The sequence below is a fragment of the Lysobacter sp. Root76 genome (assembly GCF_001428685.1).
Taxonomy (GTDB): domain Bacteria; phylum Pseudomonadota; class Gammaproteobacteria; order Xanthomonadales; family Xanthomonadaceae; genus Lysobacter.
Genome location: NZ_LMIK01000004.1, coordinates 240,850 through 295,064 on the forward strand (window position 1 = coordinate 240,850; position 54,215 = coordinate 295,064).

Annotated in this window: 58 protein-coding genes and 2 tRNA genes (2 of these 60 only partly in view); 26 read left to right on the forward strand and 34 right to left on the reverse strand. The window is 68.2% G+C overall.

Features of this window, described 5'->3' with window-relative positions; all coding sequences use genetic code 11:
- Window positions 1-752: the 5' portion of a PD40 domain-containing protein gene (locus ASE10_RS06160; protein ID WP_162250450.1), read on the reverse strand. The gene continues 127 nt to the left of window position 1, outside the view; the window shows 752 of its 879 coding nt (coding positions 1-752); the start codon lies at window positions 750-752; its stop codon lies off the left edge, out of view.
- 193 nt (window positions 753-945) lie between these two features.
- Window positions 946-1,380 carry a nuclear transport factor 2 family protein gene (locus tag ASE10_RS06165; protein ID WP_055904458.1) on the reverse strand — a complete coding sequence of 145 codons (435 nt, stop codon included), beginning with the start codon at window positions 1,378-1,380 and terminating at the stop codon, window positions 946-948.
- Between the two features lie 178 nt (window positions 1,381-1,558).
- On the opposite strand from ASE10_RS06165, the gene ASE10_RS06170 reads away from it, so the two are divergent.
- Entirely contained in the window at window positions 1,559-2,647 is a 1,089-nt protein-coding gene (locus tag ASE10_RS06170) for a histidine kinase (RefSeq protein ID WP_055904463.1), read from the forward strand.
- Complete coding sequence (locus ASE10_RS06175) at window positions 2,644-3,441, forward strand: LytTR family DNA-binding domain-containing protein (protein ID WP_055904466.1); 798 nt, start codon at window positions 2,644-2,646, stop codon at window positions 3,439-3,441. The genes ASE10_RS06170 and ASE10_RS06175 overlap by 4 nt, the downstream gene beginning before the upstream one ends.
- A gap of 89 nt (window positions 3,442-3,530) precedes the next feature.
- On the opposite strand, the gene ASE10_RS06180 is transcribed toward ASE10_RS06175, so the two are convergent.
- The 5 genes from ASE10_RS06180 to ASE10_RS06200 form a co-directional block, all read right to left on the reverse strand.
- Complete coding sequence (locus tag ASE10_RS06180) at window positions 3,531-3,980, reverse strand: DUF1801 domain-containing protein (RefSeq protein ID WP_056305962.1); 450 nt, start codon at window positions 3,978-3,980, stop codon at window positions 3,531-3,533.
- Between the two features lie 92 nt (window positions 3,981-4,072).
- Window positions 4,073-4,897, reverse strand: a complete 825-nt coding sequence (locus tag ASE10_RS06185; protein WP_156087674.1) for a hypothetical protein — start codon at window positions 4,895-4,897, stop codon at window positions 4,073-4,075.
- A gap of 116 nt (window positions 4,898-5,013) precedes the next feature.
- Window positions 5,014-5,898: a DMT family transporter gene (locus tag ASE10_RS06190; RefSeq protein ID WP_055904475.1), complete on the reverse strand. Its 885-nt coding sequence runs from the start codon at window positions 5,896-5,898 to the stop codon at window positions 5,014-5,016.
- 104 nt (window positions 5,899-6,002) lie between these two features.
- Window positions 6,003-6,530, reverse strand: coding sequence for a hypothetical protein (locus tag ASE10_RS06195; RefSeq protein ID WP_055904477.1), 528 nt, complete (start codon window positions 6,528-6,530; stop codon window positions 6,003-6,005).
- Window positions 6,531-6,696: 166 nt separating this feature from the next.
- Window positions 6,697-7,752 (reverse strand): NAD(P)-dependent alcohol dehydrogenase, encoded by a 1,056-nt coding sequence (locus ASE10_RS06200; protein ID WP_055904481.1) that lies wholly within the window; start codon window positions 7,750-7,752, stop codon window positions 6,697-6,699.
- A 144-nt stretch (window positions 7,753-7,896) separates the two neighbouring features.
- Here ASE10_RS06200 and ASE10_RS06205 point away from each other — a divergent pair, with 144 nt between their 5' ends.
- Window positions 7,897-8,379 (forward strand): YajQ family cyclic di-GMP-binding protein, encoded by a 483-nt coding sequence (locus ASE10_RS06205; RefSeq protein ID WP_055904483.1) that lies wholly within the window; start codon window positions 7,897-7,899, stop codon window positions 8,377-8,379.
- Window positions 8,380-8,389: 10 nt separating this feature from the next.
- A complete protein-coding gene (locus ASE10_RS06210; RefSeq protein ID WP_055904487.1) occupies window positions 8,390-8,932 on the forward strand; it encodes a DUF1415 domain-containing protein in 543 nt (180 codons plus the stop codon).
- 116 nt (window positions 8,933-9,048) lie between these two features.
- On the opposite strand, the gene ASE10_RS06215 is transcribed toward ASE10_RS06210, so the two are convergent.
- From ASE10_RS06215 to ASE10_RS06225, 3 genes are all read right to left on the reverse strand, one after another.
- Window positions 9,049-9,765 carry an HAD family phosphatase gene (locus ASE10_RS06215; RefSeq protein WP_055904490.1) on the reverse strand — a complete coding sequence of 239 codons (717 nt, stop codon included), beginning with the start codon at window positions 9,763-9,765 and terminating at the stop codon, window positions 9,049-9,051.
- 81 nt (window positions 9,766-9,846) lie between these two features.
- Complete coding sequence (locus tag ASE10_RS06220; protein ID WP_055904492.1) at window positions 9,847-10,548, reverse strand: pseudouridine synthase; 702 nt, start codon at window positions 10,546-10,548, stop codon at window positions 9,847-9,849.
- Window positions 10,545-11,654: a class I SAM-dependent methyltransferase gene (locus ASE10_RS06225; RefSeq protein ID WP_055904495.1), complete on the reverse strand. Its 1,110-nt coding sequence runs from the start codon at window positions 11,652-11,654 to the stop codon at window positions 10,545-10,547. The genes ASE10_RS06220 and ASE10_RS06225 overlap by 4 nt, the downstream gene beginning before the upstream one ends.
- A 149-nt stretch (window positions 11,655-11,803) precedes the next feature.
- Here ASE10_RS06225 and ASE10_RS06230 point away from each other — a divergent pair, with 149 nt between their 5' ends.
- Complete coding sequence (locus tag ASE10_RS06230) at window positions 11,804-12,061, forward strand: hypothetical protein (RefSeq protein ID WP_055904498.1); 258 nt, start codon at window positions 11,804-11,806, stop codon at window positions 12,059-12,061.
- Between the two features lie 54 nt (window positions 12,062-12,115).
- Here ASE10_RS06230 and ASE10_RS06235 read toward each other — a convergent pair whose 3' ends face one another.
- On the reverse strand, window positions 12,116-14,611 hold the full coding sequence (locus ASE10_RS06235) for an FtsX-like permease family protein (RefSeq protein WP_055904501.1): 2,496 nt from the start codon (window positions 14,609-14,611) through the stop codon (window positions 12,116-12,118).
- Window positions 14,608-15,279, reverse strand: coding sequence for an ABC transporter ATP-binding protein (locus ASE10_RS06240; RefSeq protein ID WP_055904504.1), 672 nt, complete (start codon window positions 15,277-15,279; stop codon window positions 14,608-14,610). Before ASE10_RS06240 ends, ASE10_RS06235 begins: the two co-directional genes overlap by 4 nt.
- A 164-nt stretch (window positions 15,280-15,443) precedes the next feature.
- On the opposite strand from ASE10_RS06240, the gene ASE10_RS06245 reads away from it, so the two are divergent.
- On the forward strand, window positions 15,444-16,163 hold the full coding sequence (locus ASE10_RS06245) for an arylesterase (RefSeq protein ID WP_082559739.1): 720 nt from the start codon (window positions 15,444-15,446) through the stop codon (window positions 16,161-16,163).
- Window positions 16,164-16,395: 232 nt separating this feature from the next.
- Window positions 16,396-17,100: a YafY family protein gene (locus ASE10_RS06250; RefSeq protein ID WP_055904902.1), complete on the forward strand. Its 705-nt coding sequence runs from the start codon at window positions 16,396-16,398 to the stop codon at window positions 17,098-17,100.
- Here ASE10_RS06250 and ASE10_RS06255 read toward each other — a convergent pair.
- The 7 genes from ASE10_RS06255 to ASE10_RS06285 form a co-directional block, all read right to left on the reverse strand.
- Complete coding sequence (locus tag ASE10_RS06255; protein ID WP_055904905.1) at window positions 17,097-17,852, reverse strand: Crp/Fnr family transcriptional regulator; 756 nt, start codon at window positions 17,850-17,852, stop codon at window positions 17,097-17,099. The two genes, ASE10_RS06250 and ASE10_RS06255, sit on opposite strands and share 4 nt — an antisense overlap.
- Window positions 17,853-18,303: 451 nt before the next feature.
- Window positions 18,304-18,663, reverse strand: coding sequence for a RebB family R body protein (locus tag ASE10_RS06260; RefSeq protein WP_055904510.1), 360 nt, complete (start codon window positions 18,661-18,663; stop codon window positions 18,304-18,306).
- Window positions 18,664-18,748: 85 nt separating this feature from the next.
- Complete coding sequence (locus ASE10_RS06265) at window positions 18,749-19,069, reverse strand: RebB family R body protein (RefSeq protein ID WP_055904514.1); 321 nt, start codon at window positions 19,067-19,069, stop codon at window positions 18,749-18,751.
- A 73-nt stretch (window positions 19,070-19,142) separates the two neighbouring features.
- Window positions 19,143-19,721 carry a hypothetical protein gene (locus ASE10_RS06270; RefSeq protein WP_157481071.1) on the reverse strand — a complete coding sequence of 193 codons (579 nt, stop codon included), beginning with the start codon at window positions 19,719-19,721 and terminating at the stop codon, window positions 19,143-19,145.
- A 33-nt stretch (window positions 19,722-19,754) separates the two neighbouring features.
- Window positions 19,755-19,973, reverse strand: a complete 219-nt coding sequence (locus ASE10_RS06275) for a hypothetical protein (protein WP_055904520.1) — start codon at window positions 19,971-19,973, stop codon at window positions 19,755-19,757.
- A gap of 82 nt (window positions 19,974-20,055) precedes the next feature.
- On the reverse strand, window positions 20,056-22,299 hold the full coding sequence (locus tag ASE10_RS06280; protein WP_056305964.1) for a hypothetical protein: 2,244 nt from the start codon (window positions 22,297-22,299) through the stop codon (window positions 20,056-20,058).
- Between the two features lie 86 nt (window positions 22,300-22,385).
- Window positions 22,386-22,847, reverse strand: coding sequence for a hypothetical protein (locus tag ASE10_RS06285; RefSeq protein ID WP_055904527.1), 462 nt, complete (start codon window positions 22,845-22,847; stop codon window positions 22,386-22,388).
- Between ASE10_RS06285 and ASE10_RS06290 the strand changes: the two genes are divergently transcribed.
- The gene (locus ASE10_RS06290; RefSeq protein WP_157481073.1) at window positions 22,840-23,424 is read left to right on the forward strand and encodes a hypothetical protein; all 585 of its coding nucleotides are present in this window, start codon (window positions 22,840-22,842) and stop codon (window positions 23,422-23,424) included. The genes ASE10_RS06285 and ASE10_RS06290 overlap by 8 nt on opposite strands.
- Window positions 23,425-23,449: 25 nt before the next feature.
- On the opposite strand, the gene ASE10_RS06295 is transcribed toward ASE10_RS06290, so the two are convergent.
- A complete protein-coding gene (locus tag ASE10_RS06295) occupies window positions 23,450-23,671 on the reverse strand; it encodes a RebB family R body protein (protein ID WP_235565844.1) in 222 nt (73 codons plus the stop codon).
- 235 nt (window positions 23,672-23,906) lie between these two features.
- On the reverse strand, window positions 23,907-24,461 hold the full coding sequence (locus ASE10_RS06300) for a sigma-70 family RNA polymerase sigma factor (RefSeq protein WP_055904535.1): 555 nt from the start codon (window positions 24,459-24,461) through the stop codon (window positions 23,907-23,909).
- A gap of 192 nt (window positions 24,462-24,653) precedes the next feature.
- Here ASE10_RS06300 and ASE10_RS06305 point away from each other — a divergent pair, with 192 nt between their 5' ends.
- Window positions 24,654-25,250, forward strand: a complete 597-nt coding sequence (locus ASE10_RS06305) for a glutathione S-transferase family protein (RefSeq protein WP_056305969.1) — start codon at window positions 24,654-24,656, stop codon at window positions 25,248-25,250.
- Window positions 25,251-25,259: 9 nt separating this feature from the next.
- Here ASE10_RS06305 and ASE10_RS06310 read toward each other — a convergent pair whose 3' ends face one another.
- Complete coding sequence (locus ASE10_RS06310; RefSeq protein WP_055904541.1) at window positions 25,260-25,739, reverse strand: hypothetical protein; 480 nt, start codon at window positions 25,737-25,739, stop codon at window positions 25,260-25,262.
- Window positions 25,736-26,281: a sigma-70 family RNA polymerase sigma factor gene (locus ASE10_RS06315; RefSeq protein WP_235567542.1), complete on the reverse strand. Its 546-nt coding sequence runs from the start codon at window positions 26,279-26,281 to the stop codon at window positions 25,736-25,738. Before ASE10_RS06315 ends, ASE10_RS06310 begins: the two co-directional genes overlap by 4 nt.
- 225 nt (window positions 26,282-26,506) lie before the next feature.
- Here ASE10_RS06315 and ASE10_RS06320 point away from each other — a divergent pair, with 225 nt between their 5' ends.
- Window positions 26,507-26,833 carry a hypothetical protein gene (locus tag ASE10_RS06320; protein ID WP_055904547.1) on the forward strand — a complete coding sequence of 109 codons (327 nt, stop codon included), beginning with the start codon at window positions 26,507-26,509 and terminating at the stop codon, window positions 26,831-26,833.
- 79 nt (window positions 26,834-26,912) lie between these two features.
- Here ASE10_RS06320 and ASE10_RS06325 read toward each other — a convergent pair whose 3' ends face one another.
- Window positions 26,913-27,353, reverse strand: coding sequence for an Lrp/AsnC family transcriptional regulator (locus ASE10_RS06325; protein WP_055904550.1), 441 nt, complete (start codon window positions 27,351-27,353; stop codon window positions 26,913-26,915).
- A gap of 75 nt (window positions 27,354-27,428) precedes the next feature.
- Between ASE10_RS06325 and ASE10_RS06330 the strand changes: the two genes are divergently transcribed.
- From ASE10_RS06330 to ASE10_RS06365, 9 genes are all read left to right on the forward strand, one after another.
- Window positions 27,429-27,842 (forward strand): antibiotic biosynthesis monooxygenase, encoded by a 414-nt coding sequence (locus tag ASE10_RS06330; RefSeq protein WP_235567543.1) that lies wholly within the window; start codon window positions 27,429-27,431, stop codon window positions 27,840-27,842.
- Window positions 27,839-28,411, forward strand: a complete 573-nt coding sequence (locus ASE10_RS06335) for a cysteine hydrolase family protein (RefSeq protein ID WP_056305973.1) — start codon at window positions 27,839-27,841, stop codon at window positions 28,409-28,411. Before ASE10_RS06330 ends, ASE10_RS06335 begins: the two co-directional genes overlap by 4 nt.
- 74 nt (window positions 28,412-28,485) lie before the next feature.
- Window positions 28,486-28,659, forward strand: a complete 174-nt coding sequence (locus tag ASE10_RS20960; protein WP_235567544.1) for a hypothetical protein — start codon at window positions 28,486-28,488, stop codon at window positions 28,657-28,659.
- Window positions 28,660-29,062: 403 nt separating this feature from the next.
- Window positions 29,063-29,132: transfer RNA gene (locus tag ASE10_RS06340), tRNA-OTHER, on the forward strand.
- 2 nt (window positions 29,133-29,134) lie between these two features.
- Window positions 29,135-29,200: transfer RNA gene (locus ASE10_RS06345), tRNA-Leu, on the forward strand.
- Between the two features lie 393 nt (window positions 29,201-29,593).
- Complete coding sequence (locus ASE10_RS06350) at window positions 29,594-30,724, forward strand: slipin family protein (RefSeq protein WP_056305975.1); 1,131 nt, start codon at window positions 29,594-29,596, stop codon at window positions 30,722-30,724.
- A gap of 4 nt (window positions 30,725-30,728) precedes the next feature.
- Window positions 30,729-31,634, forward strand: coding sequence for a hypothetical protein (locus ASE10_RS06355; protein WP_157481078.1), 906 nt, complete (start codon window positions 30,729-30,731; stop codon window positions 31,632-31,634).
- Between the two features lie 63 nt (window positions 31,635-31,697).
- Window positions 31,698-32,912, forward strand: a complete 1,215-nt coding sequence (locus tag ASE10_RS06360; RefSeq protein ID WP_055904562.1) for an RtcB family protein — start codon at window positions 31,698-31,700, stop codon at window positions 32,910-32,912.
- Window positions 32,913-33,201: 289 nt separating this feature from the next.
- Window positions 33,202-33,438, forward strand: a complete 237-nt coding sequence (locus ASE10_RS06365; protein ID WP_056100462.1) for a hypothetical protein — start codon at window positions 33,202-33,204, stop codon at window positions 33,436-33,438.
- 19 nt (window positions 33,439-33,457) lie between these two features.
- Here the strand turns inward: ASE10_RS06365 and ASE10_RS06370 are convergent, their stop codons facing one another.
- On the reverse strand, window positions 33,458-34,375 hold the full coding sequence (locus tag ASE10_RS06370; protein ID WP_056305979.1) for a DMT family transporter: 918 nt from the start codon (window positions 34,373-34,375) through the stop codon (window positions 33,458-33,460).
- A gap of 85 nt (window positions 34,376-34,460) precedes the next feature.
- On the opposite strand from ASE10_RS06370, the gene ASE10_RS06375 reads away from it, so the two are divergent.
- The 4 genes from ASE10_RS06375 to ASE10_RS06390 all read left to right on the forward strand — a co-directional run bounded on the left by ASE10_RS06375 (window position 34,461) and on the right by ASE10_RS06390 (window position 38,676).
- Complete coding sequence (locus tag ASE10_RS06375; RefSeq protein ID WP_056305980.1) at window positions 34,461-35,903, forward strand: PLP-dependent aminotransferase family protein; 1,443 nt, start codon at window positions 34,461-34,463, stop codon at window positions 35,901-35,903.
- Between the two features lie 78 nt (window positions 35,904-35,981).
- Window positions 35,982-36,800, forward strand: coding sequence for a hypothetical protein (locus ASE10_RS06380; RefSeq protein WP_055904574.1), 819 nt, complete (start codon window positions 35,982-35,984; stop codon window positions 36,798-36,800).
- Window positions 36,801-36,866: 66 nt separating this feature from the next.
- Window positions 36,867-37,451 (forward strand): nucleoside 2-deoxyribosyltransferase domain-containing protein, encoded by a 585-nt coding sequence (locus tag ASE10_RS06385; protein ID WP_082586057.1) that lies wholly within the window; start codon window positions 36,867-36,869, stop codon window positions 37,449-37,451.
- A gap of 73 nt (window positions 37,452-37,524) precedes the next feature.
- Entirely contained in the window at window positions 37,525-38,676 is a 1,152-nt protein-coding gene (locus tag ASE10_RS06390; protein ID WP_056305982.1) for a DUF2235 domain-containing protein, read from the forward strand.
- Window positions 38,677-38,686: 10 nt separating this feature from the next.
- On the opposite strand, the gene ASE10_RS06395 is transcribed toward ASE10_RS06390, so the two are convergent.
- Entirely contained in the window at window positions 38,687-39,382 is a 696-nt protein-coding gene (locus ASE10_RS06395) for a glutathione S-transferase N-terminal domain-containing protein (protein WP_056100475.1), read from the reverse strand.
- 365 nt (window positions 39,383-39,747) lie between these two features.
- On the opposite strand from ASE10_RS06395, the gene ASE10_RS06400 reads away from it, so the two are divergent.
- Window positions 39,748-40,791, forward strand: a complete 1,044-nt coding sequence (locus tag ASE10_RS06400) for a lipid A deacylase LpxR family protein (protein ID WP_056305985.1) — start codon at window positions 39,748-39,750, stop codon at window positions 40,789-40,791.
- Between the two features lie 49 nt (window positions 40,792-40,840).
- Here ASE10_RS06400 and ASE10_RS06405 read toward each other — a convergent pair whose 3' ends face one another.
- Entirely contained in the window at window positions 40,841-43,132 is a 2,292-nt protein-coding gene (locus tag ASE10_RS06405; protein ID WP_056306748.1) for a PKD domain-containing protein, read from the reverse strand.
- A 683-nt stretch (window positions 43,133-43,815) separates the two neighbouring features.
- Here ASE10_RS06405 and ASE10_RS06410 point away from each other — a divergent pair.
- Complete coding sequence (locus ASE10_RS06410) at window positions 43,816-44,220, forward strand: DUF3224 domain-containing protein (RefSeq protein WP_055904592.1); 405 nt, start codon at window positions 43,816-43,818, stop codon at window positions 44,218-44,220.
- A 50-nt stretch (window positions 44,221-44,270) separates the two neighbouring features.
- Entirely contained in the window at window positions 44,271-44,951 is a 681-nt protein-coding gene (locus ASE10_RS06415; protein WP_055904595.1) for a YoaK family protein, read from the forward strand.
- A gap of 17 nt (window positions 44,952-44,968) precedes the next feature.
- Here the strand turns inward: ASE10_RS06415 and ASE10_RS06420 are convergent, their stop codons facing one another.
- From ASE10_RS06420 to ASE10_RS06450, 7 genes are all read right to left on the reverse strand, one after another.
- The gene (locus tag ASE10_RS06420) at window positions 44,969-45,952 is read right to left on the reverse strand and encodes an NAD(P)-dependent oxidoreductase (RefSeq protein ID WP_055904598.1); all 984 of its coding nucleotides are present in this window, start codon (window positions 45,950-45,952) and stop codon (window positions 44,969-44,971) included.
- A 366-nt stretch (window positions 45,953-46,318) separates the two neighbouring features.
- Complete coding sequence (locus tag ASE10_RS20065) at window positions 46,319-47,845, reverse strand: hypothetical protein (protein WP_056305990.1); 1,527 nt, start codon at window positions 47,843-47,845, stop codon at window positions 46,319-46,321.
- A gap of 1 nt (window position 47,846) precedes the next feature.
- Window positions 47,847-48,737: a hypothetical protein gene (locus ASE10_RS06430; RefSeq protein ID WP_056100490.1), complete on the reverse strand. Its 891-nt coding sequence runs from the start codon at window positions 48,735-48,737 to the stop codon at window positions 47,847-47,849.
- Window positions 48,738-48,749: 12 nt separating this feature from the next.
- Window positions 48,750-50,000 (reverse strand): hypothetical protein, encoded by a 1,251-nt coding sequence (locus ASE10_RS06435; protein ID WP_055904608.1) that lies wholly within the window; start codon window positions 49,998-50,000, stop codon window positions 48,750-48,752.
- 25 nt (window positions 50,001-50,025) lie between these two features.
- Window positions 50,026-51,381 (reverse strand): hypothetical protein, encoded by a 1,356-nt coding sequence (locus ASE10_RS06440; RefSeq protein WP_200945847.1) that lies wholly within the window; start codon window positions 51,379-51,381, stop codon window positions 50,026-50,028.
- A gap of 120 nt (window positions 51,382-51,501) precedes the next feature.
- Window positions 51,502-52,560, reverse strand: coding sequence for a hypothetical protein (locus ASE10_RS06445; RefSeq protein ID WP_055904614.1), 1,059 nt, complete (start codon window positions 52,558-52,560; stop codon window positions 51,502-51,504).
- A 41-nt stretch (window positions 52,561-52,601) separates the two neighbouring features.
- Window positions 52,602-54,215 carry the 3' portion of a hypothetical protein gene (locus ASE10_RS06450; protein ID WP_055904617.1) on the reverse strand. Its footprint extends 486 nt past the window's final position, so the window shows 1,614 of its 2,100 coding nt (coding positions 487-2,100); its start codon lies beyond the right edge, outside the window; it ends in the stop codon at window positions 52,602-52,604.

Genomic DNA, 54,215 nt, shown 5'->3' on the forward strand with positions numbered 1-54,215 from the left:
CGCATGCTCGCAAAGCGCAACTCCCGACCATCGGCGGAAAATGCCGGGGTGAAGTCCATGCCCGGTGCGTTGATCGGGGGCGGCAGGCGTACCGCCGCGGACCAACCGTCGCCCGTTCGACAAGCCGAGAACAGATCCGGATCCGAGGAGTCGTCACGCGCGCTCCAGAACACGGCCATCCGGCCATCCGGAGAGAGAGTGAAATCGCCTTGAATCGCACCGTCGTTGAACGGAGCTGCCAATGGCTGCGGCGCCTCGAAGGCCGGACCATTCATACGCGCCCGATAGATCGCCAGCTTCGCCGGCCCACCCTTGCGCGAGCTATTGAAGTAGAGCCAGCCGTCGTGCAGTTCCGGGCCGAGCTCTTCGCCCTCGCTGGCGAGCGCGACCAGGCGCTCCGGCACGCCGAAACGTCCGTCTTCCAGCGCAACGCGCCAAATGTCTAGGCTGGTATTCGGCGTCTCACCGGCGACTGGGCGGTTGGAAACGAAATAGAGCGTCCGGCCATCGGGCGTCAGCCAAGGATCGGAATCGCGGTAGCGCGAGTCGGAGAATGGCACCTCGGCCACCTCGCCCCAGCCGCCGCCGTCGCGCCGCGCAAACCAGATCCGGCTGTCCTTGAAGTTCGCCGCAGAACGCGCGAACACCATGAGCTGCTGTGCGGCATCCGTGCTGAGGTTGTAATCGTTGCGCGCACCTGACAACCAGTCCACACCCGCCAGGCGCGCACCATCGGCTTGCGGCGATGGCAAGGTCCGTTCGGCGACGGGGACGGAACCCTGTACGCGCCCAGGCATCGACGACCCGAGCGAAGCGCTCGCAGGTTCGGCTTGATCTGTCGGCGCACAGGAGGACGCCAGCAAGCAAAGCACCGCCAGACCCGCACTTCTCATTTCGCACCCCGCGTGGATATGGCGACCATCGACTTATAAGACGGGGATCGAATCATTTTGGCTTGCTGTACCAAAGCGCATTCACGATGATCCATCGCTCCTCGAACTTCCCCATGTGGAAGTAGTCGACAAACCATGGCGTTTCCAGGCGAACCGATGCCGCATTGCCGGTCACGTCCAGCACGCGGCAACTGCGATCCCACTGCCCCTTGGGCGTCTTCAATGCCCCTGCCTTGGTGAGCGCGACCAGCTCTTCCTTCGACATGCGCCGTAAGCCCAGCCGCTCATAGGGCGTATCGCCGATCACCGCGCGCTTGGCCAGGTCAGGATGCAAGGCGCGCGCAACGCGGGCCGGATCGGCCTCGAGTTGGCCGTCCACATAGTCGAAGCAAGTGGCCTCAATGGCCGTGAGGATCGCCGGATCGACGTTCGCCGGACCGGGAGCGACCGAGCCCGCCGCTGAAAGAAGCAAAGAAAGCGCCAACATAGGTATTCCTGTCGTCGAGTCATCCCGATCCAGCCATTAGGCCGGACAGAAAAGCCGGAGTCTTCAGGCAATGCGACGAAACGTTGCTAACACACGACGAGGCGTTGAACGCACGCTAGCCCCTTCAAACTGCGCATGGAGTCGTTCATAGTTGGCATCGCTCGTGAAGAACCTCCCTATGAGTTCCAACGCCTTTCCCGACCCGGTCACCACAAGCTCGAGGCGTTGGTTCTGGCCGCTGCAGGGCCTCGGCTGGCTCGGCTATTTCATCCTCCACTTCACCGCGGCGATGGGCGACGGGAAGCCGTTGCACTATGTGACCGCCTCGCTGTCCGTGACCGCCTGCGGCTTCGTCATCACCAGCCTGCTGCGCCTGGGTTATCGGCGCCTATGGGGACTGCCCGTCCCGCGGATGGCGGCGGCAGCGGTCGGATTGCTCGTTCTTGCCACGCTCGTGCAGATGAAGCTCTACGTCGCCATCGCGTTCAGCTACTGCGACGATTGCGAAATCCGCAGCGTGTTCGGCTACCTGTGGTACTTCGCTTCGACGCTCTACATACTGCTTTCGTGGAGCGCGCTGTATTTCGGAATAAAGATCGCGCTTCAGCTGCAGCAGCAGAAGGAAGCCGCATTGCGCGCGCGCAACGCCGCGCATGCGGCGCAGATCAAGATGCTCCGGTACCAGCTCAATCCGCACTTCCTGTTCAATACGCTCAACGCGATCTCCACCCTGGTGCTCGACGACAAGCGGGATACGGCGTACCGCATGGTCGCCAGTCTTTCGTCATTCCTGCGTCATTCCCTCGATTCCGACCCGGAGCAGCAGGTCACGCTGATGCAGGAGGTAGACGCGCTCAATCTTTACCTTGGCATCGAACAGGTTCGTTTCGGCGATCGCCTGCAGATGCTGGTGGATGTCGAACCCGCCGCGCGCGACGCGCTGGTTCCGAGTCTTATCCTGCAACCGTTGATCGAGAACGCGATCAAGTACGCGATATCAAAACGCGAGGAGGGCGGCCGCATCGAACTCATCGCACGGATCGACGGTGACATGCTCGACTTGCACCTACGCGATGACGGCCCCGGCGGCGTGGAAGCCGATCTGGCGGCGAACGGTCACTCGCGCGTCGGCCTGGCCAACACGCGCGAACGGCTACGCGTTCTGTATGGCGAGCGCCAGCACCTGGGCATCAGCAACCGCGAATCCGGCGGTGCGGATGTCCATGTGCGACTGCCATTCAGCACCGCGCAGGATGAACGGCCGTGAAGAAGATCCGCACGCTTATCGTAGACGACGAACCCTTGGCGCGCAGGGGGCTGGAACTGCGACTGGGTCGCCATGCCGACATCGAGATCATCGGCGAGGCCGGCAACGGTCGCCAGGCATTCCACGCTATTTCCAGTTTGCGCCCGCAGCTGATGTTCCTCGATGTACAGATGCCCGGCATCGACGGCTTCGAACTGTTGCACATGCTGCCGGCAACGCAGATTCCGCTGACCGTTTTCGTCACGGCCTACGACCAGTATGCGTTCGCCGCATTCGCCGCAAGCGCGCTCGACTACCTGCTCAAACCGGTCGACGACGCACGTTTGGACGAATCGGTGGAACGCGCACGCGCGCGTTTGTCCGCCCGAAAGACCGAGGACCACTACGAGCGCCTGCTCAAGTTCATTGCGACCCTGCCTGGCACGCATCGATCCAAGGTCGAAAGCCTTCTTGCCGACGAGGCTCCACGCACCGGCGGAAAGTTGGCGATCAAGGATGGAACGCGGTTGCTGCGGATCGATGTCGACGCGATCCGCTGGATCGATGCCGCCGGCGACTACATGTGCATCCACGCAGGCGATGAAACCCACGTTCTGCGCGGCACGATGCAGGAGCTGGAGCAACGTCTCGACCCGCAGCAGTTCGCGCGCATCCACCGCTCCACCATCGTCAATCTTGGGCGCGTCAAGGAGATGCGGCCGCACGTCAATGGCGAGTACTTTCTTACGCTCGATTCAGGGCATGAGCTGAAGCTTTCGCGCAGCTTTCGCGACAAGGTAAAGCTGTTCATCTGAGTCGCCGCCGCCCTCCTTCGGCTACGGACGGGGCCGCATTCCCTGCGAATTTCCGCTGGTATCGGCGGCCTTTTCAGTAGCCGGCCCGCTCAGTCCTTGCGACGGCCCGCCTCGTACAAGGCGATGTACTCGTCCACCGAGGTCGATGCGACGATCGCGGCGATCTCGCTCTGCAGCAGATCGTCCGGCGATTTGAAACGCAGACAGCTCTTGCCTATGTCGAACTTTCGGCCTGCCCGCTCGTAAGCCGCGCGCAGCCTCTGCTCTCGTTCGGAGTCGGCGTAGACGCAGTTGAGATACAGCGAATAGCCGTTCTTCTGAGCCGCCAGCGCCGCATAGCACAGCGGCTGCTTGTTGTAGGTCTTGGGGTATCGGCTCAGCGGAATGTTCCAGCCAATCATGCCGAAGGCCATCTCCTCGGCGTAACCGGGCGGCAGGTTCGCATTGACCAGGTCGCGCATCGTCGCGACCACGACGCAGCGCTCGGGCGAGAGTTCGTCCAGATAGGCGTCTACGGTTTTGGCGGTACTGCTGACCATCGGTCTACGGCACCCGCCCAACGGACCGGAGTGAAGCCGGCGGCAGGCGCGCCCCCATCGCCGCGCCCGCCGCCAGCGAAGCCCCTGCGACTTCAGTCGCCGATGAGGCGCAGGCCGAAGTACAGCGAGGCCGATTCCACGTATTGCGCGCTGCCGCTGATGTTCATGCGCACCGTGGTCGGCTTCTTGAAGAATTCCTTGATCTGGGCGTCGCTGAGTCCGTAGGTATCCGCCAGCGACTTGCGGCTGATGGAGCCGGCGATGCATACCGCCGAGTCCCGCGTGCGTTCGTTGAAGGCCACGCCGGGCGCCAGCGGCACCTCGAACAGTTCCGATGAGGTCATGCCGGTGATCAGCTTGCCATCGAACGGCAGGCCGGTGGTCGGATCGATCAGGCCCGGTGTCGCCAGCACCGGATTCTCGATCGTCAGCGTCGGCGTGTACCGCAGACGCGCCAGCGCTTGATTGGGCGTCGGATTGGCGTAGCGAACGGTCAGCACCGGCGAGAACCAGTAGCAAAGCAGCGACTGGGTCGACTTGCCGGGCAGGGTGATGTGGCCCAGGTCCTCGAATGCGAACGGGGTCGCTACCGGCGCCGGGTTGAGCACTTGGCAGCCCGCATCCGGATCCACGCCCGGGCAGGCGTCGGTGAGCTCGACCGCCATGTCGGCCAGTCCCAGCCAGCGCAGATTGCGGCCGAACGAATCGCTGTCGCCGACGTCTTCATCGGTGACCGCGGCGGCGGAAATCGAGATCGGCGCAGCGGCTTTGGCGGCGCTGAGCGAGAGCTTGCGTTGCCGACTGCTGGCGGGAATGTCCGCGCCCTGCTTTACCGGTTCCAGTTTTACCTGCTCGGCCGGGCGGCTGTAGGCCCAGGCGGTGGCGGCGGTGGCGACCACACCGGCAATCAACAACACGGCCGCGGCGCGCTTTCCAAGCGCAGAGTTCGTCCTGAACTTTTTCATCGATCCTGCCTGAATGTGGGGACAGACAGGCAAACGCGATGACGGGGCTGGCCCGGCCAGAGCCCGATTCAGGGATGTTCGGATTCGACGTGCACGCGCTCCCGACGCAGCAGGTACAGGCCGCTGGCGACGATGATCGCCGCGCCCAGCCAGGTGATCGCGTCCGGCAGCACGCCCCACAGGCTGAGGTCGAGCAGCACGCCCCAGACCAGCGCGGTGTATTCCAAGGGCGCGATCAGCGACGCCTCGCCCAAGCGGAAGGCTTCGGTGATCGCGTACTGGCCGAGGCCGCCGGCGACGCCGACCCCGAGGATGATCCACACATCGGCGGCCCGAATCGGCACCCAATCCGGCCAGGCCAGCGCGCCCGAGCCGAGCGCGATCATCGCCATCAGCCAGACCATCATCGACTGAGTGCTGTCGGTACGCGCCAGCAAGCGCACCGTGATCGCGCTGACCGCGTAGGCCACAGCCGCCAACAGCACCGCCAGCGAAGCCAGGCTGAGCATGCCCTCGCCGGTCGGCCGCAGCAGCACCAGCACGCCCAGCAGGCCGACCGCGATCGCGATCCAACGGCGCGGACCGACGCGCTCGCCCAGCAGGGGCACCGACATCGCGGTGATCAGCAGGGGCGCGACGAAAAAGATCGAGTACGCGGTCGACAGCGGCAGCGTGCGCAACGCGTACACGAACGCGGCCATCATGCCGATGCCGAGCACGCCGCGCAGCAGGTGCAAGGACCAGCGCACACGCAGCAGGGCACGCGGCCCCACGGTCGCCAGCGCCCAGGCCAGCACGAACGGCAGCGAGGCCGCGCCGCGCAGGGACGCGACCTGGAACGGCGGGTAATGCGCGCTGAGCAGCTTGAGTCCCGCGTCCATGGTCGCGAACAGGCCGACCGCGGCCAGCATGAGCAGGGCCGCCTGGGTCTGGCGCTTGCGATCGGCGCTCATGCGCTGCCGCGCGTGGCGGTGGAGAAGTAGGCGTGGATCATGTCCGCAGCCGGGGGAGGCGATGGCGCATCTTGCCGGCAATCGCGCTCGCCGTCATGGGCCGCTCAGGCCGGGCGTCGACAACGGCGGCGCAAGCCCAGCGCATAACTCAAGTAATAGCCCAGCATCATGCCGCCGACCGCGAGCAGCCCACCCTGGCGCGACAGCCACGCGCCGCGCGCCGCCTGTTCGCCCCACAGACGCAGCGCCTGCAAAAGCCCGAAGCCCAGGCGCGCGGCGACTATCACGGTCAGCGCCAGCACCAGCCAGCGATTGGGCGTGTAGTACAGCGCATCCGGCCCGGGCTCGAAATGCGTCAGGGCCAAGCCGACCAGGCCCAGCGACAACCCCAGGGCCACGCCGATCGTGGCGTAGACCGGTGCGTCGGCGATCCAGTGCCCGGCGATCCAGGCGCTGAAGAAGAACAGCAGCATCGATACGAAGCTCGCGAACAGATTGAGCGCGACCACCCAGCCGATCGCGCGCCGCCGCGACTTGCCATAGCGGTAGCGCTGGATCAGCGCCACCGGCAACAGCAGGGCCCACAGCAGGACCATGGCCAGGACGAGCAGCGGGATCAGCAGCAGTTGCATGCGGCCAGCTTAGACGATGGTGCGCGGCGGAGGATCGCGCCGGTGCGGGGCCGCGAGTCGCCCCACTGTGGTAGCTGCCTAAGATCGGTTTCGCCGGTCGGTGGGGCTCAATCGCGGCTTACGCCGCTCCCACAGGAAGCATCGCCGCGACGGCCGGTGCACCCGATCAGGCCGCCTTTTCGAGGCTGGCGATATCGATCACGAAGCGATAGCGCACGTCGCCCTTGATCACGCGCTCGTAGGCCTCGTTGATCTGGGCGATGTCGATCAGCTCGATGTCCGAGGCCACGCCATGCTCGGCGCAGAAATCCAGCATCTCCTGGGTCTCGGCGATCCCGCCGATCATCGATCCGGCGAGCCGGCGGCGCTTGGAGATCAGCACGCCCGCGGCGACCGGCGCCGGCGTTTCCGGGATGCCCAGCAGGACCATGGTGCCGTCGACCTTGAGCAGGGACAGGTAGGCGTTGTAGTCGTGCTCGCCGGACACCGAGTCGATGATGAAGTCGAACGAGCGCGCCAGTCGCTTGAACACCGACGGGTCGCGGGTCGCGGCGAAGTCCTGTGCGCCCAGGGCCAGGGCGGCCTCGCGCTTGGATTCGGAGGTGCTCAGCACGGTGACCTGCGCGCCCATCGCCGCGGCCAGCTTGACCGCCATGTGGCCCAGGCCGCCCAGCCCGACCACGCCGACGCGGTCGCCGGCCTTGACCCCGTAATGCTTGAGCGGGGAATAGGTGGTGATGCCGGCGCACAGCAGCGGCGCGGCGCGGTCCAGCGGGATCGACTCGGGGATGCGCAGCACGTAGGCCTGGTCGACCGTGATCCGGGTCGAGTAGCCGCCGTAGGTCGGCACGCCGCTGGCGCGTTCGCGCGAGTTGTAGGTGCCGGTCATGCCCTGGTCGCAGTACTGCTCCAGGCCGTCGCGGCATTGCGGGCACTCGCGGCAGGAATCGACGAAGCAGCCCACCCCGACCGCATCGCCGGGCTTGAACCCGACGACGTCGGCGCCGACCCGGGCGACCCGGCCGACGATCTCGTGGCCCGGCACCATCGGGAAGATCGACCCGCCCCATTCATCGCGCGCCTGGTGGATGTCGGAATGGCAGACTCCGCAATAGAGGATATCGATCAACACCTCCTCCGGACCGGGTTCGCGGCGCTCGATCGAATGCGGGGCCAGCGGCGACTGGGCACTGGCGGCGGCGTAGGCGGCAGTCTTGAGCATGCGCGGATCCGGGCTGAGGGAAGACCGGCAGTCTAGCCGCGCCAGACCGCCCCGGCGTCAACGCGCACGCAACGTTGCGTGCCGCGGCCGCGCGCCTGCGTTACCCTTTGCGTTCCCACCCGCTGCACCGATCCGGATATCGCCATGCCCTCCTTCGACGTCGTCTCCGAAGTCGACACCCACGAACTCACCAATGCCGTCGACCAGGCCAACCGCGAGCTGTCCACGCGCTTCGATTTCAAGGGCGTGGAGGCCAAGTTCGAGCTCGACGACAAGTTCATCAACCAGTCCGCGCCCAGCGAGTTCCAGCTCAAGCAGATGCAGGACATCCTGCGCGCGCGCCTGATCGCGCGCGGCATCGATGGGCGCTGCCTGGAGTTCGGCGACATCGAGACCAATCTGGCCGGCGCGCGCCAGAAGATCACCGTGCAGCAGGGCATCGAGCAGAAGCTGGCCAAGAAGATCGTCGCCGCGATCAAGGACGCCAAGCTCAAGGTCGAGGCCCAGATCAACGGCGACAAGCTGCGCATCAACGGCAAGAAGCGCGACGACCTGCAGACCGCGATCGCCCTGCTCAAGGCCGGCGATTTCGAGCGGCCCCTGCAGTTCGACAACTTCCGCGACTGAGCATCCAACCATGAGCAGCGAAGCCGAACCGATCATCGCCACCCGCCGCTGGCTGGAACGCGCGGTGATCGGGCTCAACCTGTGCCCGTTCGCCAAGGCCGTGGTGGCCAAGGACCAGGTCCGCTACGTGCTCAGCGCCGCGACCACGCCCGATGCGCTGCTGGAGGAACTGGCCTACGAGCTGGTCCGCCTGCAGCAGACCGAGCCCGAGCAGGTCGACACCACCTTGCTGATCCATCCGCAGGTGCTGACCGACTTCCTCGACTACAACGATTTTCTCGACACCGCCGACGCCGCGGTCGAGGCGCTGGAGCTGGACGGCGAAATCCAGGTCGCCAGCTTCCATCCCGACTACCAGTTCGCCGACACCGCCTACGACGATGTCGGCAACTGCAGCAACCGTTCGCCCTACCCGATGCTGCACCTGCTGCGCGAGGCCAGCGTCGAGCGCGCGGTTGCGGCGTTTCCGGACCCGGACGTGATCGTGGAACGCAATCTGGAAACGCTGGAGAAGCTGGGTATCGAGGGCTGGCGCAAGCTGCTGGCGCCTTGAAGCCGAGAGGCACTGCCCGAGGCTGCGCGCCTCGCCGGCACTCACAGGAATGCTTTGAATTCCCCTCTTGAGACGCAGGGGAGATTCGTCTTTATAGGGATTGCCGCGACGCGTCCTTACTGCGCCGCCAGCGCCTCAGCGCGCAACCACGGGGCCAACAGGGCATGGGCCTCGTCCATGTTCGCGACGATGCGATGCCCGAGCGCGCGCACTTCGTCGCTGGGCACGACCAGGTCGGGGATATGGATCGGCGTCATGCCCGCGGCCAGCGCCGAGCGCACGCCGGCCGGCGAATCCTCCAGCACCACGCAACGCTCGGCGCTCACGCCCAGGCGCTGCGCAGCGAGACGGTAGATGTCCGGCGCCGGCTTGGGGTGCGAGACTTCGTCGCCGCCGACCACCAGTGCGAAATGGGCGAGCAGGCCCGCACGCTCCAGCTTGTACAGCGCGCGCGGCCGGCGCGTGGAGGTGACGACCGCGGTCGCCATCCCATGCGCGGCCAGGCGCCGCAAAAGGGCGATCAGCCCTGCTTTCAAGGGCAGTCCGGCATCGACCCGTACGTCGTACAGCGCCTGCATCGTGTGCAGCAAGGCCTGCACCTGCTCCTCATCCAGGCGCGTGCGCAGCAGGTCGTGGCAGGCGCTGTCGTGCAGGCCGACCATCGATAGCCACAGGCCGTCTTCCAAGGGCAGCGCCAGGTCGTGCGCGGCTTGCCGCCAGCACTCCAGCAGGGCCGCTTCGCTCTCGATCATGGTGCCGTCCATGTCGAACAGCACGGCGGCGGGTTCGAATTCGAGCACGGCGGCGGCGTGGTCGGAAGCTTCGATCGACATCGGTACGGAACTCGCTGAGGTTACGAGGACAATAACGGCAACCGCGCGCGGCGCGACCGGCGGCGAACACGGCGGGCGCGCTCAGCCGGCAAACAGACGCTCCAGGTCGGCGGCATCGAGCGCGCGCCATTGGCCGGACGGCAGATCGTCCAGGCCCAGCCCGCCGATGCGGCTGCGGTGCAGCGCTTCGACGTGATTGCCGACCGCGGCGAACATCCGCCGCACCTGGTGATAGCGGCCTTCGGTCAGGATCAGACGCGCCTGGCGCGGCGCCAGGGTTTGCATCGCGGCCGGCGCCAGCGGCGTCTTCTCCGCCTCCAGCATCAGCGTGCCGCTGGCGAAAGTCGCCGCTTCGTCGCCGCGCAAATCGGAGGCCAGGCTCGCCTCGTACACCTTGGCCAGGTTGGCCTTGGGCGAAACGATCCGATGCAGCAGGCCGCCGTCGTCGGTCAGCAGCAGCAGGCCGCTGGTGTCGCGATCGAGCCGGCCGACCGTGGACAGCAAAGGCGAGCGCAAGCGGAAACGCGGCGGCAGCAGGTCGTAGACGATGCGGCCGGGATCCTTGGTGGAACAGGTATAGCCGGTCGGCTTGTGCAGCATCAGCACCAGACCCGCCGGCGGATCCAGCGGCTTGCCGTCGATATGGATGCGCTCGTGGCCGACCTGATCGTCGGCGTACAGCACTTCGCCCTCGGGATCGGTGATGCGGCCTTCGCGGAACATCGTCGCCACGTCCTTGCGGCTGCCGTAACCGAGGTTGGCGATCAGCTTGATCAGTTTCATGCGCGCCCCGACCGGGTTCGCGCCGCTGCGGCGGGCTTGGCCGGCGCGGCATGCCTGGTCGCTTCGACGATCTTGAAACCGCCCTGCTGGGCGACCGTGCGCACGCTGCCGAAGCCGGCGTCGAGCGCGCCTTCGTAAGGCAGGTGACGGTTGGCGACCAGCCACAGGCGGCCGCCGGGGTTCAGCGCCTGCGCGGCGACTTCGATGAAGCGGCGGCCGATGTCCGGGCGCTCGGCGCGGCCCTGGCCGTGGAACGGAGGATTGCTGACGATCACGTCGTAGCGCTGACCGAGCCCGGCGGTCACGTCGTGCCAGTGGTAGTCGATCGCGACCTGCGCGGCCGCGGCCGGCAGACGCTCGGCCGCGAGATTCGCGCGCGCCAGATCCAAGGCGCGCGCTTCGGCTTCGTACAGGTCCAGCGCGACAATACCGGGGCAACGCGCGAGCAGCTCCGCCGCCAGATAGCCGTAGCCCGCGCCGAGATCGGCCGCGCGCCCGCTCAGATCCGCCGGCAGGTGCGCGGCCAACAGGACCGACGCCGGATCGATGCGGTCCCAGGCGAATACGCCGGGCCGGCTCAGGAAACGGCCGCCGAGGATGGGACGCACCGCATCCAGGTTCCGCCACTGCGCGGCCAGCTCGGCATCGGCCGGACCGTCCAGCGGCGCGGTCCAGAACACGCGGCATTTGTTCTTGGACAGCTGCCCGACCGGGCCGGCGAGCTTGCCCAGATCGGCCTCGCCCGAGCGCGCGCCCTCGTCGTTGCTCAGGCAGGCGACCACGCGCCCGCCCGGCGCGGTGCGCGCGATCGCGCGCGCCAACAGCGCCCGCGCCTCGTCGCGCTGGCGCGGCGGCAGCACCAGCACCAGCGGATAGCGATGCGCGCCGTCGTCCCCGTCCAGGCTCAGGCCGGAGCGCTGCAGCGCCTCGACCTCGGGCTTGAAGCTCTGCTCGCAGACCAGGCCTGGGCGCGGCTGCGCGTGCAGCGGCCAGCCGTCGCGCGCGCGCAGGAACAGGGCGCCGCCCTGCGCCGGCCAGCTCAGCCGGCCATCGGCGAACGGCAGGAACAGGGTTTCGAGCGCGTTATCGGGTGCGTCAGCGCGCACGGCAGGGTCGAATACGGATCATCGGGGTCATTTTACCCGTCGCCGCGCATCGGCGCCCGTATCGGCGCGTCCACGCCCCGACAACGCCGGTTTCATGCCGTCGCAACGCCGCCGGCGCCATGCTGGCCGAAAACAGAGGAAGCACACGCATGCGAGCCCTTTTCATCGGCGGCACGGTCGACAACAGCGAACTCGATCTGGACGGCGCGCAGCCGCCGCGCCATTACCCCGAAAACACCGGCAGCGGCCATCCGCGCTACCGCCTGCACCACACCGGCCTGCGCGACGGCGCGGTCGCCTACGCGGTCTACGCCCCGCCGGAGCTGGCCGACGAAGAAATCGAACGCGTGGCGGAGGAACGCGGCTACGCGCGCAGGTTCCAGGCCGAGGCGCAGTTGAGCGGCTGAACGCCGCTCACGCCTGCGCGCCGTTGGTGCGTCGCAGGCGTCAGAGGCCCGCCGTCAGTTCTGCAGTTCGCGCAGGGTCACCGAAGGCGGTGCGTCGAGCACGCGCCGGGTCGCGTACAGACCTGCGAGCAGGGCCGCGATCAGGCCCAAGGCCGCGCCGACCGCGGCCATGGTCCAATCCACGCGCCAGGGCAGGTCGAACACCTGGGTCGCGATCACGCCGGCCAGCACCGACGCCGCGGTCGCCGCGACCAGGCCCGACAACAGGCCGATCGCCGCGAACTCCGAAGCCTGGGCCAAGCGCAGCTGACGCCGGCTGCCGCCGAGCACGCGCATCACGCCGCCTTCGAGCAGGCGCTCGTCCTGGCTCGCGCTGACCGCGGCCATCAGCACCAGCACGCCGGCCACCAGCGAGAAATAGAACACCACCTCGACCACGGTCGAGACCTGGTCGGCGGTGCCGCGCACCTGCTTGAGCACGGCATCGACGTCGATCACCGACAAATTCGGGAAGCGCGAGACCAGATCGGCGGTGAAGCGCGTGCGTTGCGGCGGTACGCTGACCGCGGTGATGTAGCTGGCCGGATAGCCGTCCATCGAACCCGGCGATGCGATCACGAAGAAGTTGGGGCGGAAGCTCTCCCAATCGACGCTGCGCAGGCTGGTGATGGTCGCCTCGAACGGCTGCCCGGCGATGTCGAAGGCGACGCGGTCGCCGAGTTTCCAGCCCAGTTGCTCGGCGAAGCCCTCCTCGACCGACACTTCCGGCCGCGCCGGTTTGGCGCCGCCCCAGAATTTGCCGGCGGTGATGCGGTTGTCGTCGCGCAGACTCGCGGCCACCGACAGGTTGAACTCGCGCTCGGCCAGACGCTGCGCGCGTTCGCCCTGCCCGGCATAGTCGGCGCCGGTCACCGGCTTGCCGTTGCGCGCGACCAGGCGGCCGCGGATCATCGGATACAGGGTCGGCGCGGCGATGCCCTGCTCGCTCATGAAGCCGCGCACCGGCGCGAGCTGGTCGTCCTGCACGTTGATGATGAAACGATTGGGCGCATCGGCGGCGAGTGCGAGCTGCCAACGATCCAGCAGATCGGTACGCACGAAGGTCAGCAACAGCAAGGCCATCAGGCCCAGACCCAGCGCCGAAACCTGGGCGATGCTGGTGCCGGCGCGGCGGCTGACGTTAGCCAAGCCGTAACGCAGGCTGCCGCGCAGGCGCGAGCGCAAGCGCCGCACCGCCACGATCAGCAGCCAGGCCAGCGTCGCCAACACCGCCAGGGTGCCGGCGATGCCGAGCAGCATCGCGGTGCCCAGGGTCGCCGAACCGGCCTTCCACCACAGCAGCGCGCCCAGGCCGGCGAAACCGGCCAGCGCGACCAGCCAGGCGCTGGGCTCGGTGGGATCGAGATCGCGACGCAACACACGCAACGCCGGCACCCGCCGTAGTGCCAGCACCGGCGGCGCGCCGAACGCGAGCAGCACCACCAGGCCGACGCCGTAGCCCTGCAGCGCCGGCATCAAACCGGCCGGCGGAATCGATAGTTTCAGGGCCTGCGACAGCCAACTGCCGACCAGCCATTGCAAGCCGAATGCGAGCGCCACGCCGACCGTGCAGGCGACCAGGCCCAGCATCAGCAATTCGCCGACGTGCACGCCGACCAGGGTGCGCTGACTGGCGCCGAGGCAACGCATCACCGCAGTGCCGGACAGGTGACGCTCGCTGTGGCGGCGCGCGGCCATCGCCACCGCCACCGCCGCCAGCACCACCGACACCAGCGCGGCCAGGCCGAGGAAGCGGCCGGCGCGGTCCAGCGCGGAACGGATTTCCGGACGCGCGTCGCTGATCGTTTCCAGGCGCTGGCCGCGTCCCAGCGCGGGACGCGCGGCGGCGACGAAGCGTTCGACCGCGGCGGCGTCGCCGGCGATCACCAGGCGATAACGAATACGGCTGCCTTCCTGCACCAGGCCGGTGGCGCGCACGTCGCCGAGGTTGAGGAAGACCTTGGGCGCGATATTGAAATAGTCGAGCGCGGCGTCGGGCTCCTGCACCACCAGCGCGGCCAGGGTGAAACGCGCGTCGCCGATCGCGATGCTGTCGCCGAGCGTCGCGCCCAGGGTGTCGGCGCCGGCGCGGCTCATCCAGACCGTGCCGCGCGCCGGCACGCCGCCGGCATCGCGTTCGCCGCCGCGATCGGCGATGCGGAACGCGCCGCGCAGCGGAAAGCCCTCGCCCAGCGCGCGCAATTCGCCCAGCTGCAGGCGCTCGCCGACCCGGATCATGGTTTGCAGTTCCATGGTTTCGGTGCGGCGCAGCCCGCCGGCTTGCGCGGCCCGGTGCACGGCACCGGCGATCGGCGCATCGGCGCGGACCACGGCGTCGCCGCCGAGCAGGCGGTTGGCTTCGATCGCCAGCGCGCGTTCCGCACGATCGGTGACGAAGCCGACCGAGGTCACCGCCAGCACGGCCAGCACCAGCGCGGCGAACAGGATGCGCACGTCGCCTGCCCTGAAGTCGCGGCGCAGCTGGCGCCAGGCCAGCGACCAGGTCCTCACGGCACCAGCCTGCCGCTGTCTAGTCGCAGCATGCGGCCGCAGCGCTGCGCCAGGTGTTCGTCGTGGGTGACCAGGACCAGGGTGGTGCCTGCGTCGGCATTGAGTTCGAACAGCAGCTCGATGATGGCCTGACCAGTGTGGGTGTCGAGATTGCCGGTGGGCTCATCGGCGAACAGCAAGGAGGGCCGGGTCACGAACGCGCGCGCCAGCGCCACGCGCTGCTGCTCGCCGCCGGACAGCTGACGCGGGTAATGGCCCAGGCGCTGGCCCAGGCCGACCTTGTCCAGGATCGCCTTGGCCGGTCCCTCGACTTCGCGGTCGCCGCGCAGTTCCAGCGGCAGCATCACGTTCTCCAGCGCGGTCAGCGAGGGCAGCAGCTGGAAGCTCTGGAACACGAAGCCGACCTTCTCGCCGCGCACGCGCGCGCGGCCGTCCTCGTCCAGCGCCGACAGCGGCTCGCCGTCGAGGGCGACGCTGCCGCTGCTGGGGCTGTCCAGACCGGCCATCAGCGACAGCAGGGTGCTCTTGCCCGAGCCGGAGGCGCCGACGATGGCGACGGTATCGCCGCGCGCGATCTCGAAACCGACCCCATCGAGGATGGTCAGCTCCTGGCCCGGCAGGGCCACGCGCTTGCCCAGGTCCTGGACCCGCAACGCGGGCGCATTCACGGCGGGGGCTGCGCCGGGGCCGCGCCTGTTGGCGCCGCGTCGGCTCGCGTCACGCTTAACGGGATCACGCTGAACGGAATCGGCGCGAACCGCGTGCACTTGAATGGAATCGGCCATGATCGTCCTTATGCTTGCTCCAGCGACATCATCCGGAGACCTTATTAATGACGCTTAATAAAGAGGGATATGCGGCATCGCGGCGCCGGCTTCAATGGGCCATCGGTACCGGGTCCCTGGCTCTGGTCCTGGCCTGCGTGCTGATCGCGGCGCCGCTGCAGGCTCAGTCAGCGCATGCCCGGCCGGCCGCGGCGGCCCCCGCCCCGACCGGCAAAGCGGCGCGCACGGTGCTGGTGATGGGCGATTCGCTCTCGGCCGGCTACGGCCTGGCGGCCTCGCAGGGCTGGGTGTCGCTGACCGCGCAGCGCGTGGCCCAGACCCGTCCGGGCTGGCGCGTGGTCAACGCCAGCATCAGCGGCGAAACCACCGCCGGCGGCGCCGCGCGCATCGCCGGCGAGCTGGCCCGGCACAAGCCCGCGGTGGTGGTGATCGAACTGGGCGCCAACGACGGCCTGCGCGGCCTGCCGCTGAGCCAGAGCCGGGCCAACCTGGAGCGCATGATCGCCGCCGCCCAGGCCGCCAAGGCGCGGGTGCTGCTGATCGGCATGCGCATGCCGCCGAACCTGGGCCGCGAGTACACCCAGGGTTTCGAGCGCAACTACGCCGAACTCGCGCGTAACCACGGCGCCGCGCTGCTGCCGTTCCTGCTGGAACCGATCGCGCTCGACCGCCAGGCCTTCCAGGACGACAACCTGCATCCGATCGCGAGCGCGCAGCCCAAGCTGCGCGACCACGTGTGGACCAAGCTGGGGCCGTTGTTGCGCTGATTAGGGGCCAGTACGGGCAGCATGAGCGGGGCAGCACGAGCGACGCGGCCCTGGGTTCTGTGGGAGCGACGTAAGTCGCGATTGCGCAACTCCGGCCAACGGCGATCGCGACTTACGTCGCTCCCACGGAAAGCCGACGCGACGGCTCTCCCGGCAAGAGCCGCGGTGTCCATTTCCGCAGGAATCGAGCGCGCTTGCTATCGTGCGCAGCTCCACCCGCCGCAGCGACCGCATGAGCCGCACCGAACGCCTGTTCGACCTGATCGAAGCCCTGCGCCGGCACCGCCAGCCGATCGCGGCCGCGACCCTGGCGCAGGAACTGGGCGTGTCGCTGCGCACGATCTACCGCGATGTGCAGACCCTGGTAAGCCTGGGCGCGCCGATCGACGGCGAAGCCGGCGTCGGTTACCTGCTGCGGCCGGGATTCTTCCTGCCGCCGATGAACTTCGCCCAGGACGAGATCGAAGCGCTGGTATTGGGCGCCCGCTGGGTCCAGCGCCAGGACGACCGCGCGCTGTCGCTGGCGGCGAGCAATGCCCTGGCGAAGATCGCCGCCGCCGCGCCGCGCGACCTGCGCGATGCGATCGGCGAAATCGGATTGTGGGTATCGCCCAGCAACGCCCACCCCGCCGCGCCGAGCACCATGCAGCGCATCCGCGATGCCATGCGCGACGAGCGCAAGCTGCGCATCCGCTACGGCAGCGGCGAAGGCCAGGAGAGCGAGCGCACGATCTGGCCGCTGGCCCTGGCCTTCTTCGACCACGCCCGCGTGGTCGGCGCCTGGTGCGAACTGCGCGGCGACTTCCGCCATTTCCGTCTCGACCGCATCGCCGCGCTCGAAGTGCTGCCCGAACCGATGCCGCAGCGTCGCAGCGCGCTGCTCAAAGCCATGGTCGCGCAACTGTACGAACCCCACCAGACCGGCGACGCACGCTAGTTGGGCTTGGCGCGCGGCCGCGGCTCGGCGCGCACGAAGTCGCGTCCCAGGTAGGCCTTGCAGCGGAACTGATCGATGTCGTTGATGCGCAGGATGTTACGGCGCCGGCTCACCAGTCCGCTGCGGTGCCAGGTCTGCAACTGTGCGTTCAACTTCGGCCGGCTTGCGTTCACCATCGCCGCGAGGATGCTCTGGGTCGGCGGCAGCGCGACTTCGAAACCGTCGACCGCGGCGCGGCCGCCGTCGTGCATCATCGACAGCAGATAGCGCGCCAGCCGCGATTCCAGGCGGTGCAGGCACATGGTCTCCAGGCTGTCGACGGCCTTGCGCAGGCGCACGCACAGGGTCGCGTGCGCCCGCTCGAGCAGGACGGGTTCGGAGGTCAGGGCCGGAAAATGCCGGCGCGCCAGCAGCAGCACCCGCGCCGGACCGTAGGCCATGGCGGTGAAGTTGCGGTCTTGGGCGTCCAGCAAGGCGGTCTCGTCGACGGTCTCGCCGGCCTCGATGGTATCGACGATGAGTTCCTGGCCGTCCGGGCCATAGAGGATCTTGTAGATCCGTCCGCGCGCGACCAGGGCGAGGAAATCGCTGGGATCGTTCTTGAGGAACAGGGCCTGGCCGTCGCGCAGAGTGCGCTCGGTGGCGTTGCGGGCGACGTGATCGAGCAAGGTGGCGGGCAAGCCCTGGAACAGCGGCGATTGCTCGAGTATCAACTGCCGGGCACGTGCATTGGCGGAGCGGTCCAGCGTCATGCACATGCGCGCGACCACCCTCGCGAGGTGCGACGCGCATCGGCGCGTTCACCGCCGACGGCGGTTCGACTGCCCTGCAACGCGAAAGCGACCGCCGCAAGAGGGCTGCCGCTGTCGATAGATATGCGAACTGAAAACATGCAACCGACGCGGCACCGGTGCTGCCGGCCGCAGCTGCGTGACGAACGATCCATATTCATCCCCTGCCGTCGCGGACGGAGCCGCATTGGCCTGTGCCGCGATCGGCCGGCGCGCTCTGTGCACGGAGCCGCCTGCACTACGTTCGCGGTCGTTCCCTGGGTCCGGAACGACGCCGCTGCCGCGACGAGTCCGGGCTCGTGCGGGGCGAGCTGCCGGCGCGATCGCCGGCGGACTGCCTCGCGGACGCGGCATCGGGGGCCGCCGCATCCCTAGCGTCCGGCGTCGGGTGTCGCGCCCGACGCCTTCCGCCTTACGGAGAACCGCTGTTCAAACCCTTTACCGGCTTGGTGCCGGTGAAGGCCTTGAGCACGGTCATCAGGCTGCTCAGGTTGTCGGACACGCCGGTCTGAGCGACCTTCTCGGTCGCGCCCGCGGCGGCCGTGGTGTCGAGCGTGTAGATCTGCATCACGCCCTGGTTGGCCGCGGCCAGCGCCAGCGTGTTCTGCTGCTGCTGCGCGGCGACGGCGTTCTCGAACAGGATGCCGGTCGAGTGCGCCAGGCTCTGGTAGATCGAGCCCATCGCGAAGGCCGGCGCTTCGCCGATGACCTTGACGTTGGACTGGGTGACGGCATCGGTGATCTGGTCGTTGACGGCGGTTGGAAATGCCATGAGGTAATCCTCGTTATGCGGTCGTCAGGAACATGCGCGCCTGTGAGATCCGGCGGATGGCGCGGAGCCATCGGCCGGGGTTCTCTCACTTGAAGGCGTTGAGCACGGTGAGCAGGCTGGTCAGGTTGTCGGAGACGCCGGTCTGGGCGACCTTCTCGGTCGCGCCCGCGGCGGCCGTGGTGTCGAGGCTGTAGATCTGCATCACACCCTGGTTGGCGGCGGCCTGCGCCAGCGTGTTCTGCTGCTGCTGCGCGGCGATGGCGTTCTGGAACAGGATGCCGGTCGAGTGCGCCAGGCTCTGGTAGATCGAGCCCATCGCGAAGGCCGGCGCTTCGCCGATGACCTTGACGTTGGATTGGGTGACGGCATCGGTGATCTGATCGTTGACGGCGGTCGGGAAAGCCATGGTTTAACTCCTCGGGGTCGTGTACGGCCCATGCCGTACGTTTCAAAGAACGCTGCGGAACCCGCCTTGTGAATCAGGCGGACGACGCGGCGGACGGGGACTTGCGAGCGCTGGCCTCGGCGCGCCCGGCTTCGAGCACAGCCTCGATCTGGCGCGTGAGCGGGCCGTACTGGCGCTCGAAACAGGCCTCGACTTCGGCCTTGATCAGGATCGCGAGGCGGTCGGCGATCTGCGCGATCGCCAACTGCGCGGCCGCGGTTTCGCCCTCGCCCGCGCCTTTCAAGTGCGAGGGCCGCAGGTCGCCGAGCGTGCGCGAAGACTCCAGCAAGCGCAGGATCGCCTGCTCCTCGCGGGTCAGCGGGGCCGCCGGCGCGGCGCCCTTGGCGGGCGCGGCGGCGTCGCCGGGCGGTGCCTTGGCGGCGCCGAGCACGCTCTTCATCGCCGCCTCCACGCGCTGCCGGCCCTGATCGACGATGTCCGCGGCGTGGCGCCGGGCCTGGTCGGTGTAGCCGCCCAGCACGGCCTCGTCCGCGCTCAGGGTGGCGAGAAACTCGGCCAGTTCCCTGCGCTCGTTCTCGTCCAGGTCGTGGCCCAGCCACTGGCGCGCGAACTGATGCACCTGCTCGGTCAACTCGTTCCGACTTACGGTCATGGCACTACTCGCGAGCGTTGGGGGGACGGGCGTTCAACGCGAACGCAGAAGCTGGCTGAGCGCGCGCAACACGTCGGGCTGCATCAGGCGCTCGAGCACTTTCACCAGTTCGGGGTCCAGTGCCTTGTCGGCGGCCGCGGTGGTGGCGGGTGTCGATGCGGGCGACGGCGGGTCCGCCGACTTTCCGGGCGCGGCCGGGGTATCGGGACCGTCTATCTCTTCGTGCAGCAGGTGTTCGACGAGATCGTTCATCGCAAGCTCCTGGCGGTGCCGGCGGCGCGTGCCGCGCGGCCGGTATGGAATGCGTCCGCGCCGCAGACGGATACGGCTGCGTTCACGTCTTGTCCGGCTTGGATCGGGTCAACGCGACCACCGAGGCCGGCGACTTGAAGCCGTACATCGTCTGCAGGCCCAGGGCGGTGTCCGGTATCAGCGTGAGCGAGGAATCGACCGTGGTTTCCCAATAGTCGGTGGCGATCGACAGCACCAGCTGCTGCAGCGACACCATGGTTTCGTCCAGCACCCGAGTCTGACCGGCGGGCAGCAACTGATAGGCGAGCAGGATCACCATGCGCAGGAACTCGTCCTGGACATCGGTGTGCTCCACGCCTTGTCCGTCGGCGCCCAACAGATAGGAGCGCCAGTTGTTGAACAGGGTCAGCGACCGGGTCAGGGCGTCGAACCAATAGGACTTGATCGTGGTCTGGCCGGCCAGCTGCAGCACCAGCTTGGCGTAGAGCGCGTAGTAGTCGGAGATGTTGGCCGGGTTGCAGATCGGTGCCAGGCCCGCGTTGAGCTGGCTGTACAGCCAGACCTTGTTCTCCTGGTTGCTCAGCACGTCGGCCAGGCTGGTCTGGGCGCGCACCATGGCGATGAACTTCTCGACCTGCGGCTGCTCCAGCGCGTTCGCGCCGAGGTAGGCCACCGCGTTGCCGGCCTGGTGCAACACGTCGGTGTCGATGTAGCCGTCCAGATGGCGGAAGCCGCGGTTGATGCGGTAGCCCTCGACCGAGTCGAACAGGCCGGAGGCTCCGGTGATCGCGTTGCTGCCCATGTTGGTGTCGAACGCGATCGCCGGATAGCGCGCCGCCATGTAGTTGCGGTAGTAGTAGGCGTGGCCGAGCCGGATCGCGAACTGCGGGCTGCCGGCGAAGAAGGCGTACCAGCTTTGGCTCTGCGGCGGCGGTACGGTGTCCAGGGTCTCGCTCATCGCCATCTCGCTGCGCTTGCCGTTGTAGGCGACGATCGCGATGCTGGCCGGGCTGTTGATGTCGAAGCGGCGCAGGGTGCAGCCGGCATGGGTCAACGAATCGCTGCGGAACAGCTCGTCGAACAGGCCGGACACGTCGCTCTTCTTGCGTGGCGCGGCGCCGCGGCTGCCGCGCGGCTCGTCGGCGAGCCGGCCCTGGGCGGTGGCCACGCAGCGCGCGATGTAGGCTGAGTAGGCGCGATAGAAGTCTTCGCCGGGCGGCTCGGCGGCATTGACGTAGTAATAGCCAATCATCGATCGGTTATCGGCGGTCGACGCCGCACCCTCGCCGCAGTGAATGTGGCAGATCACCTGCTGCGAGCGCGCGCCCTTTGCCTGGCCGAAGTACTTGCCCAGCTCCGATTGGTTGTCGAACAGGAACTGGAAGAACTGGCTGAAGTCGGCGACCTTGGTCTCGGTGCCGAGCAGGTCGATGCCGATCACCGTGCTCGGGCCGGACTGGTTCAGCAGTGGCAGGATCGTCCCCTTCAACTCTTTGCTCAGGCTGTCGCCAGGCATGTAACCGGCCGAAGTGTGCACCAGCAGGCGATAGCTGCTCGGATCCTTCGGGTTCAGCTTGTTGAACGCCTGGGCGATCTGGTCGGCGGCCGCGATTTCGTCGGCGCCCATCGCCGCCTGGTTGCAGCGCACCCCGCTCTGGTACAGAAAGGCGTAGGTCGCCAGCATCCACTGCTCATAGCGGCCCGCGTACTTGGGGTCGCGCTTCACCGCCTTCATCAGGCTGGAACGGGTCTTGTAGCAGTCGTCGAAGGGCGTGTACTTGTTGGCGCTGTAGATCTTGTTGTTGAAATAGCGCAGCACCTTGATCAGTTCCGGGTTGCCCTGCACGCGGGTGCGCAACTGGCCGCGGATCTCCTCGTACAGCTCCGGACTGGAGGCGAAGGCATTGATCAGATTCGGCGACAGGGACCAGCGCCGCGCCAGCACCACGCAGGCGATATAGATGGATTCGGCCGCGCATTCGCCACGTTCGTACTGGGCCTTGTTGGCCTTTCCGGCCAGCGAATTGAGCGGATTGCCGTTCTCGATCATCATCTGCAGGGCCAGATCGAACAGCGCCACCGTGCCTTCCACGATCGCCTCTTCGCCGGTTCCGCCCCCCATGATCCCGACCAGCGACAGGCGCTGGCCCTTGGGCACGGTCACCTTGATGGGGGTCGCGCCATCTTTCGGCGGCTGGTAGTCGATCTCGTAGTCGACGGACGCATCCAGGCGCCCCTCGACCGGCAGGATGCCGCCGAAGTGGCTGTGGTAGTCGAACGGGTACCGCTGCATCTTCACGGGCGAGGTCAGTTCGAAAAAGGCCATGAGCAAGGCTCCTCAGGTCTGCGCCGCAAGGCGGCATTCGGGTCCGGAGCGCATCGCGGCGACGCGCTCTCGCGGTGGTCTTCAGGTCAGGACGACGCGCTCTTGTGGTTCTGCAGCACGCTGGCGTACTTGGAGATGCTCTGGTCGATGCGATCGATGGCGAAGCTCGCGGCTTCGGCCTCCATCGCGCCGGCGGCGGCGGCGACCGCGGCGGCGGCGCCCATCAGGATGTCGGTGGCGAGCACGCCGAGCGCGTCCTCGGCGGCCTTCTCCAGCTGGTTCTCGACCAGGTTCTGGGTCATTTCCTTGAGCAAGATGCCCTGGCTGGCCAGCGCGAGCTTGCTGACGCCGTCGAAGTAGGCTGCGGCCGACTGCGCGACCAGGCCGGCGGCCTGGGTGATCATCATGTTGGGCGGGATCGCGATCTGCGACGGCGCGTACTGCGCGGTCTCGGCGTTGCTCAGCTGCACCGCCTGCACGATCTTCTGATTGAGCGCGTCGGTCGGCGGGCTGGCGGCGGCGGACTGGGCCAGCATCTGCGTGTTCATCGTCGCCAGCACGCTCGGCGGCGGCGGCGCGGGCGGGTTGGCCGGCGGCGCGGGCGGGTCCGACGCAGTGCCGGTGCCGGTCGTGCCAGAACCGCCGCCGCCCGATCCGCCGCTGCCCGATCCGTTGGACCCCGAGCCGGTGGCCGCTGCGCCAGTGGTGGCGGACCCCGTGGTGCCGTTGCCGCTCGTGCCCGATCCCGCCGCACCGCTGCCGGTCGTGCCCGAGTCGGTGGTGCCCGATCCTGTCGTGCCAGATCCTGTCGTGCCGGACCCGCTCGCGGCATCGGCCGCGGCGGCAGTGGTCGCGCTCGGTGTCGCGCCTGCGTCGGCATCCGCCGCAGGCGTGACCGCCGGCGTCGCAGCCGTTTCCGCGGTGGTCGTGTCCGCGGGGGGCGGGGTCGCCGCAGCCGCGAGCGTCGCGGGCGTCGCCGGATCTGCTGGCATCGCCGCGGTCGCCGGAGCGGCGGGGCTCGCGGGCGCCGCTGGAGTTGCCGGCGTCGCGGGCGTCGCCGGCGTAGTGGCGGGTGCGGTCGGCGGTTTGTTCCTGTTCCAGAAAGGCATGGCGCTACTCCCCTAATCAACGTCCGTTGTTGCGGGGGCCGTCATGACGACTTCTCGCCTATGGCCATGATCAGACCGACCGCCTTGGACACCACCGCGGTCGAGATCTGGTTGAGCACCTGTTGGCTGTGCACGGCGTTCTGCAGCGACAGGCCGGCGGAGTGGCTGGCGACCTGGTAGAGCGCGGCGATCGCCTGGGCGGGGGCCTCGGCCACGACCTTGACGTTGGTCTGGGTGACGGCATCGGTAATTTGCGAATTCACGGGCGTGGTGTCGGCCATGGACCTGTCCTTGGGAGTCGCGTGTTGGATGGAGTCCCCGACCGGCGCCGCGCCGAGGCGTTCCGCCGCGCGTGCCCAAAACCCGGCACGCGCGGCGTCCTGTGGCCGTACGACGGCGCGGAGGCGGCGTCGGCGTACGGCGTTTGATGCGATAGCTATGGGTTAAACGCGCCGTGTCCGATTCTGTGAACGCGGCTCTGTGAACGCGGCCATGCGCTCAATCGCGGTCCACCGCGACCCGGATCCGCTCGCGCAGCAGCTGCACCCGCTTGCGCGCCAGCGGCTGGTTGATCGCCAGACGTTCGGCGATCGCCGGGTACGGCAGGTCGTCGATGAAGCGGTAGACGAACAGGCGCTTCTGGTCGCGGCTGAGCGAGGCGACCGCGGTGATCACCCGGCCCAGCTGCTCCTCCAGTTCCATGCGCTGCAGCGCGGACAAGTCCAGGCCCTGGGCCACGCCCTCGGCCTCGATATCGACGCCGCGGTCGAAGACCTCGCCGTCGCGGCCGTTGCGGCGCACGCTGTCCAGGAACACGTGGCGCAGGACCACGAACAGGAATCCCTCGGGGTCGCTCATCGCGTCCGGCGAGCGGCGCATGAACAACAGGGCCTTGATGGCGGTGTTGGCGAGCAAGTCGTCGGCGCGGTCGCGGTGGCCGTCCGAGAGCCGGCGAGCGCGCCGGTCGAGCTCGGGCTTGGTCGTACGCCAAGCCTTGACGAACATCTCATCTGCAATTCCGAATTCCTGCGATCCATCGCCCGGCTTATTCATCACCAACACCTCCTGTGTTGAGTACACACAGGCGAGTCTGGTGAGACGCTCAGGGAAAGGCTGTTACCTGGGTGACACGGCGAGCGCATTAGCCGCTGCTGACAAAACCTGTCAGCGCCGCTGCCTACAAGGTTCGGACGGCGGCCACGCCCCGGCGGCCCGCCCATCCCTGCCAACGCCCCGAGGCCGACCATGCTGACCTTCTATCACGCGCCGCGATCGCGCTCTTCGAGCATTCTTTATCTGCTGGAGGAGTTGGAAGCGCCTTATTCCGTCCAGATAATCGACATCCACGCCGACGACGGCGCGCCCGAAAGCTATCGCGCGATCCAGCCCAGCAAGAAGGTGCCGGCGATCGTGCACGATGGCGTGGTGGTGATCGAGCGCGCCGCTATTTGCGCGTATCTGGCCGATGCGTTCCCGCACAACGGCCTGGCGCCGGGCATCGGCGATCCGATGCGCGGCCCCTATCTGAGCGCGTTGGTGTATTGCGATTCGGTGCTGGATCCGTGCCTGTCGGCACATGCGCACGCTTGGGAGTACGCGTCCCGCGCTTTCCCGTTCGGGGTCTACGAAGACATGCTGGCCTATCTGGAGCGGCGCCTGGGCGCGCAAGCCTATGCCGCCGGCGAGCGCTTCAGCGCCGCCGACACGCAGTGGGCCTGTGCCCTGCATTGGGGCATGCGACTACGGGGGCTGATACCCGAACGGCCGGTGTTCGCCGATTATTTGACCCGGATCACGGCGCGACCGGCGTTCCAGCGCGCGATGGCGCTGGACCATGCCTGAGTGCGCAGCTCAGGCGGTGCGACCGCGCGCGCCGCCGCTGCCGAGGTCGGACAGCCGATCCCACAACCAGGTACCGCCCGCGCACAGCGCCAGCACCGGCAGCCAATTGCCCAGCCCGGAGGGCATGCGCGACAAGGGCGCGGCGATCGCGGCCCACCATGCGTCGCCGTAGTTGGCGATCGCGTACAAGGCGAGGCAGCCCAGGGCCAGGACCAATGCGTTGAGCAGCCATCGCTCGACCCGGTCGCCCAGGCCGGCGTCGGCTTCGACCCGGCGCAGCACCTGGGCCGCGAAATCCGCCGGCAGCGGCTCCATCGCCGGCGCCCGCAACGCCCGCACCAGCAAGCGGTACTGGCCGACGCGCGCATCGCTGGCGTCCATCGGCAGGCCGGCGCGCTCCTCGCGCAGCGCGCGCTCCTGCGCCTGCCATTCCTGCGCTTCGCGCTGCTGGCGGTCGTCGGGCGGCGGCGGAGTGTGGGACATGTTCATGCGGTGACTCCCATGCTGGACTGCAGGCGCTCGCGCAGCAAGGCCCGGGTCCGGAACAGATGGCTCTTGATCGTGCCCTCGGCCAGGCCGGTGATACGCGCGATCTCGACGATCGGCACCTCATCCAGGTGATACAGGGTCAGCAGGGTCCGCTGCAGCGGCGGCAGCGCCTCGATCTGGGCATGCAGCGCCGCGGCGACCTCGGCGTCGGCGCAGGCCGCTTCCAGATCGAAACCGTCGCTGACCTGATCCAGCGGCGACAGCGCATCCTCGTCGTCGGCGACCTCGGCGATCGGGATCCGCTTGCGCTCCAGGTGACGCTTGGCCACCGAGTAGGCGACCTGGCCGATCCAGGACTTCAGCGCGCTCTCGTGCCGGTACTGGTGCAGGCACTGGTGCACGCGCAGGAATGCCTCCTGGCAGAGCTCGCGGGTGTCGTCGGGCTGGCGCACCATGCGCTGGATGATGTGCCAGCACAGGCCCTGGTACTCGCGCACCAAACGCTCGAACGCGCCCGGCGCGCGCGCCAGCACAGCGGCCACAAGCGCGCGATCGTCGTTGGCAGGGGACTGCGAGTCGGTCATCTAGGCAGATGGATACGGCCAGGGGGCCGATGGTTGCAACGGCGTACTGGATCGTCGTCCAGCCGCCGGGCGGCTGCGCCGGGCCGGGTGGACCGGGGCCCGGCGGGCGTCCATGCTGGCGCCTGCAACCGTTCCGACGGCGGCCGTATCCATTGCCCCAAGACCCAAACCCGAGACCGTGCCATGGATGTCGATATCCTCATTCCGATCACCCTGTTCCTGTGCATCACCTACTCGATCAAGTTCGTGATCGACGCGCGCTTCCGCAGCAAACTGATCCAGCAAGGCGGCTCGGAAGAGCTGATCCGCTCGCTGGTGCAGAGCGAAGACCAGCGCCGCCGCCACGCCTCGCTGCGCTGGGGCCTGCTGGCGCTGGCGCTGGCCGTCGCATTCGCGCTGATCGAAGCCTTCGGCTGGCGGGATGTGACCCCTGGCGTGATCGCCGTGCTGCTGGGCGCGACCGGCCTGGGCAACCTCGGTTACTACGCGCTTTCGCGCCGCCTTTCGTGAATGCGGGCGGGCGGACCCGGATGGCCGGGTCCGCCGTCACCGCTACGGGCGCGCCGAGGCGACGCCCGTAGCCGCGTAGTCAGGGCCCCATCCGGTCCAGCATCGTGCGCAGCACGGGCACCGTAGTCACGTCGTCGACGCCCTTCATCGACATCACCGCCTCGCGCAGATCGGCCAGCGCGCCCGGCGTGGGCGCCTGCACCAGCACCATCAGGTCGATATCGCCGGCGACGCTGTGGCAGAACCGCACCTGCGGCAGCTGCGCCAGCAAGGGCATCACGTCGTCGCAACTGAAGCCGTCGGCGTAACGGATCAGCAACCAGGCCTGCAGCGGATCGCCGCCGCTGCCCAGGCGCACGGTGTACTGCGCGATCACCCCGCCCGACTCCAGCCGCTGCAGGCGTTCCTGCACCGTGCTGCGCGATAGCCCGACCGCCTTGGCCAGGGCGACGGTGGACAGGCGCGCGTTGTCCTGCAGCAGCGCGATCAATCGGCGATCGATGTCGTCCAGCGCTTTCATGGTCGGATCCGGCGATAAGTCGGCAGGACCGGCATTCTGCCGGGTTGAGACCGGCGCAGGCGAGTGCGCACAGTGATGGCCCGTTCCAAGGCGCGCGCCAGCCGCAGCATGAGCCCCTCCGACCCCGAACGATTCGCCACCCTGCCGCCACCGCCGTACTACGCGGTGATCTTCTCCTCCCAGCGCAACGGCGAGGACGAAGCCGGCTACGCGTCCACCGCCGAGCGCATGGACGAGCTGGTACGCGACCAACCCGGCTTCCTGGGCTACGAATCCACGCGCGACGGCAGCGGATTCGGCATCACCGTCGCCTACTTCGACAGCGAAGCCGCGATCGCCGCCTGGCGCGAGCACGCCGAACACGCGCTCGCGCGCAACCGCGGCCGCCGCCTCTGGTACCGCCGTTTCGAGCAACGGGTCGCGCGCGTCGAACGCGCCTACGGCGGACCGCAGCCCTCTTCTTCCCCAGCCTCCGAGACCACACCATGAAGCTCGATTCCAACACCGCACTGATCCCGATCGACGTGCAACGCGGCTTCGACTACCCGCCTTGGGGACCGCGCAACAACCCGGCCATGGAAACCAACGGCCGGCACCTGCTCGCGGCCTGGCGCGAGCACGGCCTGCCGCTGATCCACGTGCGCCACGATTCGGTGATGGCCGGATCGTCGCTGCATCCCTCGCATCCCGGCAATGCTTTCCGCGACGGTTTCGAACCCCGGCCCGGCGAGGCCTTGGTGAGCAAATCGGTCAACGCGGCCTTCATCGGCACCGACCTGGATCTGCGCCTGCGCCGGCTCGGCGTCGGCAGCGTCGTGCTGTTCGGCATCAGCACCGACATGTGCGTATCGACGACCGCGCGCGTCGCCGCCAATCTGGGCTATCGCACCATCGTCGTCGCCGACGCCTGTGCCTGTTTCGATCTGCGCGACGAACGCGGCGTCGCCATTCCCGCCGACGACATCGCACGCGCGCACCTGGCGACGTTGCGCGCGGAGTTCGCCGAGGTCGTCGATACCGATGCAATGCTCGCCGCCGTGCAGCGACGCGCCGCCTGACGATCGCATGCGCGTCGCAACGACCGCTCGCGAGGCGACGAACGGTATTGCAACTATTTTTTAACGAGCGTAATGTGCGCGACCTCGGCCCACTGCGGCCACATACCGAATCCAAACCTTCCGCCATGAACCTCTTCATCGACATCGCCAAATCGCAGCAGTCGCGGCCTCAGCGCCACGACGCGGATGCGTGCGCGCCGATGAACGTCGGCGGTCGCGACGAAGCGCTGCCGCGCACTCCACACTGACCTTGCCTATGCGGGAGGTCGGTGACCCCGACCTCCCGAGGAACGCGAACGCCCTCGGGTTCACCACCCGGGGGCGTTTTGTTTCCGGCGCTCGCAAAGGACCAGTTTTCCCCTGGAAATCAGCGATTTCCAGCCGGCCCCGAAGCATCCGCGCGCTTGCGCGCCGCAGGGGCGATGCCGTCGAGGCGCCGCAAGGCGTCGTGCCTGGATGCTTCGGCACGGGCGGAGCGGTTGGCGATCGCAATGCATTGGGCGCTTGCGCCCGAACGGATTGGCGTCTGGCGACAGACGCCAATGCGAAACATCGAGCGAACGTTCTGCAGCGGCACGGGTTCTGATCCCGTCCGGTGCGCGCGGCCCTGCCGTGGCGTATGCCGCAGAGCGCAAGACGGTGTTTCGGAAGCGACGTTAGCTCAGAGGAAAGAGCAGCGGCATGTACGCAGGTCGCCGGTTCGAGTCCGGCACGTCGACCACTGGATAGCTCAGACGGTTAGAGCATCGGATTCAGATTCCGACTGTCGCGGGTTCGATTCCCGCTCCAAAAACTGCCTGTCACGCAGTGAGTGATACCGGGGACGCAAGTCCCCACCCGGAAACGCCCCTTGCGGCGTTGCGGACGAAGCCGCGCTCAGGCGCGGCGGAGGACGGAACGCCGCAGCGGAGACGACGCCGGACCCGCGCCCGCGAGGCGACGGACCGCGCCGGCTGGCCGGACGCGACAGAACATCGTCGCGCACCGACCCCGCCGCGGCTTCCGCGCCGAGCGCGCACGGGTTCCGCGCCGACGCCGTCGGGGGCGCTTCCACCCCATTCCGCTTCGCGGTCGCCGCCTGCGCGCGGCCGCGGCACCCATGCAGCGCGCGACGAACGATCCGGTCGCGCGCCGCCCCTTACGACCGGATCGAAACCCGCAGAACACTAAGGAGAAAGCGTCATGTTCTGGAACAAGCGGGTCGTGGTCGGCGACGCCGAGCGCGCCCTGATCTACCGCAACCGCCGTTTCGAGCGCGTGCTCGGACCGGGCGTCTACCGCATCGGCGACTGGCTGGGCCGCACCGAAGTCGTGCTGCACGACATCGCCAAGCCGGAGTACGCCGGCAAGGACACCGATGTGCTGGTGGCCGCGCTAGGCGAGCGCCTGGGCGACAGCTTCGTGCTGGCCGACATCGGCGTCGACCAGGTCGGCCTGGTGATGAAGAACGGCAAGCTCGAGGACCTGCTCGCGCCGGGCTCGCGCGAGCTGTACTGGAAGGGCCTGGTCCCGATCGAGATCGTCGCCATGACCTTGTCGGCGGGGCTGGAGCTGCGCGGTGAGATCGCGCAGCGCCTGCGCCAGATCGGCTTGCTCGATCGCATCGCCATGGCCGTCACCGTGCCCAACGAGTCCGCTGGCCTGCTCTACGTCGACGGCAAGTTGGTGCGCACCCTGGACGCCGGCAGCTACGCCTTCTGGAACTTCCAGAAGAACGTCGCCGTCGAGCTCGTCGAGCTGCGCGTGCAGTCGGTGGAAGTGTCGGGCCAGGAGTTGCTCACGCGCGACAAGGTATCGCTGCGCGTGAACCTGGCGGCCAGCATGCGCGTGACCGATCCGGTCGCCGCGCGCAGCAAGGTCGCCAAGTACAGCGACTACCTGTATCGCGAGCTGCAGTACGGCCTGCGCAAGGCGGTGTCGGCCAAGACCCTGGACGAACTGCTGGGCGACAAGGCTTCGCTGGACGCCGACATCTTCGGCTACGTGCGCGGCCAGGTCGGCGAGCTCGGCATGGAAGTGCTGGGCGTGGGCGTCAAGGACGTGATCCTGCCGGGCGAGATGAAGGACATCCTCAACGGCGTCGTGCAGGCGGAGAAGTCGGCCCAGGCCAACGTCATCCGTCGTCGCGAGGAGGCCAACGCCACGCGCAGCCTGCTCAACACCGCGAAGCTGATCGAGGACAGCCCGGTGCTCATGCGCCTCAAGGAGCTCGAGGCGCTGGAGAAGGTCACCGAGAAGATCGACAAGCTCACCGTCTTCGGCGGTCTGGACGGCGTGCTCAAGCAGCTGGTCAGCCTCAAGACGAGCGGCTGAAGGCGTGATCCGTGGAATCCCGGATGACGACTCGGCCGCGAACCAGAACCGAGAACGCCGCTCTCCAGGGAGCGGCCATCGCATCCTATTTCTACGGAATCATTCCATGCGCAAGGACATGTACAAAGTGATCGTGGAACGGCCGCGGCGCGGAGGCCGCTACAGCAAAGAACTCCGCCCGCCGTCCGACCCCGAAGACCAACCGCAACACGAAAGCCTCAAGTTCCGCCATCGCTCGCGTAAATGGCTCAACGAGAACCTCAACCCGCTGCGGCGCTATCTCGGCCGCCAGGCCGGCCGCCCCTGGGACGAGGTCTACTCGGAGCTGTGCGCGAACATCGACCGCCGCAACACCGTGCAGCAACACATCCACGAGCATCTCGAGGATTTCGTGGCGCTGCGGGTGCAGGCGCTGGATGGCGCGTTGCACTACGAGCGCGGCTACGGCGGTCTGCAGCGGCTGGATCGGAGCTGGGCGCCGAAGCTTTACGTGGACCCGGTCAGCGGCTTGCTGCTGATCAACCATGCGGGGATCCAGGCCAGGCGCGAGGCGAAGCGCGAGTACGCACGAGCGCGGCGTGCGCAGCCGGAGGTCGATGTACGGGCGTTGGACGAGTTTCACCAACTGCGCCGCATCGACGGCATCTGGTACGAGGTCGAGCTGGCGGAACTGCCGCGCCCCGTCGCGGTCATGGACCAACACAGGAAATCGCCGAGGCTGGTGATGCCCTACGACGTAATCGCGCGGCGTCCGGCCAAGTGGATCGGCAAGCCCTGCGGCCATCGCGGCTGCGAAGCGTGCCGGCCCTATGGCCACGCCGGTCTGTACGCCCGCAGCAAGCGCCAGCTGAACCGGCACGAGCTGCAGCGTTATGGCCTGCGAAATCACGACGGCGAACGCCTGCATTGAGTAAACAATGGAGCAAACCGGTGGCGTCGCGGAAACCGCGGCGCCGCCGTTCAGGAGAACCTTATGAGTCATCAATACGAACTGCTGCACGCGCCAGGCGCCACCCCGATCAAGGGCTGGGTGCGCGGCGTGCCGCTGGAATCGCAGGCGCACGAGCAATTGCGCAACATCGCCTCCCTGCCCTTCGTCGGGCCGTGGCTGGCGGTGATGCCCGACGTGCACCTGGGCAAGGGCGCGACCGTGGGATCGGTCGTGCCCACGCGCGGTGCGATCATCCCGGCCGCGGTCGGCGTCGACATCGGCTGCGGCATGGCCGCGGTGCGGACCACGCTGCGGGCCAAGGACCTGCCCGACAATCTGGCCCTGCTGCGTTCGTCGATCGAACGCAGCGTGCCGGTCGGCAACGGCCCCGGCGGCGATCACCGCAAGCGCCCGGACAGCATCGACACCCGGATCGCGCAGTCGGGCCTGGTGCCGCGCCTTGAGGCGGTGCGCGCCAAGCACCCGAAGGTCCGCAACGACAAGCTGGACAAGCAGCTGGGCACGCTCGGCGGCGGCAACCACTTCATCGAGATCTGCCTCGACGAGGCCGATGCGGTGTGGGTGATGCTGCACTCGGGTTCGCGCGGCACCGGCAACCTGATCGGCACCTACTTCATCGAACAGGCGCGGCGCCAGTTGGAGCGGCGCGTGCTGGGCTACCGCCTGCCGGACAAGGACCTCGCGTTCTTCCTGGAAGGCGAGCCGCTGTTCGAGGAATACGTCGAGGCCGTGTCCTGGGCCCAGGACTACGCGCGCGAGAACCGCGAGGCGATGATGGCGCGGGTCTTGCACGAGATGCGTCAGCGCCTGCCCAAGTTCCAATTGGAGAAGATGGCGGTCAACTGCCACCACAACTACGTGCAGCGCGAGCAGCATCACGGCGAGTCCTTGCTGGTCACCCGCAAGGGTGCGGTCAGCGCGCGGGCCGGCGAGCTGGGGATCATTCCCGGCAGCATGGGTACCTGCAGCTATATCGTGCGCGGCAAGGGCAATGCGGACAGCTTCCACAGCTGCAGCCACGGCGCCGGCCGGGTGATGAGCCGGACCCAGGCGCGCGCGAGCATCACCCTGAAGCAGCACCGCGAGGCGACCGCGCATGTCGAGTGCCGCAAGGACGCGGCGGTGATCGACGAGTCGCCGGCCGCCTACAAGTCGATCGACGCGGTCATGGCCGCGCAGACCGACCTGGTCGAAGTGCTGCACACCCTGCGTCAGGTGATCTGCATCAAGGGATGAGGCCGGTCGCCGGCGATTGGACGCCGCTCCGCGAGGGGCGGCGTTTTCTTTGACCAGCGGTTTCCTAATTCCAGTCGACGGGTTCGGCCGGAGAAGGCCGGCCCGCACGGCCTGGAAAGCGCCGCGAGGCCGCCGTCCGTCGCAATTTCGCGATCGCAACAAAACGTAACAGCGGGATTGCGACACGGTGCGCGATTCGCCCCCTCGTCAAGGCCGCGCGGGTAACGGATAGTTAACCGACCGGGCGTATCGTCGCCTGGCAGGGGCCCGCTCAAGGAGAGGTGGAGCCATGAACGATCTGGCATTGGATGCCGCGTCGTCCCGCGCGACCTTGTCGCACGAGGACCGCGAACTGGCCGTCACCTACGGCATCGAAGCACGTCAGCACCACGCCGGACGCGCGTGGACCGACATACAACACGAACTGGCCGCGGGTTGGGCGCGCATGCGCGGCTACCGGCGCGCGGAATGGCCCGAGGTGGTCGACCACGTCGAAGCCGCCTGGCACGGCTCGATCCGCCTCTAGCCGGGCGGACGCGGCAGGCTCAGGCTTTGGCTTCGGCTGTTTGCGGCCGCCGCGCCCATTGCCATTTCAGGTTGACCCCCAGCGTGCCCAGCACGATCAGGGCCACGCCCAGCATTTGCACGCGGCCGAGCGTGCTGCCGTACAATAGATAGTCGAGCAGCAGCGCGATCACCGGATAGACGAAGGCGAGCACCGCGATCGTCACCACCGGCAGGCGCGGATAGGCCGAATAGAACAGCACATAGCACACGCCGCTGTGGATCAGCCCCAGCCCGGCCAGCCAATACCAATGCGGTCCGACGTGGGCGATCGCGACGTAGTCGGCGAATGGCGCCAGCATCGCCACGCCGACCAGGCATTGGATCAGCACCACCGCGAACGGCCGCTCGCGGCTGATCCGGCGCGACAGCATCAACGAGGCTCCGCACAGCAGCGCGGCGACGAAGGTCAGGCCGATGCCGATCAGGTAGCCGGCATCGGCGCTGCGCCATAGCTTGATCGGGTCGGCCGAGCAGGCCACGCCCACGAACGCGACCACGGTCCAGGCCCAATCGGCCGGACGAGTGCGCTCGCCGAAGAACAGCGCCGCCATCGCCAGCATCGCGAACGGAAAGAAGTGGTAGACCATGGTCGCCACGCCGATCGACGAGCGCGCCATGCCGGCGAACAGCGCGACCCAGTTCAGCACCAGCAGCACGCCGCTGACGATCGCGCCGCGGATCAGCGCCGGTTCGCTCATCAGCCCGCGCAGATGACCGCGCGCCAGGCCCCAGGCGATCAGGAACGCGCTGCCGAACACGCAGCGGAAGAACACCGTGGTGATCGCGTCCTGGCCGCCCTCGTGGGCGAACACGCCGACCGACCCGATCAGGATTTCGGCGACGAACAACTGGATCAGCGCGGTGCGGGACTCTGAGGCGGAGGCGGTCGGGTTCATGCGGTCAGGCTAGGCCCCGACTGGCGACCGGTACAGATTCAGTTAGACTCTGATTTCACCAGTACAGATCGGGCGGCCCCACGCCATGGCCAGCGACCTGCTCTACGAACGGCTCGCCGAACGCCTGCGCCATCAGATCCAGCGCGGCACCCTGCGTGCCGGCGAGCGCCTGCCGTCCTTGCGCCGCCTCGGCCGCGATCAGCGCATCAGCCTGGCCACCGCGGTCGAGGCCTATCTGCAGTTGGAACGCGAAGGCCTGATCGAGGCGCGTCCGCGTTCGGGCTACTACGTGCGCGCACCGGCCGCGCCCATGCCGCGCGCCAGCGCTCGCCATCGCGCCCGCGCGCCGCAGCCGATCCGCAACCCGGCCCTGCTGGGCGTGCTCGACGTGCTCGGCCGTTGCGACCTGATCTCGCTGCACGCGGCCACGCCCGCGCCCTCGCTGCTGCCGACCGCCGCGCTCGCCGCCGCCGCATCGCGGGTGATGCGGCGCAACGCCCAGGCCGCGCTCAGCTACGCCATCCCGCAGGGCCTGGCCGCACTGCGCGAACGCATCGCGCAGCGTTACGTGCAATGCGGCGTCGACGTCGATCCCGACGAGATCGTGATCACCGCCGGCGCGATGGAAGCGATCAGCCTGGCGCTGCGCACGGTGGCGCGCGCCGGCGACGTGGTCCTGGTCGAAACCCCGACCTACTACGGCCTGCTGCAGGCGGTGTCCGAGCAGGGCCTGCGCGTGATCGAAGTGCCGAACCGCCCCGGTCTGGGCATAGACCCGGACCGCTTGTCCGAACTGCTGGAGCGGCACGCGGTGCGCGCGGCGGTGCTGGTGCCAAATTTCAACAATCCGGTCGGCAGTTTGACCAGCGACGAGGCTAAGCGCGCGATCGTCGCCGCCTGCGCCGCGCACGGCACGGTGGTGATCGAGGACGATCTCTACGGCGAGTTGTCGTACTCCGGCGAGCGCCCCAGTCCGCTACGCCGCTACGACGAACGCGGCGGCGTCATCACCTGCGGCTCCTATTCCAAGATGCTGACGCCCGGCTTGCGCGTCGGCTGGATGCTGGGCGGGCGCTGGGCGCCGGCGCTGCTGCGCGCCAAGTGCTTCTCCACCGTCGCCACCTCGACCTTGTCGCAGCTCACCATCGTCGAATACCTGGCGCGTCACGACTTCGAGCGCGGGCTGCGCCGCCTGCGCCGCGAGCTGGCGGTCAACGCCCAGCGCTACCGCGAAGCGATCGCGCTGCATTGGCCGCAAGGCACCTGCGTGAGCGCGCCGGCCGGCGGCATGGCGCTGTGGATCGAACTGCCGCCGCAGATCGAGGGCCAGGCCGTGTTCGAGGCCGCAATGGCGCGCGGCATCGGCATCCTGCCCGGTCATCTGTTCTCCAATCGCGGCGACTATGGCCATCACCTGCGCCTGAGCTGTGGCCAGCCCTGGAGCGAGCCGGTCGAAACCGCGCTGCGTACGGTCGGCGCCTTGGCCGCCGATCTGGCCGCCGATCTGGCCGGCGATCTGGCCGGCTAAACGGGCCGCGGGCGCTGTCCGGCCGCCCCCGCGGCCGGCGTTGGAGCATGAAGGAACCACCCGCACAAGGAGTGCAGCATGAACATCGGCAACAACAATCTGGTCCTGAGCAAGTATCCGGCGGCGATAGAAAAGCATCCCGACGCCAAGCGCGCATTGTGTTTCGGCGACTCCTGGTTTCAGTACGTGCCGCATCCGACCGACCTCAACAAGCAGATCGCGCGCCTGTTCAAGAAGACGCTGTTCCTGCGCGAAGGCGTGGCCGGTCGCGACAGCGCGATGTGGAAGGCGGCGCTGCCGCGGATCCAGCGCGAGATCGGCACCTTCGGCTTCGACGCGATCCTGCTGTCCAACGGCGGCAACGACATCGTCGGCGAGGAGCTGCGCGAGTTCGTCAAGACCGCCGCGCAACCGCAGTCCACGGGCGCCGGGCCCTGGGGCGAGATTCCGCCGGAGGTGTTCGACCACATCCGTCTGGAGACCTTCGAACACGCGCTGCGTTATGCGATCAAGGACATGAAGGAAGTGGTGCAGATCCGCGACCTCCTGTCGCGCGACACCATCATCTACGTCCACACCTACGACTACATCTTCCCCAGCGGCAAGGCGTTCAAGCTCGGCCCGTTCACGATGGGGCCATGGGTCAAGCCGTTCCTGGACAACGTCGGCCTGACCGATCCCAAGCGCCAGCGCGTGCTCACGACCTGGCTGGTCGATCAGTTCGCGCGCGCGCTGCGTGCGTTCGTGTCGCAGAACGCCAACATGCGTCTGGTCGATTCGCGCGACACGCTCAAGACCGTCTCGCAATGGGAAAACGAGATCCATCCGGTGGCCAGCGGCTTCGAGGCGATCGCCAAAAAATGCTGGAAGCCTGCGCTGACCGGCGTACTGGAATAGAGCTGGCCCTGGGCTAGACTGCGGGCGCGCCGAAAGGCGCGTCCCGCCGTTTCGCCCGAGGTCGCGATGAAAGCCCTATTGCTCTGGCCGCTGCTGCTGTTGTCAACGCTGCCTGCTGCCGCAGCCGAACCTGCCGCGGCCGAACCCGTCGCAGCCGAACCCGTCACGACCGCGTCGGTCACGATCAAATCCCCGCAGGCCCTGCCCGACGACGAGCGGATCAAGGTGTTCCTGGCCGGCAGCATAGACATGGGCGGTTCGGAGAACTGGCAGGCGCGGGTCGAACGGGCACTGGCCGACGAGGGCGTGGTATTGCTCAATCCGCGCCGCGACGACTGGAATCCGGCCTGGAAGCCCTCGGCCGCCGAGCCGGAGTTCCGCAAACAGGTCGAATGGGAACTGTCCGCGCTCAACCGCGCCGATGTGATCCTGATGTACTTCGCGCCGTCCTCGCAAAGCCCGATCACCCTGCTCGAACTGGGCCTGCACGCGCCCTCCGGCAAGGTCCTGCTGGCCTGCCCGCAAGGCTATTGGCGCAAGGGCAATGTCGACATCACCGCCGACCGCTACGGCGTGCCGCGTTACGAATCCCTGGACGCCTTGATCGCCGGCGTGCGCCAGCGCCTGGCCGAGCTGCGGCGTCAGCGCTGAGCGCGGGGCGGCACCCCGTCGCAGTCTGTGCGATGGGCGCACGTCATAATGCGCGGCCCACGCGAGGCAGTTCATGACCGCACCGCGCAATATCGTCGTCTGCCTGGACGGCACCAACAACTCCCCCGCCGACGCCCGCACCCATGTGCAGCGGCTGTACCGGCTGATCGAGAAATCGTCCGCGCAGCTGACCTACTATCAGCCCGGCGTGGGTACGCTGGAACCGATCGGCGTGCTCGGACCGCTGCGCCGGCGCGCGTTGATGGGCCTGGATTCCGGCAGCGGCTGGATGCTGCAGCGCCACGTCAGCGCGGCCTACCAATTCCTGTCCGACGTCTATCGCGAAGGCGACCGCCTCTACCTGTTCGGCTTCAGCCGAGGCGCCTATTCGGTGCGGGTGCTGGCCGGCATGCTCGCTACCGTGGGACTGCTGCATCCGGGCATGCGCGAGATGGTCGCATTCGCGTGGCAGGCCTACGAAAGCCTGCCCGCATTCCCGCCGCAGGCCGATGCGGCCTCGCCGCGGCGCCAGCAGGCCCTGCGCGATTACTTCCGGCGCATCCGCAGTTTCCGCAAGAGCTACTCGCGACGCGTGCCGGTGCACTTCCTCGGCTTGTGGGACACGGTCAGCTCGGTCGGCCTGCCGTGGCTGCCGCGGGTCTACAGCCATACCGCGTCCAACCCCATCGTCGCCACGGTGCGCCATGCGGTCGCGCTGGACGAGCACCGCGGCAATTTCGTCCAGAACCTGTGGACGCCGAAGCCGTCGCCGAAGCAGGACGTGCGCGAAGTCTGGTTCGCGGGCGGTCACGGCGATGTCGGCGGCGGCTACCCCACCGGCGGTCGCGACATCGAGCTGGCGCGGATTCCGCTGGCCTGGATGTTGCGCGAGGCCGAGGCCGCGGGGTTGCTGACCGATGCCCAGGCACGCGCCGAGGCCGGCCTGCCCGACCTGAGCGACGACGAAGCGATGCAGCGGTTCGCGTTGGCGCCGCGTCACGACGAGATCCATCACTGGCTGTGGCAGTTGTCGGAACGCTTGCCGATACCGCGCTGGTCGCAGAGCGCCGACGGGCGCTGGGAGCGGCACTGGCGCCCGCATCACGCGCGTGCGCGCACCTTGCGCCCGGGCGCGCTGGTGCACGAGAGCGTGTACCAGCGCCTGCGCCTGTGTTCGGCCTATCGCCCGAGCAACCTGCGCGACGACGTCGTGCTGGTGCGCTGAAGGCCGCGATTCAACGCGACGGCGCGCCCTGGCCGAACAGGATCCGGCGCTCCTCGTCGCTGACCTGGGTGTTCGGCGCGTAGGACTGGGGCGTCTCGGCATAGGTGCGCTGCACGGCCGGACGCTCGCGCATCGCCTCGAACCAACGCCGCAGTTCGGCGAAGTCCTGCAGCGACTGCCCGTGCGAGGCGTGCGGCACGATCCAGGGGTAGCAGGCCATGTCGACGATCGAATACTCGCCGGCGATGAACGCGCGCCCGGCCAGTTGCCGGTCGAGCACGCCGTACAGGCGATGGGTCTCGCGGGTGTAGCGGTCGATCGCGTACGGCACCTTCTCCGGCGCGTAGATATTGAAGTGGCCGATCTGCCCCGCCATCGGCCCCAGGCCGCCGACCTGCCAGTACAACCACTGCAGGGTCTCGGCGCGGCCGCGCGGATCGGCGGGCAGGAAGCGCCCGGTCTTTTCGGCCAGGTACTGCAGCATCGCGCCGGATTCGAACAGCGACAGCGGCGCCCCGCCGCCGGGCGGGTCGTGATCGACCAGGGCCGGAATCTTGTTGTTGGGCGAGATCTTCAGGAATTCGGCCTCGAACTGCTCACCCTTGCCGATGTTGATCGGCACGATCCGGTGCGCCAGCCCGGACTCTTCCATGAATAGCTTGAGCTTGAGGCCGTTGGGCGTGGGCCAGAAATACAGATCGATCATGTGCGGGCTCCGGCGTGGGAGAAATGGGGGTCGCGGCCTTCGACGTGCGTGCTTCGACGTGCGTGCTTTGACATGCTGGCCTCAGCATCGCGGACTTCGATCCTGCGAACTTCGACGACGAAGTCCCGGTGCGGTCAAGCTCGTCCGATGCATCTTCCTGCATCTCGTCGATGCCGGGTACCGGTTTTCGAGCATAAGGGCCGCGCGCCCGCAACGGAACACACCGGTGGGACGCTGCGTCGCATTCCTGCGCTTCCTTTGCAGCGGGGACGCCCCCATCCGGAGCCGACGGGTCGCGAACGCAGCCGCACTGCGCGGCTCGCGACATCCGCACGCCCACCAGCTCATACTTTCAGTCCTTGCCCATGCGCCGCACTGCCCTGTTGCTGTTCCTTCTGCTGAGCGCCGCCGGCGCCCACGCCGCGGATCGCGAAACCTGCGTCACCGGCCATACCAAGCTCCCGCCCACGGTCAACTTCCGCGTCGACAACGACCTGTTCGGCGGTCAGGACCAGGGTTACAGCAACGGCGTGCAGCTGACCCTGGTCTCGCCCAACCTGGTCGACTACACCGACGATCCCTGCCTGCCGCGCCTGGCGCGCTGGATCAATCGCCACGTCAGCGCGCTCACGCCGGAAGGCTTCGAGCAGCAGAACATGGTGGTGAGCTTCGCCCAGGGCATCTTCACCCCGACCGACTACAGCCGCCGCGACCTGATCGAGGACGACCGGCCCTACGCCGGCGCGCTGCTCGCCAGCCTGGGCTACAACGCGCGCAATGGCGACCGGCTGCGCACCACCCAGCTGCAGTTCGGCATCGTCGGGCCTTCGGCCTACGGCAAGCAGGTGCAGAACGAAGTCCACAAGCTGCTCGGCGACGAGACCTTCCAGGGTTGGGACAACCAGCTCCACGACGAGCCGGTGGTGCGCCTGGTCCACGAGCGCATGCGCCGCTATTCGGCCGGCAACGAAGAGAACGGCCCCTGGGGCTGGGACGCGATCAGCCACTACGGCGGCAGCGTCGGCAACCTGGCGACCTACGCCAACCTCGGTGCCGAATGGCGCTTCGGCCGCCACCTGCCCGACGATTTCGGCAGCACGCCGCTGCGTCCGGCCGGCGAGAACACCGCGCCGACGCGCAGGACCCGCGGCCCCAACCAGTTCGGTGCGCACCTGTTCCTGACCGTGGACGCACGCTGGGTGCTGTACGACATCACCCTGGACGGGAACAGCTTCCGCGACAGCCACAGCGTCGACAAACGGCCCTTCGTCGCCGACGCCGGCTATGGCATGGCCTTCATGTACGGACGCTGGAAGTTCGCCCTGGCGCGTTACCACCGCACCCGCGAATTCGAGGGCCAGAAGCAGACCCCGGTGTTCGGCAGCTTCACCATCAGCCGCTCGCTCTGAGACCGCGAACGCCCCGGCACCGCCGGAGCGTTCGCCTTGTCGCGCGCGCTCAGAAAGTCACGCTCCAACTGTCGATATAGCCGACATCGCCGTTGGCGTTGTCGTTGACGCGCAGCTTCCAGGTGCCGTTCAGCGCTTCGCTCGACAGATTCAGCGTGACCGTCTTGTTGACGTTGTCGGCGCTGCCGCCGCTGCGGTTGTGGATGTTGTAGAGCGAACCGTCCGGAGCCACCAGGTCCACCTTCAGGGCATTGCCGCTGCGGCCGGAGACCGTGATCGGGCTGTCGACCGTGGCGTTGTCGCTGATGGTGTAGTCGGCGGTGTTGCTGTAGGTCTGCGCGCCGCCGGCGGTCACCGTGACCGTGGCGGTCTTGGTATGGGTCGCGCCGCCGTTGTCGGTCACGGTCAGGCTCACCGTGTAGTCGCCGGCGGCCGCGTAAGTCTTGCTCGGGTTGGTGGCAGTGGAGGTGGTGCCATCGCCGAAGCTCCAGGCGCGCGAGACGATCGTGCCGTCGCTGTCCGTGGAACTATCCGTGAAGTTTGCACTCAAGCCGCTGACCGCCGCGCTGAAGTTCGCGACCGGCGCCGCGTTGGCGCCGCTGCCGTTGTAGCTCAGGGTCAGCTTGGGAGCCGAGGCGCCTTCGCGCGAGCTCCAGTCGACACCGTCGATGACGCCGGAGGTGTTGACCAGGACGACGCCGTGGTTGGCGACCGCGCCCGATGCCCAGTCCTCGACCAATTGCACGCCGGCCGCGTTGAGCGCGATGGTGCGCACGCCGGTGCCGCTGGGCGTGACCGTGCCCAGCTTGGTGCCCAGGGTCGCGCCCGCATACGTGGCATCGGCCTCGGTCCACGCAGCGGTGACCTGGTACAGGTCGTAGGCGCCGGTGGACAGGTTGCTGACGTTGAGCGAGACCGTGGCCGAGGTGATGTCCAGGCCGGCCGCGGCGCTCAGGTTCCAGCCCATCAGCCCGCGCAATTGCAGGCCGGCGTCGTCGCCGTCGGCGTACAGGATGGCGCCATTGTCGCGGGTGCCGTTCGACTTCACGGTCACGTCGCGCACCGCGTCCAGGGTCATGTTGTTGGCCGGCGGTGCGCCCTTGTTGCAGGTGCCGCTGAAACTGTCGGTGTAGCTGCTGCCGGCCTTGGGCACGAACTCGCCGGTGTAGCCGGTCGCGCTCAGGGTCAGCTTGAGCACGCCGTGGGTGCTGGCATTGCTGGCTTCCAGCATCGGATGGCTGCCGTTGAGGCCGTAGAAGGCGCGGCCGCCGGTGCCGACGAGGACCTGACGGATGCCGTCGCTGGCCGCGGCCTGGTTCGGATTCATCTTGCCGTAGCGCTGGTAATTGTGGTCGTGACCGACCAGCACCAGGTCGGCCTTGGCCGCGTACAGCGCATCCCAGAACGGCTTCACTTGGCTATAGCCGGTGTAGTTGCCGCGGCTCACCAGCGGGTGATGGAAGTAAGCCGCGGTGCAGGGTTTGGTGTTCGCTGCCAGGTCGTTCTGCAGCCAGGTCACCTGAGCGCTGGCGACGGTGCCGCCAGACATGGTGTTGAGGGCGATGAAATGCCACTCGCCCACGTCCCAGCTGTAATAGCCCTTGCTGCGGTCGCCGGCCGGACCGGTCTGGGCGCCGACGCCGTTGAAATAGTCGAAGTAGCCGCTGGCGCCGGTGGTGTTGTACTCGTGGTTGCCCGGCGTCGGGCTGGTCAGCTCCTTGAAGCGGCCCCAGGTCGGCGCGTAACGGCTGTTGTACTCGCTGAGCGTGCCGCTGCTGTAAGCGTTGTCGCCGGCAGTGAACACCGCGACCGGGGCGATCGCCACGATCAGGTCGGAGGTCCCCGCGCAGGCGTTGCCGCTGGAGTCGCAGATGTCGCCGGCGCCGGCCACCACGACCGAGGTCGCTTCCAGCGCGCTCAGGCCGTAGTCGTAGCTTTCCACCTCGTAGCCGCTGTCGGGGTTGCCGAAGTAGGGCTGGATGTCGACGCAATCGCCGCGCAGCGCGCGGGCGTGGAAGGCGCGGCCGTTCCAGTGATTGCCTTCGAAGCTGTAGACATCGCCGCCGGAGCTGCGGATGACCAGGGAGTCGTAAGGCTTGAGTTCCAGCGACTTGAAGCTCAGGCGTATCCATTTGGCGCCCGGCCGGCATACGCGGTTGCTCGGCGCGGCCAGCATCGAGGCGGCGCGCGCGGGCGCGATGCGCTCGGTGACCGTACCGTCTTCCGCCAATTGCAGGGTGCGCTGCGCGGCGCCGGCGCTGGGTGCGATCGCGAACGCTGCGGCCAGCGCGAGCGTCGCGGCCGCGCCGCGGCCCGGCCGTTGTTTGTGCGTCTTGTTCACTGGAATCTTCCTGATTGGTTGCAAGGGGATGCGCGCGGGTCGCACCGGATCGCTGTCATCAGGGCGAGGCGCGCGGCGGGCACAGGCCCGGCCGCGTACGCGGTTCCGATCGCCGCCGGACGCTGCGCGCCGGCGTGACGAATTGCAGTTCACCGACGGCGCGGCCCTTGCGGGCCGCCGGTGCAATCGCCCGCAAGCGTCCCCAGCGCCTGCGATGCGTGTTCGCGCCCCCGACGGACTGCGCCGTCTTCGGGGGCCCGGCAACAATGCAGCGGATCATCGTCGCCTTGCGGCCACGCAACTGCGGCCGGCGTCACAACGCGATGCGCCGCTGCGGCGCCAGTGTGCGATGCGTCCGCGGTTGGCCGCGTTCACGCCGGCGATGGTAGAGCCGGTTTGTTGCAATCTGCCTTTAACCTGGCCGTTTGGGCTGGAAACTCCGTCGAAATGCATCTTTTATGTGCCGTGTCGTCGAGCTGTATCAGCAACAAGTGTGCAAGGCACGTTGAATGCCGGGATCAGACCGTTGCCGGCGATCGGGTGGCACGGCACGCAATGCGCGGCCGTCCGTCGGTTCGCGACCGATGCATGGCCGGTGGTCGACGGCGGCGATTGACGCCTGCCACGGCCGGAGCGAGCATCGGATGCTTCGCGCGGACCACGCGCACATGCAAGGACAGGCCATGAGCACGCGTATCCGCGGTGTCTTCGACGTCAAGATGATTCCGCAACCCGCCGACGATGCCGCCGCCGGTCAGTACATCGGCCGCATGTGGCTGGACAAGCACTACCACGGCGAACTCGAGGGCGGCAGCCAGGGCCAGATGCTGGCCTTCCGCAGCGTGGTCGCCGGCTCGGCTGGCTATGTCGCGATGGAGCGCGTCGAAGGCACGCTGGGCGGCCGCCGCGGCAGTTTCGTGCTGCAGCACAGCGCCGTCATGGATCGCGGCACGCCCAATCTGGTCCTGCAGGTCGTGCCCGATTCCGGCAGCGACGAGCTGACCGGCCTGAGCGGCACCATGGCGATCGAGATCGCCGACGGCATGCACTACTACGACTTCGACTACAGCCTGCCGACCGAACCATGAGCGCGGCTTGCGTGCGGCCAGCGGACCTCACCCACACCCAGGAGGCTTGAGTGGGTCTGCAGCATCTGCCGCGCTGGGTCTGGCTGGGCGCCAGTTCGCTGGCCTGCGTCGCCGGCATGGTCAACGTGATCGGCTTCCTGGGGTTCGAACACCAGGCAATCACCCACCTCACCGGCACCACCTCCCTGCTCGCCGCGGCACTGGCCGGCGCCGACCTGCGCGCGGCGGCGCATCTGTCGGGCATGATCCTGGCCTTCTTCGCCGGTGCCGCGCTGAGCGGCATGATCGTGCAGGACAGCACCCTGCGTCTGGGACGTCGCTACGGCGTTGCGTTGGCGATCGAATCGGTCTTGCTGTTCGCGGCCGTGCCCCTGTTCCATCGCGAACAGATCCTCGGCGCTCTGCTCGCCGCGGTCGCCTGCGGTCTGCAGAACGCGATGGCGAGCACCTACAGCGGTTCGGTGGTCCGTACCACACACCTCAGCGGCATGATCACCGACCTGGGCATCGGCCTGGGGCATGCCCTGCGACGGCGGCCGTTGTCGCGGCAACGCTTGTCGCTGAGCGCCCTGATCGTCGCGGGCTTCTTCGCCGGCGGCTTGATCGGCGCGCTCTCGTTCCGCGGCTTCGGCTACGACGCCCTGTACTTGCCCGCCGCACTGACCGGTATCACCGGCATTTTCTACGCCCTATACCGCCACCTCCACCCGCCAGCGCCGTTGTCCGACTGAACGGTGCCGATCGGCGCTCAATCGACCGGATAGGGCCCTTCGGCGAACGTTTCAGCGTGATAACCCTTGCGGCCGATCGCGCGGGCCAGATCGCTGCGCACGTCCTCGCCCGCACGCAGGCGCTGCAGTGCGTAGGCGAAGTCGTAGCGCGGGCGCCAGCCCAGCTCGGTGCGCGCGCGCTCGTTGACGTAGACGCGCTCGATGCCCGGAAACATGCGCCAGCCACGGCGCGCATACTCGGCCTCGTAGCTTGGCGCATAACGCGCGACCACCGCCGGTGCGTCCTCGCGCAGCTGCTGCAGGTCGTCGCGGGTGAACGGCGTGGTCGCGCTGATGATGTAACGGCCGAAGCCGATCGCCGGCGCGCGTTCGATCGCGAGCAGATGGGCATCGACCACGTCCTCGATGTCGACGCGCCGGTACAGCAGTTCGTTGGCTTTGATGTTGGCGTCCTCGAACGCGTCGCGCGCCGACTTGAGGTCGTCTTCTTCCGGGAAGAAGCGCGAGGTGCGCAGCACCAGCACCGGCAGGCCCTGCTTGTGCTGGAACAGCTCGCACACGCTCTCGGCCGCGATCTTGGTCACGCCGTAGATATTGCGCGGCACCGGCACCACGTCCTCGGTCACCCAGGCCGCGGGCGCGCCCGGCGGCGGGGTCAGGGCGCGGCCGAAAGCGCTGGTGGTGCTGGTGAATACGAACGCGCCGACGCCGGCGGACACCGCTTCCTCGAGCAGGTTGAGGGTGCCGGAGATATTGGTGTCGACGAAGTCCTGGCGGCTGTGGGTAGCCACGTGCGGCTTGTGCAGGGTCGCGGTATGCAGGACCGCGTCGACCCCGCGCATGCAGCGCGCGACCAGGCCGCGGTCGACCACGGAGCCGACCGCGTCGGTGTAGGCGGAAGCGATCACGTCCAGTCCGAGGGCTTCGTGACCGTCGTGGCGCAGGCGGCGCATCAGCGCTTCGCCGAGGTGGCCGGCACTACCGGTGACCAGGATTTTCATGCGGGGCGTTCCGAAGGCGCGGGACGCGACGGCGGCCCGTGGCGTCATTCTCCCTCATCGCGAGCGCGGGCGTCATGTCCCTGCGCGGCGGCTCAGGTCGCAACGGGCCAGCGATGGCGAGACCATGACCGTGAGGGTATGGCACGGCCGCATACGACAGGCCGCGAGCCGGCGCGCGGCTGTGGGGGAGCGTGCCGATGCTGCTGCGATCGGCTTGGCGGTGCGGGTGATAACGATCCGCTACCACTGGGAGATGGCCAGGTTCGTCTATAGACGGCGACTGGGGCGGTCTGCTGCCTGCTGGCGACGCCGCCTGCGATGGGCGGCGTTTTTCGCTTGAGCGCGATGCAGTCGGACGCGGCGACGCTAATGCGGAGGCGATGCAGGAGCTGTTGCGGGTGCCGTCGCGGGTGCCGTTGCGGGTGCTGTTGCGGGTGCTGTTGCAAGTGCCGTTGCAGGTGCCGTTGCAGGTGCCGTTGCGGGCGCCGTGGCAGGCGCAGTCGCGGGGCGAGCTGCGGTCGCTGGTGCGGTAGCCGGCGCAGTCGCGGGTGCCGTGGCGGGTGCAGTGGTCGGCGCCGTAGCGGGCGCGGTGACTGGTGCGGTCGCGGGTCGCGCCGCAGTTGCCGGCGCGGTCGCGGGCGCCGTTGCAGGAGCGGTTGCGGGCGCGGGCGGCGTAGCCGGCCGTGGCGGTGGACGCGCGGCATCGGCGATGGCGGTGTCCATGGCCGTGCGCCGCTCGCGATCGCCCGCCTGCTGCGAGGCCAGGCGCGCATTGCGGGCGACGTTGGGATCGGGCTCGGCGGCCGGGTTGATCGAGGTATTGCGGATGCGGTCGGCCTGCGCCTGCGCCGCCATCTGATTCAGCGGCAGATAATCGCTGCGGAAATTCAGCTCGACCGAGGAATTGAGTTCGAGGTCGGTGTTCATCTCCTCGGAACTCTGCGAGCGCTGGGTCGAGACGTAGCCGATGTTGTTCTCGATCTCGGCGCTGGCTCCCCAAGGGCCGACCCCGAAGCTGCCGGACGCGCGCACCCGGTTGTTCATGTTGAACTGGCTGCCGCGGTCCTCGCTGGCCGCGCTGCGGGTGTCGACGTGGAAACGCATCGAGGCGTTGATGCGGCCGCTGTCGATCACGATGCGCTGCATGCCCAGCATGACCATGGTCGCAAGCATCTGCTGGCGCTGGCGCGCGATGTAGCGCCGCGCCAGCGGCACCAGCTGCTCGGGGTTGCTGGCGTCGACCGACTCCTCCGGTTGCATGCCCAGTTGCGCGCGTATCTCCTCCGCGCTCGGCATCGAAGCGCCGCCGCGCAGTCGCAGGCGGATCTCCGCGGCCTCTTCGGGATCGACTTCCTCGCCCTCCTCGGACTGCTCGTACTCGATGTTCTGCGGGAAATGTTCGGCCACCCATTGCCGGACCTGGATGATGCTGAACTGGCTGCGCTCGAAACCCTCGGCCGAGGCCGACACGCTGTTGAGCAGTTGCACGTACATCTGCATCTGCTGCGAGTTGGAATCGAGCATGGCCTTGAACACGCCGTTGATCAGGTCGGTCACGAAGCGCGGGAACGAGACCGCATTGAGCACGTTGCGGGTGGTGTCGGCGACGCGGTCGGCGGCCGCGGCGAAGCCCGGCTGGTCCTGCGCGCGCGCCAGCGGCGGCGACGCGCGCTGCGCGAGCTCCGCATCGGCCTGACCCTCCTCGGCGATCAGGTCCGCCGCCAGCGCCGACACCCGCACCATCGAGCGCGCCAGCGATTGCCGGTCCTGCAGCGACAGGCTCTGATAGTTGGGCGACTGCTCCAGTACATCGCGCACCGCGCTGCGGATCCACGGCGGCGGCGGCGCGGCAGCCGGCGCGGACGCAGCGGCACGGGCGGCGGCGACGCTCATCTCAGGCCGCCGCCGACAAGGTCGGCGCCGACCCCGATGCCGGCGCGGCGATGCGCCCGGACAGCCAGCGCTGGGCGGCGCCGATCAGCTCGTAGTCCTCGGCCGCGATCTGCGGTGCGGGATCGGCGTAGTGCTCGGCCAGCCACAGCAGCACGGTCTGGCCGGCGCGCCCCTGATCGACGCGGCGCTGGATCAGGCTCGCGCTCTGGCCCTGGGTGGCACCCGCTATCGCGACCAGCTGCCACAACGAGTTCACCCCGAACGCGGCCTGCAGCATGCGATCGCGCAGGAAGCCCAGGGCCAAGTTGATGTTGGCGACGATGTCGCGCGCCGCCAGGTTCGCCATCGGGTCCACGCGCAGCGCCAGGAACTCGCCCAGCGAGGCGCACGCGGTTTCCAGCGCCACGCGCTCGCGCAGGTCGCCGCCGTCGGCCTGGGCCACGATCGCTTCGCACAAGGCCGCCATCAGGCGTTCGAAGTACGGGGTTTCGATCACCCGGGCGAAGATCGCCTGACGCTCGTTGACGTCCAGGCGTTCGCGACGCGCGCGCCAGAAACTGTTGATGAGCTGCGCGCCCGGACCCAGCGGCTGGGTGATCGCACCGCTGGCGAACAGGCCGGCGATCAGCTCGGCGGTCGGCAGCAGGCCGGCGGCTTCGAGTTCGGCGGCGAAGTACAGCGGCGCGGCCGCCTGCAGCTGGGCGCGGTCCATCGCATTGGGCGCGCCCGGCGGCAGGTCGATCGCGCTGTCGAGCGGATCGGCCGACAGCGCCAGCGCCATCGCCGACTGTCGCTCCAGCGCCGCCAGCGACAAGGCCAGGGCGCGCAGCAACGGCTCGTGCTCGTGGCGCGGGGCGAGGCGGATGTCCGGCGGCGGCGGGGCCAGGCGCATGCGCGTGCCCCGTCAGCGATTGCCGCTGCCCTGCGCGCCGCCGGCGGCGGCACCGCCGCGCGCGCCCGGCACGTAGTTCGGATCGACCGGCGTCGAATTGCCCTGGATCGCCGCGATCATGGCCGGCGAGGCCAGCTTCTCCATCGGGAAGTAGTCCGACTTGAAGTTGACCCGCACCTCGCCGGTGAGTTTGGCCTTCATGTCCTGCTTGGACTCGGAGTCCTCGCTTACCGAAGACGACACCGTGGTCATGTGGCGCTGCACGTTCTCGTTGACCGAGCCCGCCGCGCCCCAGCCGAAATGGACGCCGGCCGCGCTGCGGTTGCGGTTCATGCTCGACTGGCTGTCGTACAGGGAGGCGCCGGCCGAACGCGAGGCTTCGTCGCTGGCGCGGAAGTCGAACACGACCTTGGCGTTGATCGCGCCGTCGGTGACGACGATGCGGTTGATGCCCAAGATCACCATCGACGACAACAGCTGCTGGCGGCTGCGCGCCATCTGCAGGCGCGCGGCCTGGGTCAGCCGCGCCTCCTGGTCGGCATCGGAAATGTCGGTGATCGGCTGGGCGATCTGCAGTTCGGCGTTGATCCGGGCCAAGGCCGCCTGGTCGTCTTCCTCATTGATGTTGGTCAGGCGCGGACCGCCGCCCTCGGAATCGCTGGCGTCGATGCCCAGATCGCCGGGGAAGCGGTCGACCAGCCAATCGCGCGCATTGTTGAGGCTGATGTTGTCGGCGGCGAACTGGTCGACCGTCTGCGCCACCGATTTCAGCAGCTCGCCGTACGCGTTCATCTGCTGGATCGAGGCGTTGACGATGGCCTGAAACACGTTCTGGATCAGGCCGCCGACGAAGGCCGGGAAATCCACCGAGCCGATGTACTTCTTGAAGTTGTCGGCGCCTTGTTCGACCGAACCGGCCTTGAAGTCGCTGCCGGCGAAGGTGCCGATCTTGTCGGACGCCTTGCCCTTGGCCTGATCGACTTCGCCGGCGAGCGCACGCGTCAGGCCGTCTTCGCTGCCCTGACTCTTGGCCAGGATGCCCTGCCCCGGCGTGAGCTCCTGCTTGGCGAGGCCGTCGGGATTGGTCATGTACGAAGCCACGCGCACCATGTTGCGCGCCAGCTCCTGCTGCTCGGCCACCGGCAGCTCGCGAAAGCCGGGCGAGGATTCGAGCAGGCGCCGCACCTGCGGCCGCACCGCCGACAGGGTGTCGTCGTCCAGCCACGACGGCGGGGCGGCTGCGCTGCGCACTGAGTCGCTCATGGCCATCGCTCCCTTGCCCGCCGCCTCAACGCGTCGCCGGCGGTGTGGTCGCCGGCGCCGCGGCCTGACCGCCCTGCGCAGGCGGACGTCCGGCCAGGGTCTTGACCATGCCCGGTTGAGCGTTCATCTGGATCGCCGCGATCGATTCGGGATTGGCCAGCTTTTCCAGCGGCAGATAGTCGCTCTTGAAGTTGACCTCCATCGTGCCGGCCAGACTGGCCTTGGTCTGCAGGCTGGCGTCGATCGTGGTCTGCGAGGCCGATGCCATCTTCAGCACCGGCTGCGCGGTGGTCTTGTAGGTGCCCTTGGAGTAATAGCTGGCGTCGCGGTTGCTGCTTTGGTAGCCGGCGTCCTTGCTGTAGGAACTGCTGCGCTCGCCGCCCTCGGAGCTGCCCTCGTAGTCGCCGCTGGAGGTGGTCGCGTACTGGTCGCCGTAGTCGAACTGCTGCGCGCTCTTGCGGAACGACATGTTGTCGCGGGCCTGGAAGTCGTACATGACCTTGGCCGATATCTTGCCGTCGGTGACCACGATCCGGCTCATGCCCAGCATCACCATGGTCGCCAGCAGTTGCTGGCGGCCGGTCGCGACCTGGGTGCGCGCGGCAGGCACCAGCACCGCTTCGATCAGTTCGTCGTCGAGGCGTTCGATCGGCTTGTCCAGCGGCAGCGAGCTGTTGAGCCGCCCGACCGCCGCGCGCTCGTCGACGCCTTCGCGCAGGGTCACGCGCGGTCCGGACGAGGCGGCGCTCTCGTCGCCGAATCCGCCCATGTCGCCGAAGCCGCCGGTGTCCATGCTCAACTGGAACATGTCAGGGAACTGCTCGACCAGATGATCGCGGCCCTGGTTCTGGGTGGTGTTGTCGTCGCGGAACTGGTTGAGGCTCTTGGAAACGTCGGCGACCAGTTTGGCGTAGGCCTCCATCTGCTCGATCGAGCTCTGCACCAGCGAATGGAACACGCCGTTGATGAGGCCGGCGCAGAATTCCGGAAAGTTGACCTCGCGCAGCAAGGCGCCGGCCACGGCCGCGCCTTCGCGCGCGCTCTGCGCAGTGAATTTTCCCTCCTGGTCGGTGTTGCTGCCGCGCTGGCTGACCCGCGACAGACCCTCGTTGGCCAAGGCGCGCACCTGCGGGCTTTGTTCTTCGGGCTTGAGCTTGATCCCCGGCTCGGCCAGATAGCTGCCGATCCGCACCAGGCCCTGGGCCAGCGCTTCGCGCTTCTCAGGCGCCAGTTCGTGGAAGGCCTGGCTGCTCTGCAGCAGTTCGCGCACGGCCAGGCGCGCGGATTCGTGGGTTTCGCGGCTGGCCACCGGCGCCGAGCCGGAATCGGCGGGACGCGCGGTAGGCGGAAAGATCGCGGATCTGACGCTCGCGGCTGACATGGCTATGACTCCGTCTCTATGTCTTTGCAAAGTCCGGCACCGGGGTCGCCCCGCCCGCCGAAGAACACCCGGAGACGCGCCCGCCCGACGGCGCGCGCCCCACCGCCGCGCCGGTGCGCGCTACTGCAGCTGACGCGCTTCCTGGATGCTGTCGCGCATCTCGAACTCGATCGGACGCACGTACAGGCTGATGCGCGCCGGCGAATTCGGATTGACCCGGATGCTCAGCACCGAGAAGTGGCCCTGCTCGCGCGCCTCCTCCATGCCGAAGGCTTCCAGCCAGCGCGACAGCGCGGCGAGCTGGCGCGGGCGTTCGGCCAGGCCGAGCTTGAGCAGGTCGAGGAAGCGCGCCGGCAGATCGGGAATCGCCGCCAGCAGGATCTCCAGCTTGAGCTCGGCGCCGTCCGCGGTTTCGCGCACGCCGACCAGCACGCCGCCGTCGGGCAGCTCGAAGCGCCCGCCCAATGCGACCCCGACGATGCGCATCAGGCTGGGCAGCTGATGGCCGATGCCGAGCCGATTCATCATCGGTCCCAGCGCCGATACCGCGAGCTTTCCGCGATGCAGGAAGGTCACGCGCTGACTGCCGGATTCGCGCTTGCAGCCGATCGAGGTGAAGATCGGCATCAGGCTCGGCATCTCCGCCATCACCTGGCGGGTGAGCATCGACAGGCCCGGCGACAGCGCTTCGATCTGGGTCGGCAGCAGCTCGTAGTAGATCTTGGCCGCGTACAGGCCGTCCTCGTCGAAGGCGCTGCCGAACCAGGCGCCGTAGTTCATCCAGCCCAGGCCGCCGAAGCCGCGCCATTCCTCGCTGCGCGAGTCGAACCAGCGCAGCGCCTCGCGTCCGAACACCGGCTGCACCAGCCGGCGCATCTCGCGCGTGGCCTCGTCGCGCCGGGCCACCGGCGGCGCGCCGGGGCCCAGCGGTTCGATGGTGAAGCGCAGCATGTCCGGCTCGGTTTCCGAGAACGAAGGCTCGTACGGCACCGCGCCGGGCGTGAGCGCATTGCGGGCGTAGGAGACGTCGTCGTCGGGAAGGCGGAAGGTGCGGTCGATCAGCGAATCCAGGTACGGCAGGGGATCGCGCGTGCCCAGGGCGCGCGCGGCGGTGGCGAGCGAGCGCTTGACGTGCATCGCCATGGGCTGCTTGCCGTGGTGGCTCGAGGGCTGGTTCATTGCGGTGCTCCCGTGGGGACTTCAGGCGGCATGGGTCGCGATCACATCAAGGGCATGGAGCCGTTGAGGCCGCCGGTCAGCGATTCGATCGCCTCGCGTGCGAACGCGGGCATCTCGATCGGCTTGCTGGTGATGACCGGCGACTCGGTCGACTGCGAATAGTGCTCGACGCTCTCGTCCTGCACGCCGCCCACCGCCAGCCACTGCTCGCAGGCCTGCAGCAGATCCCAGTCGTTGGGATCGACCGTCGGCTGGTCGCTGCCGCGCAGTTGCGGATTGGTCAGCGCCGCCAGAGAGATCACCTCGCCGAAGCGGCCGCTCAGGCGCTGGTGGTTGTTGGCCAGCCAGCGGATGATCACCGCGCCGGCGCGGGCCTGGGTGCGATAACGATGGGTGTTGCGGGTGCCGCCCAGGTAGTTGGCGTTGACCTGGTCGATCACCTGCCACATGTCGCGCGCACCGAAGGCGCCGCGGATTTCCGGATCGCTGAGCTGGTCGCGGAATTCCAGGATCATCTGCTGCAGTTCGGTCGCGGCGAAATAGGCGATGCCGTAGCCGTTCAGCGACAGATTGGCGCCGAGATCGCGTCCGGCCTTGCGCACCTGCTCCTGCGACACGGCCACCGGGATGTTGCTGCGCAGGAGCCGGTCGACGCTGAGCTGGCGGCCGAACGAAGACACCGCCGAGACGAAGCGCAGCCACAGCTCGTTGAAGTCGCGGTTGGGCTGGTTGGCGTTGGGATCGCCGCCCGGGGCGCCGAACACGCGCATGTACAGGTCGCGACGCTCGCCTTCGGTGATGCGCTCGCCGGCCTTCTTGTAGTAGTTGAACAGGTAGTCGCCGGCCTTGCCGCGGCCCAGTGGCAGCAGCCCGGCGCGGAACAGCTCGACGATCCGCTCGATCACCTGGGGCATGCGCATCTCTTCCAGCATGTAGGCGAAGTAGATCGCCTGCACCGCATGCAAGTTCTCGCGAATGATCTCGACGTCGGTGGCTTCCTCCAGGTCCGGCAGCATGATTTCCATGGCCGATGGAGGCGCGCCGGAGACCACGCCGGTCTGCATGTCGTAGACGTTCTGGATGCGGCTGGCCAGCCACGCATCGTTCGCGCTGACGCCGTCAGTGGCCAGGCGCCGCACCACCGCGGCGACGTTGCGGCCGCTGAGCGCGCACACGGTTTCGTTGGCGGCGGGCACGAAGGCGTTGCCGGTATCGCGCATGTCCTCGGCGACGGCGGTGTCCGTGGCCTCCTCCTGCGCCTCTTCGGCGGCGCTGCGCGCGGCGATGGCGACCTCGGCGGCACGGCGCGCCTGCGCGGTCGCGGCCTCGGCGGCCTTGGTGGCGCTGGCCACGGCGCGGCGCGCCGCAGCCAGCTCGGCCTTGCTCGGCTTCTCGTCGCTCAGCGCCTCCAGTTCGGCCTGCTTCTCCTTGACGGTCCTGGCGGCCGCACGTGCGCTCTCGCGCGCGCTCGCGGCGGCCTGGTCGGCCTCGCGCGAGCGGGCCAACGCGGCCTGCGCCGCGGCGATCGCGTTGCGCTTTGCGGCGGAACCGTCGAGCGCGTCGCAACGCGTACGCGGGTCCTCGTTGGGGTCGATGCAGCCGACGATGTCCGGATCGATCAGGCCCGAGTCGATCTGCGACTTGAGCACCACCGA

What these genes read in the sequence shown, in the direction of transcription:
- ASE10_RS06260 (WP_055904510.1), bottom strand. Translation starts at nt 18,663, where the DNA reads ATGGCATTTCCAACCGCCGTCAACGACCAGATCACCGATGCCGTCACC.
- ASE10_RS06265 (WP_055904514.1), bottom strand. Translation starts at nt 19,069, where the DNA reads ATGGCTTTCCCGACCGCCGTCAACGATCAGATCACCGATGCCGTCACC.
- ASE10_RS06255 (WP_055904905.1), bottom strand. Translation starts at nt 17,852, where the DNA reads ATGACGCTGGACCGCTCCGCCAATGCACGTGCCCGGCAGTTGATACTC.
- ASE10_RS06190 (WP_055904475.1), bottom strand. Translation starts at nt 5,898, where the DNA reads ATGAGCGCCGATCGCAAGCGCCAGACCCAGGCGGCCCTGCTCATGCTG.
- ASE10_RS06400 (WP_056305985.1), top strand. Translation starts at nt 39,748, where the DNA reads ATGCGCCGCACTGCCCTGTTGCTGTTCCTTCTGCTGAGCGCCGCCGGC.
- ASE10_RS06420 (WP_055904598.1), bottom strand. Translation starts at nt 45,952, where the DNA reads ATGAAAATCCTGGTCACCGGTAGTGCCGGCCACCTCGGCGAAGCGCTG.
- ASE10_RS06390 (WP_056305982.1), top strand. Translation starts at nt 37,525, where the DNA reads ATGACCGCACCGCGCAATATCGTCGTCTGCCTGGACGGCACCAACAAC.
- ASE10_RS06410 (WP_055904592.1), top strand. Translation starts at nt 43,816, where the DNA reads ATGAGCACGCGTATCCGCGGTGTCTTCGACGTCAAGATGATTCCGCAA.
- ASE10_RS06205 (WP_055904483.1), top strand. Translation starts at nt 7,897, where the DNA reads ATGCCCTCCTTCGACGTCGTCTCCGAAGTCGACACCCACGAACTCACC.
- ASE10_RS06375 (WP_056305980.1), top strand. Translation starts at nt 34,461, where the DNA reads ATGGCCAGCGACCTGCTCTACGAACGGCTCGCCGAACGCCTGCGCCAT.
- ASE10_RS20065 (WP_056305990.1), bottom strand. Translation starts at nt 47,845, where the DNA reads ATGAGCGTCGCCGCCGCCCGTGCCGCTGCGTCCGCGCCGGCTGCCGCG.
- ASE10_RS06370 (WP_056305979.1), bottom strand. Translation starts at nt 34,375, where the DNA reads ATGAACCCGACCGCCTCCGCCTCAGAGTCCCGCACCGCGCTGATCCAG.
- ASE10_RS06360 (WP_055904562.1), top strand. Translation starts at nt 31,698, where the DNA reads ATGAGTCATCAATACGAACTGCTGCACGCGCCAGGCGCCACCCCGATC.
- ASE10_RS06210 (WP_055904487.1), top strand. Translation starts at nt 8,390, where the DNA reads ATGAGCAGCGAAGCCGAACCGATCATCGCCACCCGCCGCTGGCTGGAA.
- ASE10_RS06435 (WP_055904608.1), bottom strand. Translation starts at nt 50,000, where the DNA reads ATGAGCGACTCAGTGCGCAGCGCAGCCGCCCCGCCGTCGTGGCTGGAC.
- ASE10_RS06445 (WP_055904614.1), bottom strand. Translation starts at nt 52,560, where the DNA reads ATGAACCAGCCCTCGAGCCACCACGGCAAGCAGCCCATGGCGATGCAC.
- ASE10_RS06325 (WP_055904550.1), bottom strand. Translation starts at nt 27,353, where the DNA reads ATGAAAGCGCTGGACGACATCGATCGCCGATTGATCGCGCTGCTGCAG.
- ASE10_RS06365 (WP_056100462.1), top strand. Translation starts at nt 33,202, where the DNA reads ATGAACGATCTGGCATTGGATGCCGCGTCGTCCCGCGCGACCTTGTCG.
- ASE10_RS06200 (WP_055904481.1), bottom strand. Translation starts at nt 7,752, where the DNA reads ATGCTCAAGACTGCCGCCTACGCCGCCGCCAGTGCCCAGTCGCCGCTG.
- ASE10_RS06380 (WP_055904574.1), top strand. Translation starts at nt 35,982, where the DNA reads ATGAACATCGGCAACAACAATCTGGTCCTGAGCAAGTATCCGGCGGCG.
- ASE10_RS06230 (WP_055904498.1), top strand. Translation starts at nt 11,804, where the DNA reads ATGCGAGCCCTTTTCATCGGCGGCACGGTCGACAACAGCGAACTCGAT.
- ASE10_RS06195 (WP_055904477.1), bottom strand. Translation starts at nt 6,530, where the DNA reads ATGCAACTGCTGCTGATCCCGCTGCTCGTCCTGGCCATGGTCCTGCTG.
- ASE10_RS06245 (WP_082559739.1), top strand. Translation starts at nt 15,444, where the DNA reads ATGACGCTTAATAAAGAGGGATATGCGGCATCGCGGCGCCGGCTTCAA.
- ASE10_RS06170 (WP_055904463.1), top strand. Translation starts at nt 1,559, where the DNA reads ATGAGTTCCAACGCCTTTCCCGACCCGGTCACCACAAGCTCGAGGCGT.
- ASE10_RS06165 (WP_055904458.1), bottom strand. Translation starts at nt 1,380, where the DNA reads ATGTTGGCGCTTTCTTTGCTTCTTTCAGCGGCGGGCTCGGTCGCTCCC.
- ASE10_RS06270 (WP_157481071.1), bottom strand. Translation starts at nt 19,721, where the DNA reads ATGACCGTAAGTCGGAACGAGTTGACCGAGCAGGTGCATCAGTTCGCG.
- ASE10_RS06395 (WP_056100475.1), bottom strand. Translation starts at nt 39,382, where the DNA reads ATGATCGATCTGTATTTCTGGCCCACGCCCAACGGCCTCAAGCTCAAG.
- ASE10_RS06220 (WP_055904492.1), bottom strand. Translation starts at nt 10,548, where the DNA reads ATGAAACTGATCAAGCTGATCGCCAACCTCGGTTACGGCAGCCGCAAG.
- ASE10_RS06285 (WP_055904527.1), bottom strand. Translation starts at nt 22,847, where the DNA reads ATGAACACGCAGATGCTGGCCCAGTCCGCCGCCGCCAGCCCGCCGACC.
- ASE10_RS06250 (WP_055904902.1), top strand. Translation starts at nt 16,396, where the DNA reads ATGAGCCGCACCGAACGCCTGTTCGACCTGATCGAAGCCCTGCGCCGG.
- ASE10_RS06430 (WP_056100490.1), bottom strand. Translation starts at nt 48,737, where the DNA reads ATGCGCCTGGCCCCGCCGCCGCCGGACATCCGCCTCGCCCCGCGCCAC.
- ASE10_RS06305 (WP_056305969.1), top strand. Translation starts at nt 24,654, where the DNA reads ATGCTGACCTTCTATCACGCGCCGCGATCGCGCTCTTCGAGCATTCTT.
- ASE10_RS06330 (WP_235567543.1), top strand. Translation starts at nt 27,429, where the DNA reads ATGGCCCGTTCCAAGGCGCGCGCCAGCCGCAGCATGAGCCCCTCCGAC.
- ASE10_RS06280 (WP_056305964.1), bottom strand. Translation starts at nt 22,299, where the DNA reads ATGGCCTTTTTCGAACTGACCTCGCCCGTGAAGATGCAGCGGTACCCG.
- ASE10_RS06275 (WP_055904520.1), bottom strand. Translation starts at nt 19,973, where the DNA reads ATGAACGATCTCGTCGAACACCTGCTGCACGAAGAGATAGACGGTCCC.
- ASE10_RS06440 (WP_200945847.1), bottom strand. Translation starts at nt 51,381, where the DNA reads ATGTCAGCCGCGAGCGTCAGATCCGCGATCTTTCCGCCTACCGCGCGT.
- ASE10_RS06215 (WP_055904490.1), bottom strand. Translation starts at nt 9,765, where the DNA reads ATGTCGATCGAAGCTTCCGACCACGCCGCCGCCGTGCTCGAATTCGAA.
- ASE10_RS06320 (WP_055904547.1), top strand. Translation starts at nt 26,507, where the DNA reads ATGGATGTCGATATCCTCATTCCGATCACCCTGTTCCTGTGCATCACC.
- ASE10_RS06180 (WP_056305962.1), bottom strand. Translation starts at nt 3,980, where the DNA reads ATGGTCAGCAGTACCGCCAAAACCGTAGACGCCTATCTGGACGAACTC.
- ASE10_RS06385 (WP_082586057.1), top strand. Translation starts at nt 36,867, where the DNA reads ATGAAAGCCCTATTGCTCTGGCCGCTGCTGCTGTTGTCAACGCTGCCT.
- ASE10_RS06350 (WP_056305975.1), top strand. Translation starts at nt 29,594, where the DNA reads ATGTTCTGGAACAAGCGGGTCGTGGTCGGCGACGCCGAGCGCGCCCTG.
- ASE10_RS06300 (WP_055904535.1), bottom strand. Translation starts at nt 24,461, where the DNA reads ATGAATAAGCCGGGCGATGGATCGCAGGAATTCGGAATTGCAGATGAG.
- ASE10_RS06335 (WP_056305973.1), top strand. Translation starts at nt 27,839, where the DNA reads ATGAAGCTCGATTCCAACACCGCACTGATCCCGATCGACGTGCAACGC.
- ASE10_RS06310 (WP_055904541.1), bottom strand. Translation starts at nt 25,739, where the DNA reads ATGAACATGTCCCACACTCCGCCGCCGCCCGACGACCGCCAGCAGCGC.